This is a genomic window from [Scytonema hofmanni] UTEX 2349 (assembly GCF_000582685.1).
In the GTDB taxonomy this organism is placed as follows: domain Bacteria; phylum Cyanobacteriota; class Cyanobacteriia; order Cyanobacteriales; family Nostocaceae; genus Hassallia; species Hassallia hofmanni.
In genome coordinates this window covers 748,509-806,179 of record NZ_KK073768.1, presented here as the reverse complement: position 1 = coordinate 806,179, position 57,671 = coordinate 748,509, and the positions used below count along the sequence as shown (strand labels likewise).

The following is a 57,671-nucleotide window of genomic DNA, read 5'->3' as shown; positions in this document are numbered from 1 at the left end:
TTTCTGGGCAGCTTTTACAATTACTGGAAATTTATCATGCAACCTTTAGAAGCCTCGGAACTCAAAGCTTTTCTTTTGGCACTTTACCAGCTTGATGCACCTTTGCCAGATGCTGTGCAAGCGCAGGTAAATAATATTAACATTCCGGCAGATATTGACAAACTGTATGACATTGCCATAAGTTATCCCCCGCTTGCAACTTACTACGAACAGGTTCACGAATTTTTGAACGCAAATAGCCAAATCCGGAGTAGAGGACCTTTACCAGCTAAAATTAATCATGCTGCGGAACAACAAAGTACAGAAATTAACAATATTCTTGTTGCCGTTGAAATCGAAGATGAAAAGTTAACTGAAATCTCTCAACCCATTTTGAAGGCTGCTGACTCTGTAAGTAAAGCGAAAGAGATTTGGACAAACATTAAGCGATTCCTACATTCATGAGGTACAGAAAGAATTAACCGCAGATGAAGATAGATAAACGCCGATGGACGCAGATAAATTTGTACCTCAGCAGATTAGGAAACGCTATATTCGTTCTTTACAAAAGCCTATGCCATGAATGTAGAGTATAACCTCATTTATCCAACTGTTGATTTATTTGTCTACGATTTGCAAGAAGGTTTAGGACAAACAGACGAGCAAATTAACCAAAATCGTCATCATTTTTGGCGAAAAATTAAACCCGAATTAAATAAAGATTACCAAACTCTTAATTCTCAAGAACAGGGTTTACTCAAACAACTCGCTTTACTAGAAAAAGCTGAAGCCGATTATGTCGAGTTACTCGTACCCAAAAAAAAGGAACACTTTCAACCAGATTTAGAAGGCTACTACCGCGCACTGCAATTGAGTGATACTTATGCTTTACAGGTAGATTGCTCTATTATCAATGATAATAACAGTAAACCTATTAGCCGCTTCCAAGATATTAAAAAAAATATAGAATCTCGCATAGATAACCAGCCAGGAAAACTCGGTCAAACCTGGTTTGTTTGGGGACAGTTGTCAAAAATTTATAACGATGAAGAAATTCAAGCGATCGCGCAAGAATGCTATAAACAAATAAACCCCAATTCTCAAAGTAAAATAGACTTCAAAAAGCAAGGTAATTTCTTAGGTGCAACTGCATTTGAAGTTTGGGAACAGCCTAATGCTTTGGTTAATGAAAATAGCTTTCATGTATTAATATGTTTATTTCCAGCACAGCGATCGCTTGACGATATTACCAAAAACATCGCCAATATATACTTCGATTTAAACCGTCTATTTTGCTATCGCCATAAAATTATTTGGGCTTATCACCAAAGCCGTAAATTGAAAAGCAAACTCAAAAAAGATTTTCATGAAGTGCAACAAATAGTCAAAAAAGTCAGTGAATTAGGACAACAAATAAACGCAGGTAAACTTAATCTTCAAGAATTACAAGAAACCCTAACTGACACCTTGACAATTTTATCACACTATGAAATAGATTTAAGCTACCTTGATGACCAAGGACGCACAATAGAAGTTAATCTGAATAATTACAAAAAGCGGTTAGAGAAGATTTCCAAAGAAAATAGCAACAATCAGCTACAATTTTTGCAAGAATTTAGCGAATTTAGTGCTGAAAAATATCTCCAACAAGTAAAGACAGATTATATTAACCTCAGCCCAGGTTTAACCCTGCTGCAAAATTTAATTAGTACAATTCAAGGTACAATTGACATCTACCAAGCAAAGAGCGATCGCCACCTAGAAGAATTCATCGGCATCGCAGGTGTAGGACTAGCAACCAGCCAAATAGGATCTGCCGTCATCCTAGCCGAAATACCCAAAAATCAAAACCCTCTAACTTATCAAATCCAAATCTTTACCTTGAGTTTGTTTATAGGGTTGATTTTTGCCGCGCTAACGTATATATTGCTTCGCAGCCGTCGTCGCTAAATTCCTCTCTTACTCTGCGCCTCTGCGGTTCGATATTATAATTATGTCAATTCAACGCACAATTCAAAGTATATATACTGATGGCGCTTGCACCGGCAACCCAGGTCCAGGTGGTTGGGGTGTAGTCGTCTATTTTACCGATGGCTCAATTTATGAAATGGGCGATCGCTCTCCCCATACCACCAATAATAAAATGGAAATGCAAGCAGCGATCGCCGCTCTAGAATTCCTAGAAGAATCTGGGCAAAAAGAACCCGTTCCCCTTTATACCGATAGCGAATACCTCATCAACTGCGTTACCAAGTGGGTTAAAGGTTGGAAAAAGAAAGGCTGGAAAAAAGCCGATGGCAACCCTGTCCAAAATCAAGACCTTTTGGAACAACTAGATGAACTCAACAGTCGTAAAGTAAAATGGGAACACGTTCGCGGTCACTCTGGTAACATAGGTAACGAACGCTGTGATGTAATTGCTCGTGCCTACGCTAGTGGCAAAACCCCATCCCTCAAACAACTGGCTTCCACTCATTCTCACCAATCCTTAACGCAAACAAGCGAGATAAATGTAGCAAAAGTATCTGATTGTGAGACAAACTCGACAATAATTAACAAAAGCAAACAAGAAATCAGTATTGCAACAGATACAACAATTATGGAGCCGTCTACATCGACAACAATCGAAGAAAAACCACCAGAGATGAGGGTGGGGCATCTCCGCAACTTGCTTGAAACTCTACACATCGCTGACGAAATAGCCACAAAAGGCTACTTAATCACCAGTTCCGAACTAGCAGATTTAATGGATGTTCATGCCAGCGCTGTCACCAGTCGAGGAGATCAATGGCGCTGGCGCAACTGGATTGTCTCACGGGTACGACGAGAAGGCAATCAAATTCTCTGGGAATTGGAAAGAGGCGATCGCGTGGGGAGCGAAGATGATGCAGCGATCGGGGGATGAGGGAGATGGGGAGATGGGGAAAGAAGAATTACTCTCCTTGTCCCCCACTTTTGTACAGACGCGATTAATCGCGTCTCTACTCCCCACTCCCCCACTCGTCACTCACCACTATACTTCCGTCCCCTCCACTCGCGGGGTGTGCGGAATGCAGATAAGAAAATTCGCAGCACTGCTAAGGGATCGGCTAAAGGGGAAAGCCAGAATAACCAGCCACCATTAGCACTTTTGCGATCGTAAGAAGGTGCGATCGCCAATAATAAAGCAAAGCGAATCACCAGCAGAAATACATTCAAACCCAGTAGAGACGCGATTAATCGCGTCTGTACAAAAATGGAAAGAAAGAGGTAAGTAAGGACTACAAAAATAGGTAAACCCTGGACTGCAAAAAGTAACCATAAATCCCCCCACAACTGAGCGCGGGAAGATGCATCTTTCAAATCAAGACTTCTCCCCCATTCCTTCCACGTCTCCAGCGCTCCCTCATACATCCGCACCTTTAGCACCTTCGCACCATCCAAAAAGCCCACCTTAAAGCCTTGAGCGGCGATATTCCGAGCTAAAGTCACATCATCACAAAAAGAACCTCCAGCACTGCTATAGCCATCCACAGCCGCTAAAACTCGCCGACGACATAAAAAGCATTGTCCATTTGCCATTACTCGTTCTGGTTGCTTGGTATTCACACCAGCCGGATCAAATCGGTAAAGCAAAGTCATCAACAATGCCGGTTGTAACCAGCATTCCCCTGGATATTTCAGAATAAACTGAGGCGAAAGCGAAACCAAGTCATATTTTTCAGCTTCTGCTGTCTTCACTAAACCAGCAATCAAACCGGGATCGGGCTGAGTGTCAGCATCCATCCCCAAAAACCACTCACTAGCCTCTGAACTATGCAAAAAGCCATTATGCAACGCCCAAGGACGCCCCACCCAACCAGGGGGCAAGGGATCATCCGTCATCAGGCGAAAACGGGGATCTTGTTGAATAGCCAATTTTACCAAGTCGGGAGTGCCATCTTGGGACTTACTGTCTACAACAATAATTTCCCGAAGTTCGTAACTTTGTCGGCTTAAACATTCCAACAAAGGGCTAATGCGAAGAGCTTCATTTAGTGTGGGGACGACTACGCTGACACTACCCAAAAGCTCTGGTGTTGGTTGTTGTGGTTCAATGGGGGGATGGCGCCCCGGTCCTTTCAGCAGACGCGAGAGCAAAATCGCTGTTGCCGGTACTTGGATAAGTAGCAAAAATAGCGTTAAATAATTCAAAATTCTCTCATTCAAGAATGGGCAATGGGCATTGGGTAATGGGGCAATGGGCTTTTTGAAGAGGGGAAAAGGGGAAAGGGAAAAGGGGAAAGGGGAAAGAATTATTACCAATGCCCCATGCCCGATGCCTCATGCGCTATGCCCTATGCCCCACTTTTCGGAAAATGCTTATTTCAAAGCAACTTTGACAGGAGCCACTTGAATTTCTGCCTTTGTTTCAATGGCTGGTTGTGGGGGTGTATTTGCAGTTCTCCACCACAGAGTTACAGCTGGAATTACACCAGCAAAAAAGCCTAGTAAAACTGGAATCGCAAACCCAGATCCTAAGCTGAGTCCGGCAGCGAAGACAAAATTGCTGATATAAACGATTAAAGGAACGTTGAGTTGCGATCGCTCTAATTTTATCGACGCATTTCTCCACAACAGTGCTGCTACAGTCATGAATAAAGCACTTGTACCAAACCAACCTGCATAGTTTCCGTAAGGTGTCCCAAAGAAAGCTCCTGGTTTTTCCCAATACCAAAACGGAAAAGTGGTTTGACTCATACCTGGCTCTAAAGCAAAGTCCCAGCAGGTAAATAACAAAGCACCTAAGGCTATAGCAGCAATGTGACGCCCTAAACTTGGTTTTTCGGCTACTTGCAAACCGGCTCTGGCGATTAAATACGCCGAAAGACCAACATAAAACCAGGATATAGGAATTGTAAACGGTACTAAACCTGCTATTTTATAGCCCAACCCACTTAAGTAGCTATAATCACCAAATGGAAAGCCTGTGCTAGTTCCCAGCAGTTCACTTCCTACAGAGATCAACACAGATGGCAGCATGAATGCTAACCAGTTTCGCAATCCCAAAACTCGATACGCATAAATACTGACGGCTACTGTACCTAATATAATATCAACTACACCCCCGTTAGCCATACTTGACTGCATCGCAGTCTCTCCAACAGTGCCTAAATTCAGAATTACTTCGGCATTAGGTATGACTAGTAGTATACCAACGAGTCCAAAAATCTTGGATAAAATATGACCGATGAGGCATACGCGCTCAACAATAACAAGTTGTCTCATGAGAATTCCTTAACAAGACGTGACACGCGGCTACGATCGCTGCTAATAGTTTACAAATGTTTAAGAACATATTTTACTAATTTGAGCGATAATTCTCTCTAAACTTGTTTGTCTTTCTTTGAAAAAGCATAGAATCCTATTGATTGAAGGGAAAACTCAATCATTTGTTAAAGTTATAGTTTAAATCATTACTGATACTGATGTTTGATTCATGAACTGGCATAAAAGTCAAGTAAATTAGCTGAAAACATTTGCTTGCAGCAGAACAGATAGTTGTGGAATAATGGCTTGATATGGTAATGGGAAATCAACCGATGTCAATGTATGAAAAGTTTTCCTTGGGTTTCCCTAATGTTAGTAGTGCTTGCCTACGCTAGCTTGGGCTGGTTGATATCCCAAGCACATTCACCTTGGTATATTTGGTTGACAGCAGTCATAGCTATCTTGTTTTTGCTATCAGCCTTGACAACTCCGTGGTTGAAGATGGCAGACTATTCTATTCTCTTTTTTAAATCGGATACTAGAACTTTAGCTTTTTCCATTTTAGCTGCTTTCTTGTTCTTTCTGATGCTCGCCTGGTTTAAAGTATTTCTTGATACCCTAGTAATCATTTCGGCGAACATATTATTAAAAATAGACGTTCAAAGATTTGGTTTAGGAGAACGGCAAAGCTTTTTAATTACAAGTATCTTTTCATTCACAGGTTTAGTTTTGGGTGCATTGATGCAGATGGCATTTTCACATAATTTAAGTCGCCATTTTTTCTGAATATTCAAAATTGGGCATTGGGCATTGGGCATTGGGCATTGGGCATTGGGCATTGGGCATTGGGCATTGGGCATTGGGCATTGGGCATTGGGCATTGGGCATTGGAAATTTTTTCTTCTCCCCTTGTCTCAATGCCCATTATTCAATTTAGGATTCAAAGGGGGTAGGGTGTGGGGGGTAGGGTGTGGGGAACCCACGTTTTAAAACGTGGGATTGTAACAAGGACACTGTTTTTAGGAGCGCTTTGCGTCTCGAAAAACATCTTTTTTTAAACTGAGCTTTAAACTCAGAACGCGCATTTGTTATTTAAACCCCTACACCCGAAACCTGCAACCCCACACCCTGTTTTTTGTAAATATTTAGATTTAACTTTTGAATCCTAAATTACAAAAGAATTTTTATTATATATGCCTTCTATCACAATGTTTCAGTTGATAAAAATGGAAGATAAGTTTGCATATTAGATACAAAATGACGATCAGGAGTTTATGCTTTTTGTGATGAAAATATTATCGTCAAAAAAGTATGCTGAAAAAGAGCAATATTTGCTACTTTTAGAATTACATAATTTATGCTTTTTATTACAACTTTAAAAAAAATTTACATGCAAAATAAAAACAGAGAAAAATACTGATATTTGCGTTCGGAGACGAATAATGGTAGCGATCGCAGAGAATGCCCAAAAAAGGCTAACAATACAAACTGTAGAAATTGCCCCGGATACGACAGCGATTCGTTCTCTTGATTGGGACCGCGATCGCTTCGACATCGAATTCGGTTTGCAAAACGGTACAACCTACAACTCATATCTAATTCGCGGTGAGCAAACCGCATTAGTTGATACTTCCCACCGGAAGTTTGAGCAACTGTATTTAGACACGCTTAAAGGTATAATCAACCCCAAGGCTATTGATTATATCATAATCAGCCACACAGAGCCAGACCACAGCGGCTTGGTGGAAGAAGTTTTGCAATTAGCGCCCAGAGCAACCGTCTTGGGTTCAAAAATTGCCCTACAATTTCTGGAAGGCTTAGTACACGAGCCATTTTCCAAGCGAATTGTGAAAAGTGGCGATCGCATTGACTTAGGCAAGGGACACGTCATAGAATTCGTGAGTGCGCCTAACTTGCACTGGCCCGACACAATATTTAGCTTTGATCGCAAAACCCAAACTCTCTTCACCTGTGATGCTTTTGGGATGCACTTTTGCGACGAGCGTACCTTTGACGAAGACTTAGAAGCAATAGAAGCTGACTTTCGATTTTACTACGATTGCTTGATGGGTCCCAACGCTCGCTCTTTGTTAAATGCAATGAAGAGAATGGGCGAACTTGGCAAAATCAACATCATCGCCAACGGTCACGGACCCTTACTGCACCACAACCTTGATTTTCTCACAGAACGCTACCATAGTTGGAGCCAAATCCAAGCAGAAGCGCAAACAACCGTAGCTTTATTTTACGTTTCAGACTACGGCTACAGCGATCGCCTCGCCATGTCGATTAATGAAGGAATCCAAAAAACTGGGGTAGCCGTCGAAATGATGGACTTAACCAGTGCGGAAATCCAAGAAATTCAAGAATTGGCAGGTAGGGCAGCTGGTATAATTATCGGAATGCCGCCAACCGCAGCCGTTGCAGCTCAAGCGGCAATTAATTCGCTTTTAGTTGTCGCCAACAACAAGCAAAAAGTCGGCTTATTTGAATCTTACGGTGGGGATGACGAACCGATTGACACCCTCCGCAGAAAATTCATCGATTTGAGTGTTAAAGAAGCCTTCCCCGCAATTCGGATTAAAGGTGAACCCACCGCAGCTACCTACCAATTGTGTGAAGAAGCGGGTACAGACTTGGGACAATTGTTGATGCGGGAACGCAACATCAAGCAGATTAAATCTCTTGATGTCAACATGGAAAAAGCCCTCGGACGCATTAGCAGCGGATTGTATATTCTCACCGCTAAAAAAGGTGATGTCAGCAGTGCAATGCTGGCATCTTGGGTAGCGCAAGCGAGTTTGCAACCATTAGGATTTACAATTGCCGTTGCCAAAGATAGAGCAATGGAATCATTATTGCAAATAGGCGATCGCTTCGTCCTCAATGCCTTAGAAGAAGGAAATTATCAAGAACTGAAAAAGCACTTCCTCAAGCGTCTACCTCCTGGTGCTGACCGATTTGCTGGCATTAAAACCCAAAATGCGAAAAACGGCTCTCCCATTCTCGCAGATGCCTTAGCATACATGGAATGTGAAGTCACCGACAGCATGGAATGCAGCGACCACTGGATTCTTTATTGCACCGTCCAAGAAGGTCGTGTTTCCAAAGATGGACTCACCGCAGTTCGTCACCGCAAAGTAGGTAATTACTACTAAATCGGGAATGGGGCATGGGGCATTGGGCATTGGGCATGGGGCATTGGGCATTGGGCATGGGGCATTGGTAATAATTCTTTCCCCTTTCCCCTTTTCCCTTTTCCCTTTCCCCTTTTCCCCTCTTCAAAATGCCCATTGCCCAATGCCCATTGCCCATTGCCCATTTCAAGCTATCTCACCCTTCACTCCACACCTATGAGCGATTCCAAACCCCGTGACGTTCAGGTTTTACCGATCGCCACAAATACTACAGTAATGAGAGCGCGTAGCTGGTCGCGTCTGCGGTTTGAAATTGAATATGCATTGGAAAGAGGTACAACTTCCAATTGCTATTTAATTGAAGGTGATAAAACTGCACTTATCGATCCACCGGCAGAAACCTTCACTGACATTTTTCTGGAAGGATTGCAGCATTCTTTCGACTTTAAAAAGTTGGATTATGTCATTTTAGGTCACTTTAGTCCTAACCGGATCGCCACCTTCAAAGCGCTCCTAGAACTTGCACCGCAAATCACCTTTGTCTGTTCGTTACCAGCAGCTGGAGATTTGCGTACTACTTTCCCAGACCGAGATTTAAAAATCATCGTTATGCGCGGGAAAGAAACTTTAGATTTAGGTAAGGGTCATGTTTTAAAATTTGTTCCTACACCGAGTCCCAGATGGCCCGCCGGTCTTTGTACCTACGACCAACAAACGCAAATTCTCTACACAGATAAGTTATTTGCAACTCATATCTGTGGGGAGCAAGTTTTTGATGAAAACCGCGAAGCTTTAAAAGAAGATCAGCGGTATTATTATGACTGTTTGATGGCGCCTCATGCAACTCACGTACAAGCAGTTTTGGAGAAACTATCAGAACTGCAAGTGAGAATGATTGCCACCGGTCACGGACCTTTGGTACGTTACGGTGTTGTGGAGTTGATCCATTCTTATGAAGAATGGAGTCATTCGCAAACGAATCGGGAGATAACAGTTGCTTTATTGTATGCTTCAGCTTATGGCAATACAGCAACTTTAGCCCAAGCGATCGCTCTCGGATTAACTAAAGGTGGTGTCGCGGTACAATCAATTAACTGCGAATTTGCCGAACCTGATGAAATTCGCGCTGCTGTGGAAAAGGCAGATGGTTTTATTATCGGTTCTCCTACCCTTGGTGGACATGCACCCACCCCAGTGCAAACAGCTTTAGGTCTTGTCCTCGGTGTAGGTGATAACACCAAACTCGCCGGTGTCTTTGGTTCCTATGGCTGGAGTGGCGAAGCATTTGATTTAATAGAAGGCAAACTCCGCGATGCTGGATATCGGTTTGGGTTTGAAACGATGCGCGTCAAGTTCAAACCCTCGGATGTCATTCTCAAGCAGTGTGAAGAAACCGGTACAGATTTTGCCCAAACTTTGAAAAAGGCGAAAAAATTGCGTTTGCCACAACAAGCTGTAACTCCTGTGGAACAAGCCGTTGGTCGAATCGTTGGTTCGCTGTGCGTTCTGACGGCAAAGCAAGGAGAAGTCTCCACAGCGATGTTAGGTGCTTGGGTTTCCCAAGCAACCTTCAACCCACCTGGAATCACCGTTGGTATTGCTAAAGATCGAGCGATCGAATCTTTGATGTATTCTGGGGGTAAATTTGCCCTGAACATCTTAGCTGAAGGCAATCAACAAGATTTTGTCAAGCACTTCCGCAAATCTTTTGCCCCAGGTGAAGAGCGATTTTCCGGCTTCTCTACAGAAATTGCCGAAAATGGCTGTTTAGTCCTCACTGAAGCTTCAGCATATCTTGAGTGTTCTGTCAACCAACGCATGGAATGTGGCGATCACTGGGTTGTCTATGCCACCGTTGACAACGGAAAATTACTCAAACCTGATGCTGTGACTGCCGTCCACCATCGCAAATCGGGTAATCATTACTAATTACACCATGTCCGTTTAAAAAATATCTTCGTAGTAAGGACTTCAGTCCTTATCCGATCAGATGAGGACTGAAGTCCTCACTACGAACTTACCGCCTTGGCTATTGTTTAGCCAAGGCGTTTTATTGTATCGGCTCTTATCCGGATGAAGCATCAGCTTATCAGTATTTGTATATGTTTGTCTGTAATTACTTAATTCTTTGATGTATTCCACCCAATTGAAAACCACAATAATGCTTTGCCCTGGCGATATCAATACAATCAGCGCTGCTTTTGCTTGCACAGAATTAGGTAAGTCTAATAATCTACCTTATTTATTCAATATACTGCCATCATTCTTATATATATTCTCAGCCAGAAACTATCAAATATTTAAATTGGTGTGAGAAAATTCCGCAATTGCCACAAAGACAATTGAATAGATAATGTGTAATGTTTGACTAGAATCTTGGTAGTCAGCATCTTTTATAGTAAATGCCAACTACTACCACAACGGTTTTATAATATTTTACCTTTCTTATGACTCCTAAACGCAGCAAGATTAAATTTCCCCTCTGGCAATATCTCAACCAGCCCCTATTTAGCGATAATAGTAAGTTGGTATTAAATCCTCATCGCTTTGCCAGCGTCTGGCGAATTGATCTTCTTAAAAGGTGTTGGGCTAAAGAATGTGATGCTAAAGGACCGCAACAGCATTAAATAGCTACTAGACATCGATCGCTATGCTGATGATGCGTTAGCACAAAGCCAAGAGACGTTACATGTAACGTCTCTACATTCCCTGATTTTTCGCTCTTATGTGGGGTTTAAAAACGCGCTCGTATTAATGCGATCGCTGTACTAAGTCCAAACAGGTTTCGGTGTTGCTTAGATATACAGTAACAGGTCACAGTACTAACCAGTTTTCTATTTTTAGGTTTTGAAAATCCGTATAATTAACAGTGTTATTCGTTACCAAAATCAGATTGTTAACCTGAGCGATCGCCGCAATTTGTCCAGCGGGGACGCAACGGTTCTGAGAGAATATTTGTATCTAGGAGGAAACGTATTTTGGTCAAAAAATTACCTCCTGTCCGGATGATTTATCCCTTACCCCGGCAAAAATTTCATCAGGGTTAATCTCTGCTTCCTCGATATTATATTCCTCTCGAAATCGTTCTATGGATTCCCAAAAGCTTAATGTTTTATTTTTTAGCCTTTCGTATTCTGCTGTGGAAATGATGACAGCAATCTGTTTACCTTCCTGAGTAATTTCGATTGGTTGACCTTGTTCAACTTCCTGAATAATTTTATTTATGTTGACACGAATTTGTTCAATTGAATATTGCTGAGACATTATTTAACACTCAAGACTTTATCCATATTATCCGTAGACAGCAAATAAACAAATTATTTGACTGAGTTACGTTAGTTGATTGAATTTTGGCGATCGCTGAATATTAGTATGGTATCCGTAATTTATCGTAGAGACGTTCCGACGGAACGTCTCTGCCGACAGTCACGTAAAATCCAAAATCGTTAAACTTCGTCAACAGAACGAGGCTTTTTGCCGTCAAGCAAAGCACTAACAGTCATGTCTCCCATGACATTAATCGCAGTGCGGCAGCGATCCAAAAACCAGTCTACCGTAATCAACAAAGCAATATACTGAGTCGGTAAACCAACAGAAGTAAACACCAAAGTCATCGTTACCAACCCCGCATTGGGAATACCCGCTGCCCCCACCGATGCAAAAATCGACGTTATAACTACAATTAACTGCTGTCCTAAATTCAGATTTTGCCCAATCACCTGGGAAATAAACAATGCAGACATTGCCTCGTAAAGGGCAGTACCATCATTATTAAAGTTTGCCCCAACCAGCGCCCCTAAAGAAGCAGAAGATTCCCGCAAGCCGATTTTTGTCTGTAAAACTTCAAACGTGATAGGCATTGCCACCGTTGAAGAAGAAGTGGAAAAAGCTGTCAAAAAGGCATCAGCACCCCCAGCTAAAAACTTTAAAGGGTTCACCCAAGAACCTAATTTGACTCTAGTGAGGTAGTAGCAAGCTTGTAATGCCAGTGCCAGCAGCACTGCCACAATGAAGGCAAACAGAGATTTAAATGGCGAAAACCCTTGTAAGGCAACAGTTTTAGCCACAATTCCCAAAACTGCCAGAGGTATCAGGGCAATCACCCAGTTGAGGATGCGAATTACTGCGTCAAACAAAGTTCCAACTAAATCCTCAATTGGTTGGTATCCTCTTTTCCCTTGAGCGGTTTGTTCTGATTTTATTGCCCGCAAAACGATACCAAAGCTCAAAGCAATCACAATCAGTTGTATAACGTTATTATCAACCAACGGCTTGAGGATGGCTTCCGGTACAACGTCTTTGAGTAATCCCCAAGGGTCAAGACTTTGACTGGGTGCTTGTGTACCTTCTGGAGGTGCCAAAGTTCCCCAAGTGCCGGGACGCAAAACATTTGCCACTAAAAGCCCAATTAGTATCGCTACGGTTGTGTTAGTTAAAAGTAATACAGCTAATTTCCGTCCGGCTGTACCCGGAATCTCAGTAGTCATGAAGGTATGCAACACTGCTACGAGAATCAGCGGTGTTGCTAAAGCGCGGAGTGCTTTCAGCACCAATTCAGCGGGAATTGCCAAGTTGTTGATTAAGTCTTTATTGGCTGCGTTGGGGTTGCCTGCACCTAAAGCAATCCCTAAGCAAATTGCCAGCACCAAGGCGATGATAATTTGCAATGTGAGAGGGATACGCTGCCACCAAGGGCGAGATTTGGAGGAATGCGAAGTAATACTCTCTGTTTCGTTCATTGCTATTTGCTGAGTTAGTGATGTATTTATTTAAACATCACTTTGGACATTAAAAATTCCGGATTCAGATCGGGTAAAACTAAGATAATCTTAGAGCTTGTTGCTTGACATTTTTTTTAAGGGCATTCCCAATGAATGCCGATAAAAATATTGGTTTGTGGTAGGAAAAGTATATGTCTTTTGTCCCTTTGCATATTCACAGTGATTATAGCTTGCTTGATGGTGCCAGTCAGTTACCGGAGTTGATTGATCGAGCACTTACCCTCGGTATGAAAGCGATCGCTCTCACGGATCATGGTGTCATGTATGGTGCGATCGAACTGATCAAAACCTGCCGCAGTCGAAATATTAAGCCAATTATTGGCAATGAAATGTATCTCATTAACAGCGATATCGAAAAACAAGAACGCCGTCCCCGTTATCATCAAATTGTTTTAGCGAAAAATACAAAAGGTTACAAAAATTTAGTTAAATTAACTACAATTTCTCACCTCAAAGGTGTACAAGGCAAAGGTATTTTTTCTCGTCCTTGCATTAACAAAGACTTACTAAAACAATATCATGAAGGCTTGATAGTTACTAGTGCTTGTTTGGGTGGAGAAATACCCCAAGCAATTCTTAGCAATCGACCTGATGCCGCACGTAAAGTCGCTCAATGGTATAAAGAAGTATTTGGTGATGATTTTTATTTAGAAATTCAAGACCACGGTTCCCAAGAAGACAGAATTGTTAACGTTGAAATTGTCAAAATTGCCCGTGAATTAGGAATTAAATTAGTTGCTACTAATGATTCCCATTATATTTCATGTTTCGATGTAGAAGCACACGACGCTTTGCTATGTATTCAAACTGGCAAGCTAATTAGTGAAGATAAGCGGATGCGTTATAGCGGCACAGAATATCTGAAATCTGCCGAAGAAATGAGTCAGCTATTTCGCGACCATTTGCCAGATGATGTCATTGCCGAAGCTATAAACACTACCGAAGAAGTTGCAGATAAAGTAGAGCCTTATCAAATTATGGATGAGCCTCGCATTCCTACCCCCCCCATCCCATCTGGTCATACCGCAGATACTTACGCAGAAGAAGTTGCTTGGCAAGGACTTTTAGAAAGATTAAATCGTAAATCTCGCAGCGAAGTTGATCCAGAATATAAAGAAAGGTTGGAATATGAACTAAAAATGATTCAAAAAATGGGTTTTTCCACCTACTTTTTAGTCGTGTGGGATTACATCAAATTCGCCATAGATCGTAATATTCCCGTCGGTCCCGGTAGAGGTTCAGCCGCAGGTTCTCTAGTTGCTTACGCGATGCGAATTACTAATATTGACCCTGTACATCACGGTTTGTTATTCGAGCGTTTTTTGAACCCAGAACGTAAATCAATGCCAGATATTGATACAGATTTTTGCATAGAGAGACGGGAAGAAGTTATTGAATATGTAACTGATAAATACGGTACAGATAGAGTAGCCCAAATTATCACCTTTAACCGACTTACTTCTAAAGCTGTGTTGAAAGATGTTGCCAGAGTGTTGGATATTCCTTATGGGGAATCAGATAAAATGGCAAAGTTAATTCCGGTGGTGCGGGGTAAACCGACAAAACTTAAGGTGATGATTTCTGATACAACTCCAGCACCAGACTTTAAGCAAAAATATGATGATGAACCGCACGTTCGTCATTGGGTTGATATGGCAATGCGAATTGAAGGAACTAACAAAACCTTTGGTGTTCATGCGGCTGGTGTAGTCATTTCTGCCGATCCTCTTGATGAAATTGTGCCGCTACAAAAGAATAATGACGGTTCTGTGATTACCCAATATTTTATGGAAGATTTAGAATCTTTGGGTTTGTTAAAGATGGATTTTCTCGGTTTGCGAAATCTGACATTAATTCAAAATACTTTAGATTTAATTGCCCAAAATAAAAACATTCATATCCATCCTGATGAAATCACCCGTCAAGAAAGAAAAGCCCAAAAGATTTTAGCTAAAGGTGAACATAACGTCTTACCAAATGAAGTAAAAAAAACTTATGAACTTTTAGAAGCTGGTGAGTTAGAAGGTATTTTTCAATTAGAATCTTCAGGAATGCGTCAGATAGTGAAAGATTTGAAGCCTTCTAATATAGAAGATATTTCTTCAATTTTGGCGCTTTATCGACCAGGACCATTAGACGCGGGATTGATTCCTGATTTTATTAACCGCAAGCACGGACGAGAAGAAATTAAATACGGTCACTCTATTTTAGAACCCATATTGAATGAAACCTATGGAATTATGGTTTATCAAGAGCAAATTATGAAAATTGCTCAAGATATGGGTGGATATACTTTAGGACAAGCCGATTTAATGCGTCGTGCAATGGGTAAAAAGAAAGTTGCGGAAATGGAAAAGCAACGCGAAAAATTTATTGATGGGTCGGCAAAGAATGGAGTTAACAAACAAGTTGCTGAAAAATTATTCAACGATATGTTGAAGTTTGCGGAATATTGCTTAAGTTATAATAGTGAAGTTTTAACAGTTGAATATGGCTTTTTACCGATTGGGAAAATTGTCGAGAAAGGCATTGAATGCAGTGTATATAGTGTTGATAGTTATGGCAAAATTTATACTCAAGTAATTGCCCAATGGCATAATCGCGGTCAACAAGAAGTTTTTGAATATTGCTTAGAAGATGGTACGATTATTCAAGCAACAAAAGACCATAAATTTATGACTGTTGATGGTCAAATGTTGCCGATTGATGAAATATTTGAACGCGGATTGGATTTGATGCAAGTTCAGGGTTTGCCAGATTGACACTCCCCGCCATAGCATGATATTAAACCTTGGTTTTGTGTTGCTTTCCCACCCTGCAATAAATTGCGGGCTAATAGCTTAAGTACGTTAAAACGCACTCTTCTTCGAGACTAAACTTTACATCGCGGCGCTATGTAACGCAACCTCCTGCAATGCGATCGCATCGAAGAGCAAAAATTACGGAAGTTCAAAAAATCATTTGAGATTGCTATATGCTTTCAGTAACTAGAGTGAATCAACTAGAAATTGGTAAAGAAAAGTGAATCTCCCTTTGATTACTCGTGCTCAAGAATATAACGATAAAATAGCGATTGCTACAACGGATGCAACATTTACCTATGGGGATTTGCTGCACACTTCCAGTCAAATAGCAACATATCTTCTTCAAAATACAGAAGATTTACAGGAGCAGCGAGTTGCCTTTCTCATCCCACCTGGGTTTGAGTATGTAGCTACACAGTGGGGGATTTGGCGTGCTGGTGGAATAGCGGTACCCTTGTGTATGTCCCATCCACGACCAGAATTGGAGTATGTGATTATAAATTCAGGCGCATCGATTATTGTTGCTCATCCTAATTTTGAGGGTATACTGCGATCGCTCGCCCAAGCACACAATTTGCGATTTATCCTCACCTCAGAAACGCTCCCAAATCATGTTTGTCCCCTCCCAGAGGTAAATATCACTAGACGCGCATTAATTCTCTACACCAGCGGTACAACAGGTAAACCCAAGGGTGTAGTTACAACCCATCACAATATTCAAGCACAAGTAACTAGTTTAATCACCGCTTGGGAATGGACATCTAGCGATCGCATTTTGCATGTACTGCCATTACATCATATTCATGGAATTGTCAACGTCCTGACTTGCGCTTTATGGGCTGGAGCCGAGTGCCATATGTTGAGCAAATTTGATGCCGAAACCGTTTGGAATCGAATTTGTGACGGTGACTTAACCCTATTTATGGCAGTACCGACGATTTATGTAAAGCTGATTGCGGCTTGGGAAAACGCTTCTAGGGAACGCCAAAAAAGGATGACCGCAGGCTGTGCGAAAATGCGTCTAATGGTTTCTGGTTCAGCAGCCTTACCAGTTCAAGTATTAGAAAAATGGCAGAGTATTAGTGGTCATTTTCTGCTTGAGCGGTATGGGATGACGGAAATTGGCATGGCACTATCAAACCCTTTACACGGTCAACGATTCTCAGGATATGTGGGTCAGCCTTTGCCTCAAGTTGAAGTCAGATTAGTGGATGAGAGTGGGGAGTTGGTTCCACCAGGGATACCAGGAGAAATCCAAGTCAAAAGCCCCGGAGTGTTTCTCGAATATTGGCAAAACCCCCAAGCAACCGCAAAAGCTTTTAGAGATGGCTGGTTCTGTACTGGAGATACCGCCGTAGTTGAGAATGGCAACTACCGTATTTTAGGACGAATGAGCGTGGATATCATCAAAACGGGAGGATATAAAGTTTCAGCTTTAGAAATTGAAGAAGTGTTGCGATCGCATCCAGATATTCAAGAATGTGCAGTGGTTGGGGTTGCCGATCCAGAGTGGGGTGAGCGGGTCTGTGCAGCTTTAATCTTACAACCAGAACGTCAGTTAACATTAGAATCTTTTAGGATTTGGGCAAAAGAGCAATTGGCAGTTTATAAGATTCCAACCCGAATTTTGACACTTGAAGAATTACCGCGCAACGCTATGGGGAAAGTGACTAAACCAAGAGTGGTTGAGCTATTTCATTAAAAGCGAACGCGGATGAACGCAGATGAACGCGGATGGAATTAGAAATTTCGGACGACACGTTTTACCTCTACTTTGGGATTGCCAAAATTTATGATTAGACCCAGAGTAAGTCTAGTCGCTTTCAGATAATTCATACATTGGGCAAAATGCCTACTATCCAATGCTGTTACTGCCTTTAATTCAACAATCACAGCTTCTTCAACCAGTAAATCAGCTTCGTAATTTCCTACAACAATGCCGTCATACCAAACTTGAAGTGGCTTTTGTTGCTCAACCCGCAAACCAGTTTTCCCCAACTCATGCACCAGAGCATTTTCATAAACTCGCTCCAAAAAACCAACCCCCAGCGTATTACCCACCTGAAACGCACACCCAATAATCATCTCCGTTACCCGATTCAACTCCAATCTGCGTTCATCCGCGTTCATCTGCGTTCAAAACTCCTATATAATCATCTCCGTTACCCGATTCAACTCCAATCTGCGTTCAAAACTCTATTTTTTGGTCAATTTGGTAATAGCGGCAATTAGCTGTGCTGGTTCGACTGGTTTACAAACATGAATTTGAAAGCCGGCTGAAATTGCTTGTTGGCGATCGTATTCTCCAGCATAAGCTGTTAGAGCGATCGCTGGTATTTGTCCCCCTTGTTCTGGCAACCAATTTCTCACTTGCCGAATCAGCATATAGCCGTCCATTTCTGGCATCCCAATATCACTTAATAAAACATCTAATTTCGACTTTGCCAAGATTTGCAGTGCTTCCAGCGCTGATGAAACTGCTATCACTTCCGCTTTCTCTTGTTGCAATACGAACCTGATAAAGTCTCGCGAATCAACGTCATCATCTACAATCAGTATTTTGATTCCTTCCAAACTAAGTGAATTAAATTCCGCTTCTGTTGTCAACTCAATTTCTCCTAAATCTGTTGTTGACAACAATGGCAGCTTCACTGTAAATGTTGCTCCCTCTCCTTCGCCAGGACTTTCTACAAAGACTGTACCACCGTGGAGTTCTACTAACTGTCGCACGATCGCTAATCCTAATCCCAATCCACCAAATTTCCTTGTAGTGGCACTATCTGCTTGCCGGAAGTAATCAAAAACATAAGGTAAAAACTCTAGCGCAATACCTTTACCTGTATCGCTAACTGTAATAGTAGCATAGGAATTATTGCCATTGCCCATTGCCCCTTGCCCATTGCCCCTAGATATTGACAATCGCACCTCTACCCGTCCCCCGTTGGGTGTAAATTTAATAGCGTTGGAAAGTAAATTCCAAATAACTTGTTGCAAGCGACCTGCATCACCTGCGACTTGCCCCACATTCGGGTCGAAAATGGTGACAATCGAAATCGATTTCGCTTCTGCTGCTAAACGTACTGTCTCTAAAGCTGCTAAAATAATTAATGATAGATTTACTTTGTCTACATTTAGGGTTAGTTTGCCCCGTAAAATTCGCGAGACATCCAGCAAATCTTCAATCAGTTGTACCTGTAATTTGGCATTGCGCTCAATTGTTGCTAAAGCTTCAGCGGTCTTTGCTTCATCAAACTTGCGGGTTCGCAACAGCTTAGACCAACCGAGAATCGGGTTTAGTGGGGTACGTAATTCGTGAGAAAGAACGGCGAGAAATTCATCTTTGATGCGGTTTGCCGATTCAGCTTGGGTACGCGCTAGTTGTTCAGCTTCGTACAAGCGAGTATTTTCAATTGCTACAGATGCGATCTGTGTTAATTGTACCAAGATGGCTTTGTCTTCTGGTGTAAACTCGCTTTCGTCGTATTTATCAGATAATTGAATCAGTCCAATATTGCGACCATCTCGTCCTGTTAGGGGTGCAGCTAGACAACCGCGCATCGGTAGATTTGCGGCATCTGCGGCAAATTCGCGCCATCGGGGATGTAACTCTAGTTCGGCTTGAGTCATGCGGATGGGACGATTTATCTCGCAGATGTATGCGTAAATGCCTGAGGCATCGGGTTTTAGTTTATAATCTCTCCATGTAGCATATTTATCTGAAAGTGAAGTGACGCTGATAGATTGTGCCCAATTACGATCAAGCGCTATGCTGCTAACTGATTGATGTGCGCCGATTAAAAAACGCGATCGCTCGGTAATTATTTGCACAATTTCTTCAATAGAAAGTGCTGAATTTATCGCCAATGCTGCCTGAGTCAACCCACGCAGTTGACCGGCATATTGCTGAACCCGCACGAGCATTTCTTCGCGTTCGGCTTCAGCAAGTTTGCGTTCGTGTAGCGCAGCTTGCTGCTCGCTAATATCGGTAACTAACCCAATCAGATGAGTCGGCTTACCATTGATATCTCGGTAAACACTTCCTCGTGACCAAATCCAAGTTAAGCTTTGATCAACCCGAATAATTCTACACTCAAAATCCAAGTCTTCGTAGGTTTCAAGTGTCTTCTTAAACTTTTGATCCACCATTTCACGGTCATCTGGATGAACGTGTTCTAAAAATATTTCGTAGTTCCACTCACTTTGCAGGGATTCATATCCAAATATCTGGTCATGTTTTAGCGAACGATGAGCGGTGTCAGATTCGTTTAACAGATTCAATTTCCAATCGCCGAAATGTGCCGAATCTAGAACAAATCTGAGACGAGTGCTACTCTCACGCATCGTCTCCTCTGCAACTTTGCGATCGCTAATGTCAATACACGAGCCAATATAACCGAGAAAATCACCTGACGATGTAAAACGTGGCACCCCGTTATCTAAAATCCACCGATACTGTCCGTCATCGCGTTTCAGGCGATACTCCATACTAAATTTTTCATGGGCATCAAAAGCATTTATATAAATATCTATACAGTACTGCAAATCTTCCGGATGCACTCCTTCAATCCAACCATTACCCATTTCTTGCTCTATCGTCCGCCCTGTAAACTCCAGCCAGGTTTTGTTAAAATAGTTACAAAGCTTGCTAGTATCAGACATCCAAATTAGAGTCGGAGATGCATCCGCCATTTCCCGGAATCGTTTCTCACTTTCCCGTAATGCGGCTTCCATTCTTTCGCGCTCGGTTACATTCAACGCTAATGATAGCACTGAAATTAATTTACCAGATTCATCTAATAAAGTGGAGTTGTACCACTCACAGGACACAATGGAATTATCTTTTGTGTAATTGCGGTTGTAAGAAATATTACGGTTTTCAATTCCTTGAGTCAGTCGAGTCACCGTATCTGTAACAACTTCTAAATCTTCTGTAAAGACAAACTGCCAATCTTGGAAATTCTTACCGATTACTTCTGATGCTTGCCAGCCAAAAATTCGTTCAGCTTCCGGCGACCAACGAGAGACACGAAATTCATGATCCCACTCAACTACTGCCAAAGGCGAGTTTTCTACATGAAAATTTAACCTTTGCAGAGCATTTTGCAATGATGTTTCCGCAGTTTTGCGATTAGTAATATCGCGGAAATAAATACCCATTCCCTCTTCTGATGGATAAGCATGAATCTCCAACCACTTCATTAATGGTTCGTACAGTACCTCAAAATGTACCGGAGTCTGCTCTTTCATTGCTTGACGATATTTTTGCTCAATTATTGTGCCAACTGACCAAGACCACATTTCCCAGTGGGTTTTGCCAATAATTTCCTCTGGCTGCATATTATTCAGTCTTGCTGTCTGTTGGTTCACATAAGTGATCCGCCATTCGCGATCCAGAGCAACAAAAGCATCTGTCATGTTTTCCAGAACGTTGCTCAGATGCTCGTTGGCATCTTGCAGCACTTGCTTCATGTTCTGGCGCATTCTGCTCAATTTTATGGTAGAATCGACACGCGATCGCAGTTCACGCCCAGAGAAAGGTTTAACTAAGTAATCGTCAGCGCCAAATTCTAACCCCTCAATTCGGGATTCTTCCCCAGCACGGGCAGATAGCAAGATGATCGGTATCTCTTTGGTGAGTGGATCTTCGCGCAGTTGCCGCAACAACTCGAAACCATCGAGTCCTGGCATCATAATATCAGTTAAAACTAAATCAAAAGGCTGCTGCCGAATCGCGGAAGCGGCAGCTAATCCATCCTCTACGGCTTCTACTTGATAATTTTTGTGAAGCAGACGCTTGACATAATCGCGTACATCTGCATTGTCATCGGCGAGGAGAATACGGGGAATTGGCAAGTTAGTTGCCAGATTATTGTCTGAAAATCCATTTCCCCTAAGCATAGGCGTCATAACTTTGTCGGGTTTCTTTTCCCCAGAAGTTTGCGCCATTTTTACTGTTGGAGAATTCTCAATATTGAGATTAATCTGTGTTTCCTGAGTTTCTGCTGGCAACCACCGCAAAGCTTCTTCAACATAGGAGGTAGCCCCGACTGCGGTTGATGGTAATGTATTAATTGCACCAATGTTAACCCTTGGTAAGTGAGCATATCCTGTGGGAATAGATACTAAAAAGCTGGTTCCCTGGTCAACAATGCTACTGACGCTGATGATGCCGGCGTGTAGTTTGACTAATTCTTGGACTAACGATAGACCAATTCCAGACCCTTCAAAACTACGTCCCTTCGCACCCTCTACTCGGTGGAAACGCTCAAATAAACGGGGTATTTCTTCTTCGGGGATGCCTGTGCCGGTATCACTTATTTCTAACTCGACGTGATTTTGGTAATCGCGCAATGTTACGGTTATCTCTCCTTGGAAGGTAAACTTAAAGGCGTTGGAGAGCAAATTAAGCACAATTTTTTCCCACATTTGACGGTCTACGTACACCGTTGACAGTAGGGGTGGACATTGTACAATTAAGCGCATACCCGCTGCTTCAATTACTGAGCGAAACAAGCTAGCGAGTTCGGCAGTAAAGCTAGCCAAATCAATTGGTTCATATACAGCTTGGACTCGTCCTGCTTCAATGCGTGAGAAATCTAGGAGACTGTTGACCAATTTCAGCAAGCGCTGTGAGTTGCGATGGATTAATTGCAATTGTTCTTGGTCTTGTGGCGCAAATTGTGTTGCGCGATCGCGCAACATTTCCTCTAAAGGTGAGATAATTAGCGTTAGGGGCGTGCGAAACTCATGGCTAATATTACTAAAAAAAGTCGTTTTTGCCCGATCTAACTCAGCTAGGACTTGCGCTCGTTTTCGTTCGGTTTCATAGGCACGAGCATTAGCGATCGCACCTCCCACATTACCTGCAATCAATTGAAAAAAACCGCTATACTGTTCATCTAAAGCACGTCGCGGATTGATTCCAACTACCAGTAAACCTGCGGTCAAATTCTGGTTTGCTTGGGTTATTGGTAATATTAATGCCGACTCAGCTAAGTCTGCATAACTAGAAGCACCCCAATTATCTACCCGTTCAGGCTGACCTGTCTGGACAACTTTTACTAAGGGGAAGTTGTGTGTATCATCTGACAATAAATCTAAACTTTCTTGACTTGCTATTTCTGGAGGTGCTAATCCCACTGATTTGATCAACTGAGCTTGTTTACCTGTCTCATCCAGCAAATAAATTAAAGCAAAGGGAATATCAGCGGCATTATCAGCTAAAGTTTCCATACTCAGTTCGCAAGCAGACTCAACAGTCTTCGCTTGGGAAGTTTTTGCGGCTAACTCTCGTAGAGTACGTAACCGTCGTTCGCTCAAAACTCGCTGAGTTGTTTCGGTAACAGTATTAAAAACGCCACCTATACCACCTGTTTCATTACGGATGGGACTATAAGAAAAAGTGAAGTAGCATTCCTCAAGATAACCATTGCGCTCTATTAAGAGTAACTGATCCTCAGACCAAGTAGCATTGCCTGTAATCCTTACATCTTCGAGCATCGGTCCGATGATATCCCATATTTCCGACCAAGACTCCTGTGCTGGTTGACCCAAAGCTTGCGGATGTTTAGTCGTCCCCAGAAGAAGACGGTAAGCATCATTATAAAGCATGGCAAATTCCGATCCCCACAATATCAGCATTGGGAATCGAGAGGATAAGCAAATACTTACAGAAGTACGCAAACTCTGACACCAATGCTTAACAGAACCGATTGGTGTAACTGACCAATCGAGAGTCCGCATCATCAGACTCATTTCCCCATTGCCAGGAAAGATATCCTCTTGCTGATAATCTGGGGATGTAGAGCGATCGCTTCTCAGCTGGGAGTCCAATTCCTTATCTTGCATTTTTAGGGGTTAAATGATATGAGTGGGAATTTTTTGTCCAATATTATCCTACATTTAGCGTAATCTATTCTGGAGATACCGCTTCGGGCGATCGCACTTATGTGCATAAAAATTTTTGACGAATTATGATTACGTAGTAAGCGCTTCAGCGCTTAACTTCCCCCAAATCACTCTTCCAAGGAATTCTGACAGTAAAAGTAGTACCAACCCCCACTTTACTTTCTGACTTGATGCTACCACCGTGTAGTTCCACACATTTTTTTACCACAGCTAGTCCTAAACCAGTTCCAGTCACATCACCAACATTTTCCCCTCGTTGGAAAGCTTGATAAAGTTGTTCTTCTTCTTCTTGGCAAATTCCAATTCCTTGGTCTTGTATCTGAAAAATAGCTTGTCCTGATTCAGTCGCCAATGTGAAATAGATTTTGCTATCATCTGGAGAATACTTGATGGCATTATCAACCAAATTAGTCACAATCGAACGCAACATTCTTTCATCCATCCAAGCGATTCTTTGAGAACATTGGCTGACAAAAACTATGTCTTTTTCAGCGCGAGTACTAAACTTGATTTCTTCTAATAAGGAAAAGCAAAAATCTTCTAAATCTAAAGGTTGCGGTCTAAATTCTAATTTACCAGCTTCTGCCCTCGTTAAGGTCAGAATATCTGTTAACAATTGTGTCATGGTTTTCGCGGAAGATTGAATGCGATGAAGATTTTTCAGCTTTTTCTCTTCTGACCATTCTTTATTAGAATTCTCTAAAAGTTGCGCCGAAATTAAAATAGTACTTAAAGGAGTGCGAAACTCATGAGAAACCATTGAAAAAAAACGAATTTTCAGTTCATTTAATTCTAGTTCTTTTTCTAAATTTCGCTGAACTTCTTCCGCTTGCTTTCGTTCAGTGATATCTTGTGTAACTACGGCTCGACGATAAATCTTTCCTAAGCCATTTTTAATGGGGAAACTGTGTTCCCAAACCCAGCGTACCGAATCATCTGGACGCACGATGCGGTATTCAATCTCAAATTCTTTTTTAATGTTGTTCTCAAGATTAGCAATCACACGAGCTTTATCTTCTGGATGAACAGCATCTAGAAATGATTGGGGATTTATATACAAACTTTCACAAGTGCGTCCCCAAATTTTTTCATAAGCCGGATTAACATATAATACTATGTCTACCTCAGCATCCCTCATCCAAAAAATTTCATGAATATTTTCTGCAATTTGGCGAAACTTTTCTTCGCTGGTAGCTAGTGCCTCCTGTGCTTGCTTTTGTTGAGTAATATCGCGTGCTAATACTAATCTAGCAGGTCGTCCTTTAAATGTTAATTCGTGAGAGGTAATTTCTACATCAATTTCTGTTCCATCCCGCTTTTTATGTCTTCTCGTTGCGAATCGTTTATCTGCCCAACGTAGCCGAGGAATTCTATCAAGAAGGGCAGGTACTTCTTCTGGGGGACGAATATCTTTAATTGTCATAGATAGAAATTCGCTTTGTGAGTATCCATACTGTTTGATAGCTACTTCGTTAACAGCTAAAAAACTTAAATTTTCTAAGTCATAAACCCATAAAGGATGAGGATTAACTTCAAATAAATTTCGGTATCGTTGTTGACTTTCTCGTAAAGTATCTTCTAATTGTTGGCGAGTGCTAATTTGTCGATGCAATAATGAATATACTATAAAGAGTAAAGCAAAGCTAATCCAATAACCAGTGATGTTTACGACGATTGTGAACCGAAAACTTGCATCGGAACGAGTTTGGTGTTGCTGTACTAATGATTGCTCTTCTTTGTCAATTTCGCTAATCAATTGCCATATTTGGTCTTGAACTTTCAGATTTTTATCTGTCAGTGCTAATTGAATTGCTGTGTTAGATTTATCTCGTTTGTAAGAGTCAATAGACTGCTTGAGCAAACTTACTCTCTGGGCAATCAAAGGTTTGATGATATTTAGTCTCTGCTGTTGTGTGGGATTATTGGTAGTAGCGCGTTGAGCATCTGTTAATTTAGCTTCAATAGTTTGAATTGCCGTGTTGTATGTTTCTTCATAAAACTTATTTCCCGTAGCAATGTAACTGCGCCTAGCTTTTTCAGCATTTTCCAGTGTATTTAGTACATCTCTAACTTTTTGTATGACTTCGTAGGAATATTCTAATTGTCTTTCCCTAGCGAATAATTTATCTGTATTTTGATATGAAATAATGTTAACAATTCCAATAATCAACATTGCCAATCCAAACCCGACAGCAATAATTTTTCTTTCCAATGACCATTTCATATGCAATGCTTGTATGATAAAAAATTTGATGATGGTTAATATCGTTTAGTGATTTATGTCACATCTATTAAGGTTCATTTTAAATTAATATGCGAATTCTACTTGTTGAAGACAATGCGCGTTTGGCAGAAGCGCTTTTAGAAGCTCTAACTGACCAACTCTATGTGGTAGATGTAGTCAAGGATGGGGAGTTCGCTTGGGATCAGGTTAAGGCGATCGCCTACGATTTGATTTTGTTAGATGTGATGCTTCCTAGATTAGATGGGATCAGTCTTTGTCAACGCTTACGTCATCACGGTTATTCTCTACCAATTTTGATGCTAACGGCTCGTGACACCAGTACAGATAAAGTTAATGGCTTAGACGCGGGAGCGGATGACTATGTGGTTAAACCTTTTGATTTGCAAGAGTTATTAGCTCGCATCCGCGCTCTATTACGTCGAGGAAGTTCAACTTCTCCACCTATTTTGACATGGGGGAAGTTGCTTCTCAATCCTAGTACCTATGAAGTCACTTATTTGGATGTGCCTTTGCAGTTAACCCCTAAAGAATTTAGTTTGTTGGAACTATTACTTCGCAATGGTCGTCGCGTCCTCAGTCGTGCTGTAATTATTGATAGTCTGTGGAAAAGTGAAAGTTCACCGGAAGAAGATACTGTTAAGGCTCATGTTAAAAGTTTGCGTCATAAACTTAGAACTGTAGCCGCTCCGGAAGATTTCATCGAAACGGTTCATGGTTTAGGATATCGTTTGAAGCAATTGTCTTGAAGATAGGAGATAGGGGGAACAAGAGATTTTCATTCCTTTGTTGTACAATGGGTTATTCTTGGGGATCAATCTGAAATTGATCGTAGCTGTTAAGTATTACATTTTTTTTACATTATCAATCTTTGCTGACTTATGTCAGCTTTTTTTCTTTTTGAAACTAGTTGTAGAAGGCATTTGCAGGTATCTTCCCGATTTCTTCCCGATATTTTCTCCATATTTTCTCGATTCTTTCCTCAGCTTATATACTTCTGCGGTGTAACCTCAATATACAGTAACTATCATTACGAACTGTTGATATAACTGACACCCAGAGGTAAAGACTATGATAAATTATGCTGATAAACAAGAATTCATTCTAAGTCAAATTACACAAAAGTCTTTTCAACGAGAAGATTTTAGTGGATGTGACTTGAGTGGAATCGACCTTAGGGCAGTTGACTTAAGTGGAATTAATTTGATAGGAGCAGATTTAAGTGGGGCAAATTTGAGTGGATCTGTGCTTGTTGGGGCAAATCTTAGTGGTGCAAATTTAAGCGGAGCCAATTTGCAGTCAGCTTATTTATATGAAGCTTCATTATGTGAGGCTAATTTGAAAAATGCTGATTTAACGCGAGCTAATTTGTGTTGTGCTTTTTTGTGGAGAGTAAATTTAACAAAAAGTAAGCTTTGGGGAGCATCGTTGTGCGGTGCAGATTTGAGCGAAGCAAATTTGACTGAAGCTAACTTGATTGAAGCATCATTAATTGAAGCCAACTTAATGAGAGCAAATTTAGTGGGAGCAAAGCTATGTGGTGCGATTTTGCTCGAAGCTAATTTAAAGAAAGCCAATTTAAGCAGTGCAGATCTAACTAGTGCAAACTTAACTGAGGCAAACTTAAGTGGAGCGAACCTTTGGGAGGCAAACTTGATTCATGCCAAGCTATGGGATGCTGTTATGCCTGATGGAACGATTCAATACCCTCAAATCATGTTTTGTTAATGAGTGATGAAGTGATTAGTCATTTCTTATTGTCGTATTTTTGACTCATAACTAATGACTAATAACTAATAATTAAAACTCACGTCGGGAAAAGATAAAGATAGCGATCGCTAACAAAATGACACTGTAAAGCAAGGCATAACCAGCATTCGTAATTAGTGCCATTGAGTCCGGTAGCGCTGCAACACCATAAACAGCATCATTTTTTAAATCTAATCGAGATAAATCAGGCAAGAGCAGATACAATCCTTGAGTGAGGCTTTCAATACTCTTATTATTTCCCAAACGACCAAGTTTTACTAAATCTTGAGTAATGTTCCCGATTAAATACACTGCAAATGTTAAAGCAGTTGCTAACAGGGAACTAGTAAACACACCTAAGGCAATAGCTACAGCAGTAATTAAAGCTAGTTGCAAAAATAGAAAAACCACAGCAATTAAAATACTTGGTGTGGAATGAGGAACATCACCCAACTGCAAAAATCCTAGAAAAATCGCCGTCATAGCTGCAACAAGTGTAGCTAGTACTGTTAATAACCCGAAATATTTACCAGTAATAAATTCACTATGACTGACTGGTTTGGTAATTAACACTAAAATAGTGCGTTTCTCAATTTCTTTGTTAACTAGTCCTGTACCCACAAATACGGCAACAATTAAGCCGAGGATATTCATCACTGCTAGACCAAAGTCTAAAAACATTTTATCTTCTGTCGAAGCAGCAAATTCCGGAAGTAAGCGGATGGCAACGGACACTATTACCGTATAAAAACCGATAATATACAGAATGCGATCGCGTACCACTTCCCGAAACACATTCGTTGCTAGCACAAAAATTCTGCCCAAATTCATAACTATTTAGTTGTTAGTTGTTAGGTGTTGGTTGTTAGTTGTTAGTTGTTAGGTGTTGGTTGTTACTTAACAAAAAATATTACTGACTTTCCCCCTTGTCCCCCTTGTCCCCCTTGTCCCCCTTGTCCCCTTGTCCCCTTGTCCCCTTGTCCCCCTGTCTTATTTACTGCTGCGCTGGAGGTGAGCCGGCAATAAATTTAGGAACGCGATCGCAGTCAATTTCTGCTACGGTGGCTTTATCTGGTTTGCTCACATTGGCGATGTTTGAGTTTGTTGGTGCTGCGACTGGCTCAACCTTACAAGACTTTTTCACATAAAATCCGCGTGGGTTGGAACTTGGACCTGTCCAGATACTTAACAAATCTAATGTATACCCAGATTTTGTATTAACTACACGCGGTCTAACAACCCACAATTCTTTCTCTTCATATTTTGCTAAATTTCTTTCTATAACTCGTCTACCCAAATTTCCTACTTGTTGATCCGCATTTATTAACCATCTTTCTACTTCCGACCAAGGTCTTCCACCTACTTGTTCTTCTACTAATGGCTGAAGTTTATTGATAATCAACACACCATTTGTCGGTATTTTATCTGGGGATTCTGTTCTAATCACAAATGTACTTTTCTTAAAATCATTTGCTTGCAAACTGGGATATTGTGTTAACCAATTATCCATAACAAAGTAAAACTGAATCCAGCAACTTAGTATCATACAACTGGCAACCATGACTATTAGTTTTTGCCGGATTTCTGGCTTAGGAATTTGTGTTTGCACATCAGTACCACTTCCTTCAAAAAATTCGGGAATTGCTGTAATTAGTGCTGAAATGGTTGGCCAAAGCACGATTGTTCGTGGTGTAATTACATCTTCCCCTTGTCCAAAAGCAAAAACACTCACTAAAAATCCCGTTAATACTGCCCCTACTGGCATAAAAGTACCGGGAATTCTTAAAGGATCATCAGTGGTATACCAAGATGTTCCAGCAATTAAAAATAACCAGCCGAAAAATGAAATTATATCTCTTACATAACCTACAGCCAAAGATGAGGCAAACCAAGAAAAAATACTCAAATAAATTAATGTTTGCCAAGAGTAGGCTTTCGGTGGAACCAATAATCTTCTTATTCGCCCATAAATATCTTCGAGAAATTTAAATACGCCAAATAAATCTTTTAAAAACAAGAAATTCATATTTCACTCCTCTTAATTACTCTGGTAAATTTTATTTTTACTTACTCTTTAAGTAAACAAGTAATAGTTGAACATAAACAAACTTGATTTATTTGACATTCAACATTTTTGACTTAATGATTTAATTTTACATTTATCTAGAGCGAATCAACAAAATTATCACAATTGCAGTATAGCTAAGTGAATTCGCTATTAGTATAGTAGTCACTAAATTTGTATTCTGCAATTTAGCCTTGTTAGCACGCCGGAAGTTACGACGTGGATATGCTTGAAGTTCTAATTCATTTTTTATTGGTTCAGCTAGTGATAGCAAAACAAGCTTTAATAGAAAGTATTTCAGCAAGAAAGTCGTGAAAAAAATTATAAAAGCAACCAAAATCATTAAGGACTGGACATTATATTGATTAAAAAAGACATAACTGATTAGTTGTGATTTTAAATTAACTGGTAAAACTGGCTCGATAAAGAAAAAACTTATCCAACCAATCACAGCAGTAAACAGATTGATACAGATGGCATAAAAAATGCTAGTTTTTTTGTCAAATCTTAACCTAACATTCAAAACATACCCTTCTATGGGTATAGCAACCAATAAAAATAAAAAATCAAACAAAATGGCACCAAGGGGAAAAGTTGTCGGAAGTTCAGGATATTCAAACATAAAAGGGTGAGGTATAAGGTTGACTTGAGAGAGTATAACTGAGAGATTCAGAATGATAGGGAAAATTATCTCATTCTTCCAGTCTTGTACCATCTTTTTGTTCTTTTGGTTATGGTATTGCAAAACTTTACAAGATTGGGGCATGGGGCATGGGGCATGGAAAGAATCGTATTTATTCACGCAGTTGCTTTATTCAATTTTTTTAATTCTCATTGCCCATTGCCCAATGCCCATTGCCCATTGCCCAATGCCCATTGCCCAATGCCCATTGCCCAATGCCCATTGCCCATTGCCCATTGCCCATTGCCCATTGCCCATTGCCCATTGCCCATTGCCCATTGCCCCATGCCCTATGCCCTAGCCGATAGTGCAAGAGGTTCGATAAGATGAGATACTGCCACGTTACAGCTTTTGGCTCTTATGACAAGGAACGGCATAGGTATTCGCACGGCGCAAGTGCGTTCTGAACGGCTCACTGGTCAAATTCACGTTTATGATGGCGTGGGGAAAGGTAAATCCCAAGCTGCTTTAGGGGTGGTTTTGCGGTCGATTGGCTTGGGGATAAACACACCGAGCAATTCCAACCGAGTTTTACTGTTGCGGTTTTTAAAGGGACCAGAACGTGATTATGACGAGGATGGGGCGATCGCAGCTTTACAGCGCGGTTTTCCTCATTTAATTGACCAGGTTCGCACAGGTCGTGCTGAATTTTTTGGTCACGACGAAATCACCCCTTTTGACCGAGAGGAGGCAGCGCGGGGTTGGGATGTGGCAAAAGGAGCGATCGCCAGCGGTTTATATTCGGTTGTCGTTTTTGACGAAATCAACCCCGTTCTGGATTTGGGTTTGCTGGATGTGGATGAGGTGGTGCGGACTCTCAAAGCCAAATCCCAAGAGTTGGAAGTTATTGCTACCGGACGCGCAGCACCGCAAAAGTTGCTCGATATTGCGGATTTGCACTCGGAAATGAAACCCCAGCATCACCCAACTGCAAAAGCACTCTTGATTGAAGGTATTGAAATTTACACGGGTGCTGGCAAAGGTAAGTCTACCAGCGCTTTGGGTAGGGCGTTGAAAGCCATTGGTAGAGGTATCAATCATCCGGGATCTACTCGCGTATTGATTATGCAGTGGCTTAAAGGTGGTAGTGGCTACACAGAAGATGCTGCGATCGCCGCTTTGCAACAATCATATCCAGAGGTCGTAGATCATCAACGCTGCGGACGAGATGCGATCGTCTGGCGCAATTCTCGGCAAGAATTAGACTATCTGGAAGCCGAACGCGGTTGGGAAATCGCCAAATGCGCGATCGCTTCGGGACTCTATAAAACCATCATTCTTGATGAACTCAATCCCACCGTTGACTTGGAACTACTCCCAGTTGAACCAATTGTCCAAGCTTTGCTTCGTAAACCCCGTGATACAGAAATTATTATCACCGGTCGCTGCCAAAATCAACCCGCATACTTTGATTTGGCAAGCGTTCACTCTGAGGTATACTGCCACAAACACTATGCAAATCAAGGCGTAGAACTCAAACGTGGGGTAGATTTTTAAATTGGTTAGTTGATAATTGATAGTTGATGCTTGATAGTTGATATTTGATAGTTGTTAGGAATACTTTTTGACAACTAACAACTAACCACCAACAACTAACAATTAACAACTAACCACCAACAACTAACCACTATCAACTAACAATTAACAATGGACACTAATACACTCGACTTAATAACAGCAGGATTAGCGATCGCCATACTTTTAGGTGGCTTCTTGATGATGTTTACTACCATCTTCACTACCAAACGCAAGTAATTTAGGTATTTATTATAAGAAAGCCTTGATTCTAGAAAGCAATACCTCAAAATCCACAGGTTTACGAATAAAATCATTTGCCCCAACTGATAATCCCTCGTTAATATCTACTTCATCGAATGCTGTAATCAATACTATAGGTATGTGAGATAGCTGTTGGTTTTGTCGAATTCGCTGCGTTACTTGACACCCGTTCATATCGGGCATCATCATATCCAGCAACACCAAATTCGCAGGGCAGTTTTCAAGAGATATTAATGCTGCTCTACCCGAATCAGCTGTCTCTACCTCATATCCCTCAGCTTCTAAAAGTGTTTGAAGCAAAAATAAATTATCTGGCAAATCATCCACAACCAAGATACGACAGGAGTTAGAGGTTTTTATGTAATGCATTTTAACGAGAGTTTTTTTGTAGTGCAATACACATAGTTTCTTCTTAAATAGTTAGTTACACCATCCGTTAGATAGATTTTTAGAAAAAATGCTGAATTTGTTAGAAAAGAAATTGACACTTTTGTGGTACTGGCAATATCTGAAATCGGCTTGATTTGGAGAAGGCGATCGCTTTGGGCATGAGCAATCAACACTTTTTATCCTTTTTCAAGCTGGCTCTAACAGATAACTTTTATCTACCTATAGATAGTAGCAAAATTTATATCTTTAGGTTTAGCACTAGTACAATATAAAATGAAATTGTAAATAGCTTAATTTTACTTGCTACTAAAATTAAAGTAAATATAAAATTTGGCTGTTAAAATAATATATTTATGACAAGTATTTTTGCTCAACTTATTTCATCTACCAAAAAAGGACACCGAACTTGCTAATAAACAGTCCTATTATTGCATTTACAATTCTTCTGACAGTAATCTTTACTGTACCCCCTATTTTTGAGAAACTGCGAGTACCTGGATTAGTAGGTTTGTTGGTAGCAGGTGTAGTATTAGGTCAAAACGGGCTTAAGCTACTAGACTCTGACTCAGACACTATCAAATTGCTTTCGGAGATTGGCAAGCTTTATTTGATGTTTGTGGCAGGTTTAGAAATTGATTTAGAGCAGTTTCGGAGAACCAAAAATCGCTCAATCGGCTTTGGAACTCTGACCTTTTTAGTTCCATTAATTGCCGGTATTGCTGTCGGTAAGTTATTTAATTTTAGCTGGAATTCTTCCTTTCTAATTGGTTCTTTACTTGCCTCTCATACTCTTTTGGCATATCCAATTGTTAGTCGCTTGGGAGTGGTGGCAAATGAAGCTGTAACAGTCACGATTGGGGCGACGATTTTTACCGATACTGGTGCTTTGTTAGTGCTAGCAATTTGTGTCGGGATTCATGGAGGAGAATTCTCGGCTTTAAGTTTAGTTACTTTGTTGGGTGGATTAGCAATTTACTCTGCTGTTGTCTTATTCGGCTTTGACTGGGCAGGAAAACAATTCTTTAAACGCTCTGGTGATGAAGAAAGCAACCAGTTTTTGTTTATCTTACTAGCATTGTTTTTGGCTTCTGTGGGAGCGCAGGTAATTGGAGTCGAAAAAATTGTAGGAGCGTTTTTAGCAGGTTTAGCCGTCAACGACGTTTTAGGACGTAGCCCAGTCAAAGAAAAAATAGAGTTTATTGGTAGTGTTTTGTTTATCCCTTGTTTCTTTGTAGACATGGGATTGTTAATTGATATTCCGGCATTTATCAAAACCCTCAGTTCAATTTGGCTAACTGTGGCAATTGTCGTGGCTTTGATAGGCAGCAAATTTTTAGCGGCATTTTTAGCTAAACTTTTCTATCGTTACAACACAGCAGAACTGCTAACAATGTGGTCATTGTCTCTGCCACAAGTAGCAGCTACCTTAGCAGCAACGTTAGTTGCTTATCAAAGTTTAAATCCTGCTGGTGAGCGGCTAATTAGTGAGGGTGTGTTAAACAGTGTAATTGTTCTCATGCTGGTTACTGCTATTTTGGGTCCAGTGATTACAGCACGAGTTGCTCCTTCGCTACAAGTTAGCCAAACAGATGTTGAAACAGATCGTCTCTCAACTTGGTGGGATTCTGAGGAAGAAATATTAGAGGAAACTGATAATTTATTTAGTGTAGTAGTCCCGATATACAACCCTCAAACCCAGCGCGATTTAATAGAATTGGCGGCACTTTTGGCGCGTCACGAACATGGACAAATTGTGCCATTAGCTATTACAAAAGCTCATGTTAACATGGATGCTCCGGAATTAATCACAGCACTTGATAAAAGTAAAAAAAGATTGCAATTAGCTAGAGAAATCAGTCAAGAATTTGAAGTTGAAGTATCACCTTTAATTCGGATTGATGACGATATTGCTTTGGGAATTAGCCGTACTAGTCGAGAACAAAATGCTAGTTTAGTAATTATGGGTTGGTCGCGTACTACAGGCTTGCGTGCCCGGTTATTTGGTAGTGTAATTGATAGCGTCTTTTGGTCTTCTCACTGTCCGGTAGCAGTAACACGCCTTTTGACTAGCCCGACAAAAATCAAGCGAATTCTCGTACCAATTGGAGATTTAACGCGACCAACTATAGGTGCTGTGCGGTTTGCCCAAATTTTGGCTGATACAAATCAGGCGGAAATTGTGTTGTTACATGTGTCCAATCGCAAAACACCTCAAAGTTTAGTTGACAACTTTGTATCTCAGTTATCTGCTGTTACTGCTCAAAGCAAGTTACAAGTCAATACAAATATCGAAACAATTAGGGGTGATTACATTGCCAGAGTAATTATTCAGCAAGCTCAGGCATTTGATTTAGTAGTTTTGCGTTCCGTCCGCTATCGTACCGCAGGAGGTTTATCTGTAAGCGAAGTGACAACGCAGGTAATTAAAGAATTGAAAGGTTCGATTGTGTTACTAGGAGAACCTAACTCATGATGTTTGTGGCGATCGCTAATCTACAACAATTTTGCGATCGCCACAAATAATACTTTACTTACATTACAAGGCTTTTTTGTCAAGATGTGCGCGTGGTGCATTTTCGCTTTTGTCAAAATCCCTTTTGACAGGGATGGCTAATCTGATATATAATCTACGGTAAGTCTATCGATTTACAGGCTTTAATATCAAATTGAAAGGAGCGGTAAAAATGGCGACACTCTTACCCTTGAAGAACGCCAAGCTAGAACAGGGTTGCTTTGCGAACGCTCAAGATATCAAGACTCGTCCTCAAGAGCGCATAGATCCCGATCAACAGTGGAAATTTTTACAATCTAGTACAGCAGCAATACATCGGCTGTGGTGGCACACTAAAGCATATGCAACGGTTTTAAGCATTATGCTGTTAACTTTTGCCAGTTTAGGCTTTCTCTATATTCATTCGTCTGGGCGCACGTTGCTAAGTGGAAGGCAGAATAAAAAATGATCAAAGCAGAAGGAAAAATGTTGATATTGACTGCCCTTTGGTTGTTAGTATTTACCCTAAGCCTAAGTGTTTATATTTAGGTTTTTTGTTTCATGGCAGCATCACAAGCCAAAGTTAGAAAAATACGATTACTTAAATGACCATACCTTCAAAGCTGCGTGTTATATCCTATTTAGCTCCGAATTGCTTTGATTTCTACGCAGCTATTACAGCTTATCTCGGTCGTGTATTGCAATTAGAAACACAGCTACATCAAGGTGAATGCGACCCCCTGGAAGATCCGTTATTATTACAAGACAAACTTGATTTAGCATTCATTTGTGGATTACCCCTAATTCGATATTGTCAGGTGGTTTCAGACCAATTGCAGACATTGGTAGCACCTGTAATGGTTGGATCGCGCTATAATAATCAAGCGATTTACTTTGGAGATGCGATCGTCAATGCGAAGAGCGATCTTAAAGTATTTGCAGATTTGGCTCGGAAAACTTTTTGCTACAATGACAAGGGTTCTAATAGTGGCTATAATTTGCTGCAACAACGCTTAATTCAAGACGGATATCACCAAGGTTTTTTTAACAAAGAAATACAATCAGGTTCGCATCAACGTTCTATTCGCTGGGTAGTTGATGGCAAAGCAGATTGTGCGGTAATTGATAGTGTAGTTTTAGAACAAGAATTACGTGATTTTCCCGAATTGTCTGAACAATTGCGTGTAGTGGAGGCGTTGGGACCATCTCCTATGCCACCCTTAGTAGTAGCGCAGCGTTTGAATAAATCGTTGATTCAACAGATACGTTACAGCTTACTTCAACCAGATACAGAACTGCAAAAAGCAATGAAACGATTCAGAGTGAAGCGTTTTGCAACGGTGGAATTAAAAGATTTGAGCGTGCTATTGTCGCTTAACAAATATCAAATAAAAGCCAGGAGATAGGAATCGGAAATTTAAAATAACGTAGTGAGGACTAAAGTCCTCATCCGAAACCCTCGTAGAGACGTTCCACTGGAACCGTCGTAGAGACGTTCCACCGAAACGTCTCTACAAAATGCTGAAATTTAAAAATAATAATCATATCATGTCCGTTTAATTGACATTCATAAAAACACCGCAACCATCGTAGAGACGTTCCACCGGAACGTCTCTACATCAGATGTAATAAACCGGACATGATATCAAGCTGTAATCTGGTAAATCTGACTTTTCTCAACATTGTTGAGCGCATCTCGATAAACCTGCTGAAATAAAACCCGCTGTGCATGACTTCCCCCAATCTCGTGCAAGCGCTCCTTTAAAGGTTTAAGTTCCATCACAGCTGTATTAAAATCTTTTTTAGCATGAGCGATCATTCCCCTAGCTGCGGGTATTGCTACCTCTAACCAACTTTGCCGCAAAAATAAATTCACTGTCAGAGCATGTTGTTGCATACTCAGTAACATCTGATTTACCCAGTTAGTTTGTCCAGCTTTGGCTAAAGCATAGATATAATGCAAATCTTGGAAAGGTAGAGCGTGTTCGTTAATACGAGGGTAAAGATAAGCACTTATATTTTGCCAGCGATCGCCTACATCTACCCCGCGTAATTCTAACCGCAACAATAGGGAAATTGCTCCTACTTCATCTTTTGGAGATTCTTTTTGAGCGCGTCCCCATATATGATGATCGTAAAGCGCTAAAACTTTATCTGTGTCACCCAATTCTAAGTAATACAGTGCAATGTGCCACCAATTGTGAGTATACAGCATTGAGTTGCAGTTTTCCCAAGTATCTGCAAAGTTCTCCATCCAAGCTATACCTTCCTCAACTCGTCCCTGAGTTTCCATGACGTGTGCGATCGCATGATGCGCCCAAGGATCGTGACGATTTAATTTTACTGCTATCCGAGCCATCTTTTCTGCTGCTACTAATTGATGACACTGTTCTAAACCGAACGCTAACATTCCGTAAAAATAATGATGATTTCTATTTGCAGATACGACTTTTTCGGCAATTTTCAATAATTTATCTTTGTCACCTGTATAAAAATAGTGATATTGTCCTTGCTGGAGGGATATCATATCAGTAGGAAAGTTATCAGTAATCTCTTCGTGCAGCGCGATCGCTACATCTATCTCTTTATTTGCCCAAGCTGCGATCGCTTGTACATATAATTTTTCTCTGGTTGTAATCTTCTCTAAATGTTGCAGGGAAGCTTGCACATAAGGTTGCGCTTGCTGCCAACCTACTTGATTTTCCTGGGAAAGGTAATAAGCAGCCACATAAGCATGAGCGATCGCACAAGTCGGATCGGCAGCAATTGCTTGCAAAATCACAGTTTCTGCATATGAACCATAACTCAAAGCTTCATCGATAAAGCGATTAATAAGGGCGATCGCTTCCTTTGAATCTGTTGTCACTTTTAATTTTTGTGTATCTTCTTGCATTGAATGTTAATTCCTCACTACATGGGTGCGTTTGTGCATTGAATAATGTAAATACTGTAAATCGGTCGGAATAGTGTAGTTAATTCCAGTATGTCACACCCAACCTGGAAAAGGCAACAGATAAATATCGGTAAGTTGATAGATAAACCGTAGTTAATAGATAAAGACTGAGAGTTTTTTTCTGACTCAGGTTTGGTGTGCTTCACACCTGAGGTGACGTGCGATAATTTTGGGAGCGATCGGACATCAGACACAAGAAGTGAAAAACATTGTAGAGATGCGACATTTGGCGTCTCTACAAGGTTATCTACCTTAATATTCACCAAAGCCTAACTCTTCCAGTAGAGGAAAGAAGTAATTAGAAATGCATATACTGCAATAATTACCAAGCAATAATCTTGTCAGCTTCTAGTTTTAGACCGACTAGGAGCTTTTTTTTAACTTCTTAGTTATTTCAATTGAGGCGTATGTCAAAAGAAATAAGAACAATTAAACTGTACCTTTAGACAATAACAATTAGTTCTGTTGGTAGATTGGATGCGAGGGATTGAATTGTTATTCTGTATTTGTTGGAAAAAAACTTCACTCTCATTAACCGAACATGAATATTCTTGCTTGGATTGTTTTAGGTCTAATTGCTGGTGCCATTGCTAAGGCTATCTACCCCGGTCATCAAGGCGGCGGAATTTTAGGAACCATTTTGTTAGGAATCATCGGTGCTTTTGTTGGCGGTAGTTTGGGTGTATTCTTCAGTACAGGGACTTTAGCTCTAGCGGCTCCTACTTTCAGCATCCCCGGTATTTTAGTAGCAGTTCTTGGTGCAATCGTCGCAGTCTTCTTGTGGAATCTAATCAACCGCAGTAGTGCTGTGTAAGAAGTTCAATTGCGAGTAATTAATAATATACTTCGGGGAAGCTAATTATATTTATCCCTGAATTTAATTAAAGCAGTAGCGCTTGCCTGTAGTTAGGCAGGCGCTATTATTATGTTTTTGGGTAAAAATTCATTCTATGTAATATCATGTTCCAAGTTAGGACACATATTCTATTGTAGAGACGTTCCGGTGGAACGTCTCTACGACGGTTGGGGTGTTTTTATTGCTGTTAATAAGCAAAGGACATGATGTAAAGTATGAAGCGGGTATTAATTCTGGGTGGAACGGGTGATGGGGCTGAACTAGGGGCAAAAGCGGCAAATCTTTCAGGAATTGAGGTGATAGTTTCCCTGGCTGGTCGCACTCGTCAACCAAAAGATGTGGCTCTTAATACACGGATTGGTGGCTTTGGTGGTGTAGCCGGATTAAGTGCATATCTGCGTGATGAAGCAATTGATTTGCTAATTGATGCGACCCATCCCTTTGCGGCGCAAATATCGCTGAATGCGGCTGTATCTGCGGCTGAGGTAAACATTCCTTTGTTGATGTTAGTGCGCCCGATGTGGGAGCCAGTTATAGGGGACAATTGGATAGAAGTTAAAAACATTGAAGCTGCTGCCCAAAAGTTAGGCGATCGCTCTAAGCGAGTTTTCCTCACTATCGGCAGACAGGAGCTTGCGGCTTTTGCCCACATAGAAAATATCTGGTTTCTCATGCGGATGATTGACCCGCCACAACCGAATACTTTAGTGCCAAAAGGTTTACTTTTATATGATAGAGGACCTTTCACACTAGCAGATGAACGACAATTATTGATTCAGCACGCGATCGACACTGTTGTAAGTAAGAATAGCGGTGGTGATGCGACTTACGCCAAGATTATTGCTGCACGAGAGTTGAATATCCCTGTGGTGATGGTACAGCGTCCGGCAATTCCAGAGGGCGATCGCGTTGCAAATGTCGAAGCTGCGTTGGATTGGTTAATTGATCATCTCAAGTGAGGCTTACTTATAGGCTGACAACTTGAGCTAAAAGGTACTATATAATGATGAGAAATAGCTAGTCTATGAGGCAATAGCTGATGGCAATAAGTATAGAAGCTGTTTATGAAGAGGGAGTACTCAGGCTATCACAACCAATTCCATTAGCTGAGGGAACTCGCGTTGAAGTCATTGTCATTTCCTGCGAGACTAAACCTAAAGTCCAATCTGCTAAAGATATTTTGGCAAAAATCGCTTCTATGCCTTTAGAAGGAAGCAATGATCAGTTCTCCGGTCGAGATCATGATAGCATTCTCTATCCTCAGCATGATGCAACCGTCGTAGAGACGTTCCAGTGGAACGTCTCTACAGTATAGGCAATTAACCCGACATGATATTAAACTCCTCAAACTGAAGCGATCGCACTCTTGTTTGGCATCGGGCAAAGCTTGCCTACTAACGCGGGCTAAAAAATCTCTAAAGGAAAGCGATCGCACACGAGTGTACGCACAACGCCGTACCCTTCTAGGGTGTCAGCATCCAGGGTCAAAGCAATTAACACCAACGCTGACGAATCTCAAACCCAAAATCGCAGTCAACTTCAACTTGATGCCCGCCAAATTTTGATAGTTTTGTCAGCACTGCCACTAACTAAAGTTCGCCCATCCGGGCTAATGGCGACAGAATAAACACTGGAGGAATGACCAGTCAGGGTGCGGATAAGAGTGCCATCCGCCAAGTTCCAAATTTTGATAGTTTTGTCACCACTGCCACTAACTAAAGTCTGCCCATCCGGGCTGATGGCGACAGAAGAAACACCGCCGGAATGATCAGTCAGGGTGCGGATAAGAGTGCCATCCGGCAAGTTCCAAATTTTGATAGTTTTGTCATTACTACCACTAACTAAAGTCCGCCCATCCGGGCTAATGGCGACAGAAGAAACCGACCTGGAATGACCAGTCAGGGTGCGGATAAGAATGCCATCTGCGATCTGCCAAATTTTGATAGTTTTGTCACCACTGCCACTAACTAAAGTTTGCCCATCCGGGCTAATAGCGACAGAATTAACATAGTCGGAATCACCAGTCAGGGTGCGGATAAGAGTGCCGTCTGCGATCTGCCAAATTTTGATAGTCTTGTCAGCACTGCTACTAACTAAAGTTTGCCCATCCTTGCTCATGGCGACAGAAAAAACACTGGAGGAATGACCAGTCAAGGTGCGGATAAGAGTGCCATCTGCGATCTGCCAAATTTTGATAGTCTTGTCACGACTACCACTAACTAAAGTTTGCCCATCCGGGCTGATGGCGACAGAAGAAACACCGCCGGAATGATCAGTCAGGGTGCGGATAAGAGTGCCATCCGGCAAGTTCCAAATTTTGATTGTTTTGTCATAACTGCCACTGACAAGAATGGAATTATCGCGGCTGATAGCGATGCAATCACCAATACAAATTTTGTCGGTATGCCCTGTGTTCGTGTAGGGTTCCGAAGGAAGGGTTTGGGCTAGAGAAAGATTTGTTAAGGGATTTGGAATTTTCGCAGTTGGACTTGTTGTTGATATAGGGGACAGTGGAGACTGACCGATTTTAGATGCTAAATAGCCAAATCCTCCCCCTAATAACAGCAGTGCTACAACAGGAACTGCTACCGGCAATTTCTTTTTTGAATGCTGAAAGGTTTTTTGCTCAATTTCCCCTAGCCGTTGTAACAATACCTGAGTATTTAACGGTCGATCGCCTGGTTTTCGCGCCATTAATTGATCGATAAAATTGCCCAGCAACGGTGAAATTGTCACCGCTTGTCGCCAGTGAAACACATCATTATGAGCATCATAAAACTTTAAGGGATGCTCTCCTGTCAACAAATGTACAAAGGTGCGTCCCAAAGCAAAAAAATCTGATTGCGGTACAGCTTGGTAATTCATTTGTTCTGCTGGGGTGTATCCTGCGGAAACCACCGCCGTAATTTGGTGTCCCACACCCAGCTTTGCTAAATATGTATACGTCGCATCCCTCGCGGTGCCAAAGTCAATTAACACCAACTGTCCATTGCTTCTCAGCATGACATTTGCGGGTTTAATATCGCGATGAAACCACTGTTTGCTATGCACTATCTGCAATATTTCCGCCAGTTGCTTTAACCAGGCTAAAGCTTGCTTCTCAGAAATGGGATTATTAGAGTGTTGTTGCAGCCATTGTTCTAAATTCACACCATCGATTTTTTCCATCACCAAACAGTGCAACCGCAAATTGTGATTGGTGAGATACTGAAAGTAACCATCCACTTTGGGAATGCCCGGATGATCCAACTTTGCCAATACTGCCGCCTCTTGTTGGAAAAGTTCTACTGCTTTGGCGTGGTTGTTCAGGTGTTCTTTGAGAACTTTCAGGATTTTTGGCGTACTGCTTTCGTATGCCTCATAAATTTTGCCAAACCCACTGTTATCACTCAGCAAGCGCATCACCCGATAGCGGTTTTCCAGGAGTAGGTGCGAACCGCAACTTTGACAAAAGCGGTTGTTAGCATTATCCGAGTGGTCTGGTTGGGGGCAAAACGGGTTAATGCACAGACTCATGGTGTGCTAGTAAGAGGTTGTATCTGTAGTATAAGGTAGATCGTCTAGGTTGGTTTGAGGCAGAAAACCCAACATAGTGGGCATTAATTCTCACTCAGCAACAACGGTACTTTTCAAAATACCCAAAATTTGCCCTATCTGACTGATAAAATATTCATTCAAATCTATCTCTATAATTTGACCTTTCAGCCGCAAAAATCTCCAATTTGTCCCAGTCGTAATAACACCGTAAATTGTAGAAATTTGATTACCTTTATTTTGATTAAAAAGTTGAGCTGCGATCATTTCTGCCATACACTGTCCTAATCCAGATTGGATGTTATCATTTTTAGCTTCCACTAAAGTAACTACTGGCGCTTCAATCAAAATCTGTTCTGGAGAACGACTAATCAGAAAATCGCAAAATCCATTCAGTCCTTTTGCTGAATCTACAGTAAAATCTCTGCCAGAAAATATACTTATTTGTGATGGAAGTTGTCTTTTAAGCTCTACTAATATTGGCATCACAATCAATTCCGAACGAGCTTTTTCTGTATCAATTGCCAATGCTAAAGGCAAATATTCTTTGATAGATTGCGCGAGAAAATCGCTATAATTTATCTCTGCAACCTCAGCAAAAGTTCCGAATTGTTCAGATATTGATATCCCAAAGTTTGTTTTGATTTGTTCAATTGTAAATTGACTGTAAGGCATCTCACCGATTTCCTTGCTGTCTTAGCATTTTGGTGGTTAATTAAAAAAACTTAGGTCTTTGTCCAGTAAAACACGAGTAGCTGTGATTTATACACCTGAAGAGGGAATGCCTAAATAGGCAAACTAAGCAATTTCACGCTATAAAAAGAATAATGAGGACTCAAAAGAATCGAAACGCTCTGCGTCAATCACTAGCTGTATTCCGCTACAGTGGACGTGCTGTCAACTTGGTGTGGACTACTAGCCGCTTTCTAACTATTATTCTTGCCACTTTAACTTTAGTGGGTGGTATTTTGCCTGCCGCGATCGCCTACATCGGTAAGTTAATTGTCGATGCGGTCATTTTTGCCGCTCAATCACATACACCTGGTAGTGATTTTGTCAATAGCTATCATCCGCTAATGTATGTTGGCTTAGAAGCGATCGCTGTTGCTTTATTAGCTGCCACTCAACGAGGACTTAGCGTCTGTCAATCTTTATTGCGGGTGCTACTCGGTCAGCGGGTCAACGTTCTTATCTTGGAAAAGTCCCTCACTTTGGATCTCACCCAGTTTGAGGACTCGGAATTTTACGACAAATTAACCAATGCGCGGCGGGAAGCTTCAACTCGTCCCCTTTCTTTGGTAACGCGCACATTCGGCTTGGTGCAAAGTGCCTTATCACTTATAACATATGGAGCTTTGCTTGTCAAGTTTTCGGTTTGGGCATTGCTAGTTCTAATTTTAGCCGGGATGCCTGCATTCTTTGTGGAAACGAAGTTTGCGGCACAAGCATTCCGGCTATTTAGTTGGCGGGCGCCAGAAACCCGCGAACAGCATTATTTAGAAACGCTGCTTGCCAGAGAAGATTTTGCCAAAGAAGTCAAACTCTATCAGTTGGGGAATATGCTGTTAGGGCGTTATCACGCTCTATTTAATCGGCTTTATGGCGAAGATCGCGATTTAACTTTGCGTCGGGGATTGTGGGGATACCTATTAAGTTTACTTTCTACTGTTGGTTTTTACATCGCCTACGCTTGGATTGTCTTGGAAACGGTGGCTAGTAAAATTACTCTGGGAGATATGACAATGTATCTTACCGTCTTTCGCCAAGGACAAAATACTTTTTCCGGGGCGTTGACTTCCATCGGCGGGATGTACGAAGATAACTTGTATCTCTCCAACCTGTACGACTTTCTAGAAGAAGAAGTACCAACGGCAAAAGGTAAAGCGATTAAAGGTGTCAAACCTGGTGATGGTATTCGTTTTGAGAACATGACATTTACCTATCCGGGAAATTCGCAACCGGCATTAAGAAATATATCTCTACATTTGCGACCAGGTGAAAAACTAGCGATCGTGGGTGAAAATGGTTCTGGGAAGACGACTTTAATTAAACTGCTGACTCGGCTTTATTACCCAGACTCTGGACGCATCTTACTTGATGGCTTAGATTTGCAAGAATGGGATGTTGATGTGTTGCGGCGCCGTATTGGTGTAATTTTCCAGAATTTTGTTCGCTATCAATTCACCGTCGGCGAGAATATCGGTGTGGGTGATGTGGAACGATTAGAAGATAGAGAACTTTGGGAAATTGCTGCCGAAAAAGGCATGGCACTACCTTTCGTCTTGAAGTTACCCGCAGGTTTTACAACTCAACTTGGTAAATGGTTCCGTGGTGGACAAGAACTTTCTGGGGGACAGTGGCAAAAAATAGCTCTTTCTCGTGCTTTTATGCGAAATAGTGCAGATATTTTGGTTTTAGATGAACCAACATCAGCAATGGATGCTCAAGCTGAGTTTGATATTTTCAATCATTTTCGTACTTTAACCAAAAATCAGATGGTATTGTTGATTTCGCACCGTTTTTCCACAGTGCGGATGGCTGATAGAATTGTGGTGATTGAAAATGGGGAAGTGACAGAACAAGGAACTCACGAAGAGTTATTGCAAGCTGAGGGACGGTATGCTTCATTATTTTTATTGCAAGCAGCGGGGTATCAGTAGGGGAGTGGGGGAGGGGGATTAAGGTCAACGTTTAATTAGTCATAAAAAAATATCCTAGTCAGGACTGAAGTCTTTGTCTGGTAAGATGAGAACTTCAGTCCTGACTACAAAATATTTACAAAGCACCAGATACCTAAACTGGCATACTAGATATGTGAAGAATAATGTCGATATTCGATAGGAGGGACAATATTTCATACCTGACCTGTGTTTATTTTTTTGTGATTAATTTTATAAATTTATTGCAAATAATTACGTATTTATACGCAGAAATTTATAAAAATTTATCGAATGAATCAGCGCTATATTGAATAATTCATAAGGGTTTCCGGAAAAACCGGGTAACGTGAGAAAACCTAAATAACGACTTACCCAATAACCTCCTCATGACTCAATACATGATCGGTAAAGTACTACAAGGACGGTACCAAATCGTTCAAGCCCTCGGTGCCGGGGTATTTGGACAAACATACATCGCCGTAGACATAGATCACCCTGAGAATCCAAAATGCGTAGTTAAGCAGCTAAAAGTGACTGGTTCTCAACCGAGTTACTTGGACACACTCAGGTTGCGCTTTCTTACGGAAACCGAAACTCTCAAGCAGTTGGGGCACCATAACCAGATTCCTGAACTTCTTGGTTGTTTTGAAGAAAATGAAAGATTCTATTTAGTACAAGAGTTTATTGAAGGACATGCGTTGACGGCTGAATTGCCGATGGGTCGAGAATGGGGGAGTCTTTGGAGCGAAAGCGAAGTTATCCAATTTCTCAATGATGTTCTCGAAATTCTCGAATTTGTTCACTCCCAAGGAGTTATTCACTGCGACGTCAAACCGGAAAACTTGATCAGACGCGCTTGTGATGGTAAGTTAGTTTTGATCGACTTTGGTTCAATTCAGCCGGTCGATTTTGGTGTAGATGCGGCAATGCCGATTTATCGACTTCCCGTCACCTCTTTGGGATATATACCCCCAGAGCAGTTTATTAGTCAAGCGCAGCCCAATAGTGATATTTATTCTTTGGGCATGATTGCTATCCAAAGTTTAACAGGGTTAACACCGTTACAATTAAAAATAGATCCTTACACAAATGATATTTATTGGCGTTTGAGTGAGACACCAGTTAATGATTATCTAGCTGCTGTCCTCAGCCAAATGATTCGTTACAACCACAGAGAGCGCTTTCAGACAGTGGTTGAGGTGTTGCAAGTCCTCAAGCAAATACCTTTGGATAAGTCGGAAATATTAGATGTAGAATATAGTGTGTCCACAGGTGAGAACTCTCAAGGAGGGTTTAAGTTTATAAAATCACCTTCCCTACTCACAGGAATGAGGGTAGGATTAGCGGCTAATTCCTTGGTGATGGGATTAGGAGTATATTCTTTAGCTAATAATTCTCCAGCGTATTCAGAAACAGAAGCTTTATATAAAGCAACAGAACAATATCAAGCGGGAAATTTAGAAGGAGCGATCGCTTTAGCACGATCAATTAAGCCAAACAGCAACGTTTATCCCGAAGCTCAAACCACAATTGACAAATGGCAACAACAATGGAAAGTAGCAGCACAACGTTACCAAGCTGTTGAAAATGCCTTTAACGAAAATCGTTGGAGGGATGTACTTCGTACTGCTCCTCAGGTTCCGGATATTTTATATTGGCAATCGAAATGTGATAAATTAGTTAAAACTGCACGCGCTAATCTCGAAGTCGAGTCAAAAGACTTATTAGCCAAGGCTTACCAAGAAGCAGGTGAAAAAGATTTCTCTAGTGCTTTAAACTACTTGCAGCAAATTCCCCAAGAAAGCTCTTCTAAAACTATAGTTCAACAAAAGTTGACTGAATACAATCAAAAGCAGCAAATTAGAGCCGCTTACTTAGTTCAAAAGGCTTACAACAAAGCAGCAGCAGGTGACTTTAATGGTGCTGTGGAGTTTCTCCAACAAGTTTCCCCAGGTACTTCAATTTATGCTCAAGCCCAAGCTAAACTAATTGAGTATACGCAAAAGCAGCGTCTACAAGCTAAGAAAAGTCCTAATGATGACAACAGGCGATCGCAACTTCCACAAGATGAAAAAGTAGCGACATCACCAATAGCCAAAGCTATGTGGACAGATTCATTCATTCACAGCAAAACCGCTACTAAGGTGGACAATTTTCAGCCAGGAAATTACATGCAAGAGGTGAATATTAGATAGTGAAGATACAAAAAGCTAGGATAGATAAATTATCCAGCTTAGAACCAGCAAACACCATGTTTGAGTTTACTAACTTGAATGGTTCCAGTCACTTAAGACTTCATATTGCTGGTTCGTTTTGCGTTGGTGAACTGGTACTTTAGGACTACCAATATCTGTCTGATGAGAAGACTGTTGTTTCTTCTTGGCTGATTTATTTTCTGTTTTCTTTGAGCTAGTTTGTGTGGTTGTCATTTTATTTACCTTCCTGTTGCAACTGAGATTTTAGTTACTCTAAGCGGAAAAATCACAGTAGCATCCCTTAATTTACAATTAAAGCCTAAGCCTTTACTTATCTATTCACTCTTGAGATAGCTATTTCCTGAAAAAAAGAAATAAATTTGCAGTCCTAAATCAATTTCAGATCCCCAAGAGACGTAGCATTGCTACGTCTGGTACATTTTTTCCACAATAGACATCTCCAGAAATTAATTATGCGTTACCGAAGAAAGGCAGAGGGCAGGAGGCAGAAGGCAGGAGGAAGAAAATATATTTTTTGCCCTCTGCCAAACGGGTTTAAAGCCCCTAAATTTATTTATGAATAAAGATAAAAAATGTATTTTGAGACGCGCAGCGCAAAAAATACAGCGTCCATTATAAATCCCCTAAATTTATTTATGGGGATTACCTCCTGCCTCCTGCCTTCCTCCTCCTGCCTCCTTACGCGAAACCCTTGTAGAGACGCGAAATTTCCCTTGTAGAGACGCGAAATTTCGCGTCTCTACATTCTTTTTCACCAGATGTCTATTTAACTACAGAAAAGCCGCGACGTGTGGGTTTTGTATTTGCTAACTGTACTTGAAAAGTAACTTTGTCGCTGATTTCACCACTTTTTGCTGATAAAGTCCAGTTACCGGGACGCAATGTCCAAAACAAGGCATTAGCTGATGTATCTAACTTTTGATCGTTCAACCACCATTCTACAGGTTTAGATGTTATTCCCCCTACCTTAAATTCTAATTTTTGCTTTCCTTCTTCACCTGGATATAATAAGAATAAATCGCGATTATGAGGCGATAAAATTTTGAAGTTGTGAGAAGTTAAATTGAATTGATTTTGTCTTGCTAACCATTCATCATACTCACCGGGTAAATTCAACTCAAGACGTTCATAGTTGCTTTTGTCTTCTGGGTAAAAATATTCTTCCACAACTGAAGTGCAATCAGGTGTAGGTTTTAACCCAGAAATTGCACAAATAGGTAGTTTCACCATCCCTGATGGAGGAGGAAAATTAGCTGGTTCTTGGGAGGAGTGTAAATGTAACATAATTCGATTCCACAAAGGCGCTGCACCTGTAACACCAGAGACTTGACGCATGGGTTCCCCGTCGAAATTACCTACCCAGGTAGCCACTGTGTAATCGCTAGAAAAGCCGACAGTCCATGTATCACGAAAATTAGAAGATGTGCCTGTTTTGACCGCAGTGGCAAATGGTAAATTTAGTACCGAGTCTACACCAAAAGCTGCCGCACGAGCATAGCGATCGCTCAACATGTCAACAATCAATTCCCACATCGTCGGGGAGAGGGGGGAGCCAGCGCGTTGCGGAGGTTCCCTCCGTTGTAGCGACTGGCGTGGAGTGGGGGAGAGGGGGAGAGGAGGAAATGTGGTTATAATTTGGGTGGCTTGTCCTTGTCGTGCCATACTTACATAAGCTTTAGCTAATTCCCATAAACTGACTTCCCCACTACCCAAAGTCAAACCCAACCCATAATATTCTGCCGACTGAGTCAAGTGTGCAAACCCCAAGTCACGCAGACGATTCAAGAAAGTCTGCACACCAACCTTTTCTAAAACCCTGACTGCTGGTACATTCAGGGAATTCGCTAAAGCAACGCGCACCCGCACAGGTCCTGTAAAGCTTCGCGTATAATCTGTAGGACTGTAAAGTTTCGCCCCAGAAATTGCGTAATTTGCGGGTACATCTGCTAAAATAGAGTTGGGACGGATTACAGATTTCTCTAAAGCTAACTCATATAAAAACGGCTTGAGTGTAGAACCTGGTTGACGCAACGCCTGAACTCCATCATTACGTCCGAGTTTGGCTTCGTTAAAATAATCAGGGGAACCGACATAAGCTAAAACTTCGCCGGTGTGGTTGTCAATTACTAAAGCAGCTGCGTCATGAACGTTATTTGCAGCAAGGTTAGTAAGTATTTGCTGTACTTGCGCTTCCACAAACTGCTGTAAAGGACGATTGATGGTGGTGCGGATGGGAGATGAAGATTTGTTAAGGGAAGTTGACAGCCAAAATAAAAAATGTGGTGCGGCAATGATTCCCGGTTGACGAGATGCAAATATAACTTTTTCGGTGTATGCTCGTTCGGCGATCGCCCTGGTGATATACCCATCCTGTATCATTCGATTAAGGACGTATTTTTGTCGCTGTTTCAACCGTTGATAATGTTCGTAAGGATTAAAATAAGTGGGATTATTGGGGATAGCAGCTAATAAACTTGCTTGTGGGAGATTCAAATCACTTGCGGGTATGGAAAAATAGATGCGAGATGCAGCTTCTACACCATAGATATTTCCTCCCATTGGTAAACGATTGATATATGCACTGAGGATATCATCTTTATTCATTCCGGCTGTTAACCGCCAAGATAACCAAATTTCCTGAGTTTTACCTGATACCGTGCGGGGCAGTGAATCCAACATGCGGGCTAGTTGCATGGTGATGGTAGAAGCACCCGAAACTATTCGTTTCGCGTGAATTGCGTCTTTGATAGCGCGAGCGATCGCTTTTAAATCTAGTGCGCCGTGGTGATAAAACGTACCATCTTCCGCCGCTAAAATCGCCTGGATAAATTCGGGGGAAACTTGATTTAATGGTACGACTGCGGTATGTTCGCGATCGCGTGTGAGTAGCGTTCCTAATAATAACCCATTGCGATCTGTAAAAGCGATCGCTTGTTTATCTTGGGCAATATCTGCGGTACGAATTGGTGCAAGGTATGGCAATAAGCGTACTGTCACGCATAATAGCAGGATTACGATAACCGTAGTGAGGGCTTTAGCACTCATCATAATTTTAAGGGCTGAAGCCCTGACTACAAACTTCTTTCTACTCATCTAAATTAAGATTTGTAATGTTTTTCGGAAACAATCAGATTCAATTAGTTGTTTAGAGAATCCATACCATTTTTGTCATAATTACTATTTTATGACTTACGCAAAAACCCTCTGCAACTCTTATTCCTTCTCCTTCTCCTATCGGAGACGCTACGCGAACGTGTCTTGGTGGTTCGTTAGAGAACGGAGAGAACGCAGAGGAAAGAAAAGAGATAAATTTTGACGCTCTTATTTAGGATTGCTATAACAGTTATACTATTGCCACATTAGTTTATTTTAGATGCTCATAAAAATAATTCAGTCCTTGCTTATCCTAGCATTTGTACTAGGAATAACAGGGTGTAATTTAATTGGTATCACTCCAGGTAAAGAACAACTTCCAGAAGTTTCTGCACTAACTCCCCCAAATTTACCAGATTGGATTGAACAAATTAGTCCCCTCGGAGATGCGAAACCTCTTCAGCAAATTCGTATCCGCTTTAAACAAGCTTTAATTCCTCTTGAAAGTCTTGATAACCCAGAACAAGAAAGTTTGTTACAAAAATTTGAACTTACGCCAAATTTACCTGGTCATTTTCGATTTTTGACACCACGGATGGTTGGATTTCAAGCTGAGAAAGCACTGCCAAAAGCAACGCGATTTAAAGTTACTCTCAAAGCTGGTTTAGCAGACTTAAAAAAACACCGTCTTGAACAAGATTTAGCTTGGACTTTCAACACCGAACTCATCAATTTAAGTAATTTACCAGGTGTTAACCCTATTCAAAAGGTTGAAGCTGAATCGATTGATTTAAAAGAGAAGTTGCAATTTACCTCAAATGTAAAATTGAATTTAGCTTCAGTGAAAAAGCATTTGCAACTTATTCCGGAAGGGAAAAAGGAGGGTATACGTTTCAAAGTTGATTTAGCGAAGGAAGAAAAGGTTTCCGAGAATGAAGAACCACTGGAAAAATTTGACCCTTCAGCACGGAATTGGGTTTATAATTTGATTCCGCAGCAAAATCTTGAGAAAGCAACTCGTTATCGCTTGCAATTTTCTCCCGGTGTGCGTCCGGCTGATGGTAATCTCTTAAGTGAGAAGGAGTTTGTCAGTAAGTTAACAACTTATTCCCCATTGACATTTCAAGGAATTAAATTTTACGGGCAACCTGATGCAAGTGGTACATATGGCAGATTTATTCAAGGTAGTCCACAGCTAGAATTTAATAACGTCGTCATAGCAGATTCGGCTATTGAAAATATTACAATTAATCCTGCACCGCAAGATATTTCTCGAATTATCCAAGTCAACGAGCAAGATAAACTTGTCAGCATCAATCCTTATGCTTTAAAACCTGCAACTCATTATAAAATCACGATTGGTGCAAATCTCAAAGATAAGTTTGGACAGACTTTAGGTAAATCAGTTACCGTGAATTATTATACGGGAGATTTAGCGGGGGATATCTGGGTTCCTGATGGGTTAAATATTTTCCCTGCGGGTAAGAATTTACAGCTAAATATAAATACAGTCAATTTACCAGAGTCAAAATACAAAGCTGCTTATAAAGTAGTTCAAGCAACAGATTTAGTTTATTTTAATAGTGGGAATGATTTATTACCTAAATCATCGGAATGGCAAAGCTTTAAAATAGCCACGAAGAAGAATCAATCAGTTGATGTAAGTATTCCTTTACGACAAAAGTTGCGTACTGCCACAGGAATGCTAGCTTATGGAGTACAAGGACGCACTAATCAATATCAAGAGAATAATAAACAACTTTGGAGAGAATTTACGAGTTACGGGTTAGTTCAATTGACGAATTTGGGTGTATTTTCCCAGTGGTTTCCAGAATCGAGTTTAATTCGGGTTCATCATCTTGCCGATGGTTCACCTGTAAAAGGTGCTACTGTGGAAATTTATGAATCAAAATTGAATGCCAAATCTCGTCCGGAACCGATACGTTGTGCATCAGGAAAAACTGATGTAAATGGAAATTTAAAGCTGAATCGTTCAGATTTGCAGTCATGTTATGCTCAAAGTCAAAGCTTGAAAAAATCACCAGAACTATTAGTTGTAGCGCGTGAAAATCAAGATTGGGCATTTGCACGCACTGATGAATATAGCGGTAGTTACGGTTATGGGATTGATGCGGGTTGGCAAAATGATAAACCAGAATCACGAGGAATAATTTTTTCTGACAGGCAGTTGTATCAACCAAATGAAAAAGCTTATTTTACCGGCTTTGCTGATTATTTACAAAATGGGACGATTCAGCAGGATAAAAAAGCTGTTTACCAATTAAGTATTCTAAATCCAGATGGACAAAAGACAGATTTAGGTACGCAAACAACGAATGAGTTTGGGACGTTTTCTGTAGAAGTGCCTATCAAGAGTAATCAAAAATTAGGCTATTATACGATTCAAGCGAAGGGGAAAAACGGACACGAAATTTCTGGAGAATTTCGCGTAGCTGAATTTAAACCGCCAAATTTCAAAGTTGAATTAGCTTTAGATAAGCAATTTGCTCTGATTGGTGATAAGATTGACGCGAAAACCACAAGTAATTATCTATTCGGATCACCTGTGGAAGCAGGAAAGGCAAAATATTTTGTGACGAGAAGCCAAACGAATTTTATTCCTAAGGGTTGGGAAGAATTCAGTTTTGGTAGACAATGGTTTTTCCCGGAAGAATCTCCGTCTTTACCAAGCGATGTTTTGCAAACTGATACCCAGCTAGATGCGAATGGTAAAAGTAGTCAAATTGTAAGTGTGGGAAAAGATTTACCTTATCCGATGATTTATCGGGTAGATGTTGAAGTTGCAGACGTTTCTAATTTATCTGTAGCGAATTCTCAAACTTTTACAGCTTTGCCGAGTAATCGTCTCATCGGTTTAAAAAGCAACTTTGTCGCTGAAGCTGGGAAAGCTTTTCCAATTCAAGTTGTCGTATCTGACTTTACAGGAAAAGTGCTGGAAGGTGAACGCATTAGGTTGGAATTGCAGCAGATGAAATACAGCAGTTTAACTAAAGTGGTGGAAGGTAGTAAAACTGCGAAAAATCAAGTTGAATATAAGACTGTGGGAAAAGTAGAAGTTACATCCAGTAACAGTCCTCAATCTGTAAGTTTAACACCACCCGAATCAGGTTCTTACAGAATTAGAGCTAATTTTAGCGATGCGAAACATGATTTAACTGCCACAGATTTGCAAATTTGGGCAACTGGTGCAAATCCCGTGCTATGGAGTGAAGGTGAAAAAGATAAGTTGGAAGTCAAACTTGATAAAAAAGAGTTTAAAGTCGGTGAAACTGCTACAATTCTAATTCAATCTCCTTATAAAGAAGGAGAATTATACTTTGCCGTTGTCAAAGATAAACCAATCTATCAACAGATTACCAAAGTTAAGGGCGGAGCACCACAAATCCAATTTAAAGTTACACCGGAAATGCTACCAAATGCAGCAGTTGAAGCTGTGTTGGTACGTCAAGGTGTTCCTCTGAATAAATTGGAACCCGGAAGTTTAAATAATTTAGCTAAAATTGGCTTTGCAACTTTTAAAGTGAATTTGTCTGATAAATATTTAAAGCTGCAAGTTACACCTTTGCAAACTTCCTTGGAACCTGGTGCTTCAGAAACGGTACAATTGGAATTGAAGGATAATCAAGGAAATCCCACCAAAGGACAACTCACCATCATGGTGGTGAATGAAGCAGTGTTACAACTTTCTGGTTATCGTCCCCCAGATTTGGTAAATACGGTTTATGCTGAACAATCAATATCTACCCGCTTTAGCGATAATCGTCAAAATGTGGTGGTAGAACAAAACGCTGTAGCGAAACCGAAAGGTTGGGGTTATGGTGGTGGTTTCTCAGCCGGTACAGCAAATACCCGCATCCGCAGAGATTTTCAAGCTTTAGCTTACTATAATAATATAGTTACAGACGCTTATGGTAAGGCACAGATAACATTTAAATTACCAGATAACTTGACCACATGGCGAATAATGGCTGTAGCTACTGATGGAAATCTCCGTTTTGGTAACGGCGAAACAACCTTTATCACCACAAAGCCACTGCTAACTAATCCAATATTGCCACAATTTGCGCGTCCAGGCGATCGCATTCTCGCTGGTTTATCCATAACTAACAACACGAACTCATCTGCTACTCTAGCAATTGATGGTGCAGTTAGCGGTAAAATCAACTTTGAAGGGAAAAATTCCAAAGCTGTTTCTTTACAAACCCAAGTTCAATCAGCTACTTCTGCTTATCGCTTTCCCATCGTCGCTTCCAGTGTTGGTGAAAGTCAAATCCGCTTTACCACTCAACTTAATCGCAACACTGATGCTTTTGAAGTTCCTTTGGAAATTAAACCGCTGGAAATTACAGAAGAAGTTGTTGAAACTGGTGTTACTGCCAATCAAGTAAAAATTCCTTTGAATGTCGATAAAAATGTCTTACCCGGAGTGGGAGGTTTAGACATTCAATTAGCGAGTACTCTGATTCCGGAAATTAAAGCACCTGCAAAACAAGTTATAGAAGATGATGATTTACCTTTTGCGGAACCCGCTGCGAGTAAGTTGATAATTGCCGCTAATCTGCAAACACTCTCAGAGAAATACGGTCAAATCCCAGAGTTTGATTTTACCAAACAATCAACCCAAGCGATCGCCCAATTGCAAAAACTCCAACTTGCCGATGGTGGTTTTGCAGCTTATCCGGGACAAGAAAAGTCAGATCCTTGGATTTCTCTCTACGTGGCTGAATCTTTGGCGAAAGCAAATGTCGATGCAGGGATGATACCACGCCTCAAGGGATATTTGCCGAAAATCCTTGCCAACCCCGGACAATTTGAGTTTTGTAAACAGCAACCCTGCAAAAGCCAAATGCAACTTAACGCTTTAATTGCCATTGCACAATTTGGCGAAAAACGCAATAGCTTTTTGACAGATATTTACCAACAACGGAACAACTTTGATTTAGTGACGCAAATTAAATTGACGCGATATCTATCTGAGTTTCCTGAATGGCAAGATGAATCTAAACAACTTTTACAGCAGTTACAACAATATATATATGAAACTGGTCGCAATGCAGTGATAAATTTACCAGACAGTTGGGGATGGATGAATTCACCGACAACAGCGCAAGCGCAAGCTTTACGTTTGTTTATCGCTGCCAAAGCCAAACCAGAAGTCATAGATAAGTTATTTCAAAGTCTTTTAACACTGCGACGCAACGGGACATGGCAAACTAGTTATAACAATGCCCAAGCTCTGACAGCTTTGGTGGAATATGCGAAACTGCAACCTACACCACCGAATTTTGCTGCGACTGTGAAATTAGCCGGTAAGAAAATCGGCGAAAGTCGGTTTCAAGGATACCGTAATTCTAGTTTACAGCTAAATGTGGCGATCGCTAATTTACCTCGTGGACGTCACGATTTAAGTCTGCAAAAATCAGGTTCGGGAAAATTACATTATCTACTAGCTTATCGCTATCGCTTGCAAGGAAATCAACCTGGGAGATTTAACGGTTTACGCATATCGCGAGAAATTAGCCGTGTCGGTGATGAAAAAGTTTTGCAAAAAATTGGACTTTATGCTAAAGATAAGCCGTTGACCATAGAAACAGGACAGGTATTTGATATCGGTTTAGAGGTGATTGCCGATCATCCTGTGGAGCATGTGGTGATTAACGATCCCCTACCTGCGGGATTTGAAGCTGTGGATGAAAGCTTTCAAACTGCTACATCTGCGTTAAAAGCAAAAGCCGATAATTGGCAAGTTAACTTTAAAACAATTTATCGCGATCGCATTATCGCCTACGCCGACCATTTAGATCCAGGCGTTTATAGCCTGCATTATTTAGTGCGTTCGGTGACACCTGGCACATTTATTTATCCTGGTGCGAAAGTATATCTGCAATACGCACCAGAAGAATTTGGGCGATCGGCTGATTCTACGTTAGTTTTGGAGGAGAAAAATTAGGGAAGAATTGTAAACAAATGAGACATAAATAAATCTACTTTGCCAAATACGTGGTTAATTTAATCACTAAATGTCCTCAGACAGTTTAAGCAATCTTTTCACCGCCTTAGCCGCACAAATACCCAGAGCCTCATTATCATCTTTCAGACACTCCAGAAGCCCTTGCAGTACTGACTTTGAGGTGTTACCTAAGTTGCCTAATGCCCAAGCGGCATTACTATACACATAATAATTATCATCTTTCAGACACGCCACAAGCCCTTGCAGTACTGACTCTGAGGTGTTACCTAAGTTGCCTAATGCCCAAGTGGCATTACTACGCACATCAGAATTATCATCTTTGAGACACTCCAGAAGCCCTTGCAGTACTGACTCTGAGGTGTTACCTAAGTTGCCTAATGCCCAAGCGGCACTACGACGCACATCAGAATTATCATCTTTGAGACACTCCAGAAGCCCTTGCAGTACTGACTCTGAGGTGTTACCTAAGTTGCCTAATGCCCAAGCGGCACTACGACGCACATCAGAATTATCATCTTTGAGACACCCCAGAAGCCCTTGCAGTACCGACTCTGAGGTGTTACCTAACTTTCCCAATGCCCAAGCGGCACTACGACGCACATCAGAATTATCATCTTTGAGACACCCCAGAAGCCCTTGCAGTACCGATTCTGAGGTGTTATCTAACTCTCCCAATGCCCAAGCGGCATTACTACGCACATCAGAATTATCATCTTTCAGACACCCCAGAAGCGCTTGCAGTAACGACTCTGAGGGATTACCTAACTTGCCCAACGCCTGAGCGTTACCAATCTTGACCACCGCCTGAGCGGCACTAAGACGCACATCAGAATTATCATATTTCATACACGCTACAAGCGCTTGCAGTAACGACTCTGAGGGATTACCTAACTTGCCCAACGCCTGAGCGTTACCAATCTTGACCACCGCCTGAGCGGCACTAAGACGCACATCAGAATTATCATATTTCATACACGCTACAAGCGCTTGCAGTAACGACTCTGAGGGATTACCTAACTTGCCCAACGCCTGAGCGTTACCAATCTTGACCACCGCCTGAGCGGCACTAAGACCCACATTAGAATTATCATATTTCATACACTCCACAAGCGCTTGCAGTACTGGCTCAGA

42 protein-coding genes (1 of these 42 only partly in view) are annotated in these 57,671 nt (G+C 41.1%); 22 read left to right on the top strand and 20 right to left on the bottom strand.

From position 1 onward, the window contains the following. From TOL9009_RS49155 to rnhA, 4 genes are all read left to right on the top strand, one after another. On the top strand, positions 1-49 hold the 3' portion of the coding sequence (locus TOL9009_RS49155) for a CHAT domain-containing protein (protein ID WP_260675867.1). The gene continues 2,714 nt to the left of window position 1, outside the view; the window shows 49 of its 2,763 coding nt (coding positions 2,715-2,763); its start codon lies beyond the left edge, outside the window; the stop codon is at positions 47-49. Continuing rightward, positions 37-444, top strand: coding sequence for a hypothetical protein (locus TOL9009_RS0108545; RefSeq protein ID WP_242055276.1), 408 nt, complete (start codon positions 37-39; stop codon positions 442-444). Before TOL9009_RS49155 ends, TOL9009_RS0108545 begins: the two co-directional genes overlap by 13 nt. A gap of 114 nt (positions 445-558) precedes the next feature. Further along, entirely contained in the window at positions 559-1,929 is a 1,371-nt protein-coding gene (locus TOL9009_RS0108540) for a hypothetical protein (protein WP_029632432.1), read from the top strand. Between the two features lie 43 nt (positions 1,930-1,972). After that, a complete protein-coding gene (gene rnhA / locus TOL9009_RS0108535; RefSeq protein WP_029632431.1) occupies positions 1,973-2,884 on the top strand; it encodes a ribonuclease HI in 912 nt (303 codons plus the stop codon). A gap of 98 nt (positions 2,885-2,982) precedes the next feature. Here the strand turns inward: rnhA and cruG are convergent, their stop codons facing one another. Continuing rightward, positions 2,983-4,155: a 2'-O-glycosyltransferase CruG gene (cruG, locus tag TOL9009_RS0108530; RefSeq protein WP_029632430.1), complete on the bottom strand. Its 1,173-nt coding sequence runs from the start codon at positions 4,153-4,155 to the stop codon at positions 2,983-2,985. A 28-nt stretch (positions 4,156-4,183) separates the two neighbouring features. On the opposite strand from cruG, the gene TOL9009_RS47045 reads away from it, so the two are divergent. Beyond that, positions 4,184-4,354 (top strand): hypothetical protein, encoded by a 171-nt coding sequence (locus TOL9009_RS47045; RefSeq protein WP_186227708.1) that lies wholly within the window; start codon positions 4,184-4,186, stop codon positions 4,352-4,354. Here TOL9009_RS47045 and cruF read toward each other — a convergent pair. Together cruF and TOL9009_RS49145 are read right to left on the bottom strand one after the other, a co-directional pair. After that, positions 4,321-5,226 carry a gamma-carotene 1'-hydroxylase CruF gene (gene cruF, locus TOL9009_RS0108525; protein ID WP_029632429.1) on the bottom strand — a complete coding sequence of 302 codons (906 nt, stop codon included), beginning with the start codon at positions 5,224-5,226 and terminating at the stop codon, positions 4,321-4,323. The two genes, TOL9009_RS47045 and cruF, sit on opposite strands and share 34 nt — an antisense overlap. A gap of 772 nt (positions 5,227-5,998) precedes the next feature. Further along, a complete protein-coding gene (locus tag TOL9009_RS49145) occupies positions 5,999-6,133 on the bottom strand; it encodes a histidine kinase (protein WP_144238183.1) in 135 nt (44 codons plus the stop codon). A 517-nt stretch (positions 6,134-6,650) separates the two neighbouring features. On the opposite strand from TOL9009_RS49145, the gene TOL9009_RS0108515 reads away from it, so the two are divergent. Next, positions 6,651-8,366 (top strand): diflavin flavoprotein, encoded by a 1,716-nt coding sequence (locus TOL9009_RS0108515; protein ID WP_029632427.1) that lies wholly within the window; start codon positions 6,651-6,653, stop codon positions 8,364-8,366. Here TOL9009_RS0108515 and TOL9009_RS45370 read toward each other — a convergent pair. Further along, positions 8,363-8,509 carry a histidine kinase gene (locus TOL9009_RS45370; protein ID WP_144238182.1) on the bottom strand — a complete coding sequence of 49 codons (147 nt, stop codon included), beginning with the start codon at positions 8,507-8,509 and terminating at the stop codon, positions 8,363-8,365. The genes TOL9009_RS0108515 and TOL9009_RS45370 overlap by 4 nt on opposite strands. 52 nt (positions 8,510-8,561) lie before the next feature. Here TOL9009_RS45370 and TOL9009_RS0108505 point away from each other — a divergent pair, with 52 nt between their 5' ends. Beyond that, on the top strand, positions 8,562-10,274 hold the full coding sequence (locus tag TOL9009_RS0108505) for a diflavin flavoprotein (protein WP_029632426.1): 1,713 nt from the start codon (positions 8,562-8,564) through the stop codon (positions 10,272-10,274). A gap of 518 nt (positions 10,275-10,792) precedes the next feature. Further along, positions 10,793-10,972 (top strand): hypothetical protein, encoded by a 180-nt coding sequence (locus tag TOL9009_RS43230; RefSeq protein WP_072022117.1) that lies wholly within the window; start codon positions 10,793-10,795, stop codon positions 10,970-10,972. A 355-nt stretch (positions 10,973-11,327) separates the two neighbouring features. On the opposite strand, the gene TOL9009_RS0108495 is transcribed toward TOL9009_RS43230, so the two are convergent. Both TOL9009_RS0108495 and TOL9009_RS0108490 read right to left on the bottom strand, forming a co-directional pair. Then, a complete protein-coding gene (locus TOL9009_RS0108495; protein WP_029632424.1) occupies positions 11,328-11,609 on the bottom strand; it encodes a type II toxin-antitoxin system prevent-host-death family antitoxin in 282 nt (93 codons plus the stop codon). Between the two features lie 182 nt (positions 11,610-11,791). Further along, a complete protein-coding gene (locus TOL9009_RS0108490) occupies positions 11,792-13,084 on the bottom strand; it encodes a dicarboxylate/amino acid:cation symporter (protein WP_029632423.1) in 1,293 nt (430 codons plus the stop codon). Positions 13,085-13,257: 173 nt separating this feature from the next. Here TOL9009_RS0108490 and TOL9009_RS0108485 point away from each other — a divergent pair, with 173 nt between their 5' ends. Beyond that, positions 13,258-15,888, top strand: a complete 2,631-nt coding sequence (locus TOL9009_RS0108485; protein WP_029632422.1) for a trans-splicing intein-formed DNA polymerase III subunit alpha N-terminal partner DnaE-N — start codon at positions 13,258-13,260, stop codon at positions 15,886-15,888. A gap of 259 nt (positions 15,889-16,147) precedes the next feature. Then, the gene (locus TOL9009_RS0108480) at positions 16,148-17,632 is read left to right on the top strand and encodes an acyl-CoA synthetase (protein ID WP_029632421.1); all 1,485 of its coding nucleotides are present in this window, start codon (positions 16,148-16,150) and stop codon (positions 17,630-17,632) included. Positions 17,633-17,670: 38 nt separating this feature from the next. On the opposite strand, the gene TOL9009_RS0108475 is transcribed toward TOL9009_RS0108480, so the two are convergent. From TOL9009_RS0108475 to TOL9009_RS42115, 3 genes are all read right to left on the bottom strand, one after another. Beyond that, positions 17,671-18,060, bottom strand: coding sequence for a GxxExxY protein (locus tag TOL9009_RS0108475; protein ID WP_029632420.1), 390 nt, complete (start codon positions 18,058-18,060; stop codon positions 17,671-17,673). 66 nt (positions 18,061-18,126) lie between these two features. Further along, on the bottom strand, positions 18,127-23,778 hold the full coding sequence (locus TOL9009_RS50150; protein WP_051502848.1) for an ATP-binding protein: 5,652 nt from the start codon (positions 23,776-23,778) through the stop codon (positions 18,127-18,129). A 145-nt stretch (positions 23,779-23,923) separates the two neighbouring features. Further along, positions 23,924-26,062: a PAS domain S-box protein gene (locus tag TOL9009_RS42115; RefSeq protein WP_051502847.1), complete on the bottom strand. Its 2,139-nt coding sequence runs from the start codon at positions 26,060-26,062 to the stop codon at positions 23,924-23,926. A gap of 89 nt (positions 26,063-26,151) precedes the next feature. Between TOL9009_RS42115 and TOL9009_RS0108460 the strand changes: the two genes are divergently transcribed. Both TOL9009_RS0108460 and TOL9009_RS0108455 read left to right on the top strand, forming a co-directional pair. Then, positions 26,152-26,829 (top strand): response regulator transcription factor, encoded by a 678-nt coding sequence (locus TOL9009_RS0108460; RefSeq protein WP_029632419.1) that lies wholly within the window; start codon positions 26,152-26,154, stop codon positions 26,827-26,829. A gap of 322 nt (positions 26,830-27,151) precedes the next feature. Further along, positions 27,152-27,808, top strand: coding sequence for a pentapeptide repeat-containing protein (locus TOL9009_RS0108455; RefSeq protein WP_029632418.1), 657 nt, complete (start codon positions 27,152-27,154; stop codon positions 27,806-27,808). 72 nt (positions 27,809-27,880) lie between these two features. Here the strand turns inward: TOL9009_RS0108455 and TOL9009_RS0108450 are convergent, their stop codons facing one another. From TOL9009_RS0108450 to TOL9009_RS47030, 4 genes are all read right to left on the bottom strand, one after another. Beyond that, positions 27,881-28,660 (bottom strand): ABC transporter permease, encoded by a 780-nt coding sequence (locus TOL9009_RS0108450; protein WP_029632417.1) that lies wholly within the window; start codon positions 28,658-28,660, stop codon positions 27,881-27,883. 163 nt (positions 28,661-28,823) lie between these two features. Further along, positions 28,824-29,855, bottom strand: coding sequence for a septal junction protein FraD (gene fraD / locus TOL9009_RS0108445; RefSeq protein ID WP_029632416.1), 1,032 nt, complete (start codon positions 29,853-29,855; stop codon positions 28,824-28,826). 133 nt (positions 29,856-29,988) lie between these two features. Further along, entirely contained in the window at positions 29,989-30,516 is a 528-nt protein-coding gene (fraC, locus tag TOL9009_RS0108440) for a filament integrity protein FraC (protein ID WP_029632415.1), read from the bottom strand. Positions 30,517-30,705: 189 nt separating this feature from the next. Continuing rightward, positions 30,706-30,855: a hypothetical protein gene (locus tag TOL9009_RS47030; RefSeq protein ID WP_186227508.1), complete on the bottom strand. Its 150-nt coding sequence runs from the start codon at positions 30,853-30,855 to the stop codon at positions 30,706-30,708. Between the two features lie 81 nt (positions 30,856-30,936). Here TOL9009_RS47030 and TOL9009_RS0108430 point away from each other — a divergent pair, with 81 nt between their 5' ends. Further along, the gene (locus tag TOL9009_RS0108430) at positions 30,937-32,073 is read left to right on the top strand and encodes a cob(I)yrinic acid a,c-diamide adenosyltransferase (RefSeq protein ID WP_029632414.1); all 1,137 of its coding nucleotides are present in this window, start codon (positions 30,937-30,939) and stop codon (positions 32,071-32,073) included. A gap of 270 nt (positions 32,074-32,343) precedes the next feature. On the opposite strand, the gene TOL9009_RS0108425 is transcribed toward TOL9009_RS0108430, so the two are convergent. Further along, the gene (locus TOL9009_RS0108425; protein ID WP_038296247.1) at positions 32,344-32,724 is read right to left on the bottom strand and encodes a response regulator; all 381 of its coding nucleotides are present in this window, start codon (positions 32,722-32,724) and stop codon (positions 32,344-32,346) included. Between the two features lie 427 nt (positions 32,725-33,151). Between TOL9009_RS0108425 and TOL9009_RS0108420 the strand changes: the two genes are divergently transcribed. The 3 genes from TOL9009_RS0108420 to TOL9009_RS0108410 all read left to right on the top strand — a co-directional run bounded on the left by TOL9009_RS0108420 (position 33,152) and on the right by TOL9009_RS0108410 (position 36,642). After that, on the top strand, positions 33,152-35,218 hold the full coding sequence (locus tag TOL9009_RS0108420) for a cation:proton antiporter domain-containing protein (protein WP_029632412.1): 2,067 nt from the start codon (positions 33,152-33,154) through the stop codon (positions 35,216-35,218). Positions 35,219-35,429: 211 nt separating this feature from the next. Further along, positions 35,430-35,705: a hypothetical protein gene (locus TOL9009_RS0108415; RefSeq protein WP_051502846.1), complete on the top strand. Its 276-nt coding sequence runs from the start codon at positions 35,430-35,432 to the stop codon at positions 35,703-35,705. A gap of 136 nt (positions 35,706-35,841) precedes the next feature. Further along, positions 35,842-36,642, top strand: coding sequence for a phosphate/phosphite/phosphonate ABC transporter substrate-binding protein (locus tag TOL9009_RS0108410; RefSeq protein WP_029632410.1), 801 nt, complete (start codon positions 35,842-35,844; stop codon positions 36,640-36,642). 239 nt (positions 36,643-36,881) lie between these two features. Here the strand turns inward: TOL9009_RS0108410 and TOL9009_RS0108405 are convergent, their stop codons facing one another. Beyond that, positions 36,882-38,129, bottom strand: a complete 1,248-nt coding sequence (locus TOL9009_RS0108405) for a tetratricopeptide repeat protein (protein ID WP_029632409.1) — start codon at positions 38,127-38,129, stop codon at positions 36,882-36,884. A gap of 601 nt (positions 38,130-38,730) precedes the next feature. Between TOL9009_RS0108405 and TOL9009_RS0108400 the strand changes: the two genes are divergently transcribed. The 3 genes from TOL9009_RS0108400 (at position 38,731) to TOL9009_RS38590 (ending at position 40,360) form a co-directional block, all read left to right on the top strand. Continuing rightward, on the top strand, positions 38,731-39,003 hold the full coding sequence (locus TOL9009_RS0108400; RefSeq protein ID WP_029632408.1) for a GlsB/YeaQ/YmgE family stress response membrane protein: 273 nt from the start codon (positions 38,731-38,733) through the stop codon (positions 39,001-39,003). A gap of 257 nt (positions 39,004-39,260) precedes the next feature. Then, complete coding sequence (locus TOL9009_RS0108395; RefSeq protein ID WP_029632407.1) at positions 39,261-40,004, top strand: cobalt-precorrin-6A reductase; 744 nt, start codon at positions 39,261-39,263, stop codon at positions 40,002-40,004. A gap of 80 nt (positions 40,005-40,084) precedes the next feature. Then, a complete protein-coding gene (locus tag TOL9009_RS38590; protein ID WP_051502845.1) occupies positions 40,085-40,360 on the top strand; it encodes an antitoxin family protein in 276 nt (91 codons plus the stop codon). A 224-nt stretch (positions 40,361-40,584) separates the two neighbouring features. Here TOL9009_RS38590 and TOL9009_RS0108385 read toward each other — a convergent pair whose 3' ends face one another. Beyond that, the gene (locus TOL9009_RS0108385) at positions 40,585-42,561 is read right to left on the bottom strand and encodes a serine/threonine-protein kinase (RefSeq protein WP_029632406.1); all 1,977 of its coding nucleotides are present in this window, start codon (positions 42,559-42,561) and stop codon (positions 40,585-40,587) included. 90 nt (positions 42,562-42,651) lie between these two features. Beyond that, the gene (locus TOL9009_RS0108380; RefSeq protein WP_029632405.1) at positions 42,652-43,254 is read right to left on the bottom strand and encodes a hypothetical protein; all 603 of its coding nucleotides are present in this window, start codon (positions 43,252-43,254) and stop codon (positions 42,652-42,654) included. A gap of 152 nt (positions 43,255-43,406) precedes the next feature. Between TOL9009_RS0108380 and TOL9009_RS0108375 the strand changes: the two genes are divergently transcribed. Both TOL9009_RS0108375 and TOL9009_RS0108370 read left to right on the top strand, forming a co-directional pair. Beyond that, the gene (locus TOL9009_RS0108375) at positions 43,407-45,239 is read left to right on the top strand and encodes an ABC transporter ATP-binding protein (RefSeq protein ID WP_029632404.1); all 1,833 of its coding nucleotides are present in this window, start codon (positions 43,407-43,409) and stop codon (positions 45,237-45,239) included. A 386-nt stretch (positions 45,240-45,625) separates the two neighbouring features. Beyond that, the gene (locus TOL9009_RS0108370; protein WP_029632403.1) at positions 45,626-47,434 is read left to right on the top strand and encodes a serine/threonine-protein kinase; all 1,809 of its coding nucleotides are present in this window, start codon (positions 45,626-45,628) and stop codon (positions 47,432-47,434) included. A gap of 69 nt (positions 47,435-47,503) precedes the next feature. Here TOL9009_RS0108370 and TOL9009_RS47025 read toward each other — a convergent pair whose 3' ends face one another. After that, positions 47,504-47,668 (bottom strand): hypothetical protein, encoded by a 165-nt coding sequence (locus TOL9009_RS47025; RefSeq protein ID WP_186227507.1) that lies wholly within the window; start codon positions 47,666-47,668, stop codon positions 47,504-47,506. A gap of 549 nt (positions 47,669-48,217) precedes the next feature. Continuing rightward, on the bottom strand, positions 48,218-50,503 hold the full coding sequence (gene pbpC / locus TOL9009_RS0108360; RefSeq protein ID WP_051502844.1) for a penicillin-binding protein 1C: 2,286 nt from the start codon (positions 50,501-50,503) through the stop codon (positions 48,218-48,220). A gap of 325 nt (positions 50,504-50,828) precedes the next feature. Here pbpC and TOL9009_RS0108355 point away from each other — a divergent pair, with 325 nt between their 5' ends. Then, positions 50,829-56,519, top strand: a complete 5,691-nt coding sequence (locus tag TOL9009_RS0108355) for an alpha-2-macroglobulin family protein (RefSeq protein ID WP_029632401.1) — start codon at positions 50,829-50,831, stop codon at positions 56,517-56,519. Positions 56,520-56,585: 66 nt separating this feature from the next. Here the strand turns inward: TOL9009_RS0108355 and TOL9009_RS0108350 are convergent. Further along, the coding region (locus TOL9009_RS0108350; RefSeq protein ID WP_221928642.1) for a HEAT repeat domain-containing protein at positions 56,586-57,671 on the bottom strand (1,086 nt) is incomplete at its 5' end.

Bases quoted from the DNA above. Each gene is read 5' to 3' on its own strand.
- TOL9009_RS0108545 (WP_242055276.1), top strand. From the start codon at position 37: ATGCAACCTTTAGAAGCCTCGGAACTCAAAGCTTTTCTTTTGGCACTT.
- TOL9009_RS0108540 (WP_029632432.1), top strand. From the start codon at position 559: ATGAATGTAGAGTATAACCTCATTTATCCAACTGTTGATTTATTTGTC.
- rnhA (WP_029632431.1), top strand. From the start codon at position 1,973: ATGTCAATTCAACGCACAATTCAAAGTATATATACTGATGGCGCTTGC.
- cruF (WP_029632429.1), bottom strand. From the start codon at position 5,226: ATGAGACAACTTGTTATTGTTGAGCGCGTATGCCTCATCGGTCATATT.
- TOL9009_RS49145 (WP_144238183.1), bottom strand. From the start codon at position 6,133: ATGGGCATTGAGACAAGGGGAGAAGAAAAAATTTCCAATGCCCAATGC.
- TOL9009_RS0108515 (WP_029632427.1), top strand. From the start codon at position 6,651: ATGGTAGCGATCGCAGAGAATGCCCAAAAAAGGCTAACAATACAAACT.
- TOL9009_RS0108505 (WP_029632426.1), top strand. From the start codon at position 8,562: ATGAGCGATTCCAAACCCCGTGACGTTCAGGTTTTACCGATCGCCACA.
- TOL9009_RS43230 (WP_072022117.1), top strand. From the start codon at position 10,793: ATGACTCCTAAACGCAGCAAGATTAAATTTCCCCTCTGGCAATATCTC.
- TOL9009_RS0108495 (WP_029632424.1), bottom strand. From the start codon at position 11,609: ATGTCTCAGCAATATTCAATTGAACAAATTCGTGTCAACATAAATAAA.
- TOL9009_RS0108490 (WP_029632423.1), bottom strand. From the start codon at position 13,084: ATGAACGAAACAGAGAGTATTACTTCGCATTCCTCCAAATCTCGCCCT.
- TOL9009_RS0108485 (WP_029632422.1), top strand. From the start codon at position 13,258: ATGTCTTTTGTCCCTTTGCATATTCACAGTGATTATAGCTTGCTTGAT.
- TOL9009_RS0108475 (WP_029632420.1), bottom strand. From the start codon at position 18,060: ATGAACGCGGATGAACGCAGATTGGAGTTGAATCGGGTAACGGAGATG.
- TOL9009_RS50150 (WP_051502848.1), bottom strand. From the start codon at position 23,778: ATGCAAGATAAGGAATTGGACTCCCAGCTGAGAAGCGATCGCTCTACA.
- TOL9009_RS42115 (WP_051502847.1), bottom strand. From the start codon at position 26,062: ATGAAATGGTCATTGGAAAGAAAAATTATTGCTGTCGGGTTTGGATTG.
- TOL9009_RS0108460 (WP_029632419.1), top strand. From the start codon at position 26,152: ATGCGAATTCTACTTGTTGAAGACAATGCGCGTTTGGCAGAAGCGCTT.
- TOL9009_RS0108455 (WP_029632418.1), top strand. From the start codon at position 27,152: ATGATAAATTATGCTGATAAACAAGAATTCATTCTAAGTCAAATTACA.
- TOL9009_RS0108450 (WP_029632417.1), bottom strand. From the start codon at position 28,660: ATGAATTTGGGCAGAATTTTTGTGCTAGCAACGAATGTGTTTCGGGAA.
- fraD (WP_029632416.1), bottom strand. From the start codon at position 29,855: ATGAATTTCTTGTTTTTAAAAGATTTATTTGGCGTATTTAAATTTCTC.
- fraC (WP_029632415.1), bottom strand. From the start codon at position 30,516: ATGTTTGAATATCCTGAACTTCCGACAACTTTTCCCCTTGGTGCCATT.
- TOL9009_RS47030 (WP_186227508.1), bottom strand. From the start codon at position 30,855: ATGGGCAATGGGCAATGGGCAATGGGCAATGGGCAATGGGCAATGGGC.
- TOL9009_RS0108430 (WP_029632414.1), top strand. From the start codon at position 30,937: ATGACAAGGAACGGCATAGGTATTCGCACGGCGCAAGTGCGTTCTGAA.
- TOL9009_RS0108425 (WP_038296247.1), bottom strand. From the start codon at position 32,724: ATGCATTACATAAAAACCTCTAACTCCTGTCGTATCTTGGTTGTGGAT.
- TOL9009_RS0108415 (WP_051502846.1), top strand. From the start codon at position 35,430: ATGGCGACACTCTTACCCTTGAAGAACGCCAAGCTAGAACAGGGTTGC.
- TOL9009_RS0108410 (WP_029632410.1), top strand. From the start codon at position 35,842: ATGACCATACCTTCAAAGCTGCGTGTTATATCCTATTTAGCTCCGAAT.
- TOL9009_RS0108405 (WP_029632409.1), bottom strand. From the start codon at position 38,129: ATGCAAGAAGATACACAAAAATTAAAAGTGACAACAGATTCAAAGGAA.
- TOL9009_RS0108400 (WP_029632408.1), top strand. From the start codon at position 38,731: ATGAATATTCTTGCTTGGATTGTTTTAGGTCTAATTGCTGGTGCCATT.
- TOL9009_RS0108395 (WP_029632407.1), top strand. From the start codon at position 39,261: ATGAAGCGGGTATTAATTCTGGGTGGAACGGGTGATGGGGCTGAACTA.
- TOL9009_RS38590 (WP_051502845.1), top strand. From the start codon at position 40,085: ATGGCAATAAGTATAGAAGCTGTTTATGAAGAGGGAGTACTCAGGCTA.
- TOL9009_RS0108385 (WP_029632406.1), bottom strand. From the start codon at position 42,561: ATGAGTCTGTGCATTAACCCGTTTTGCCCCCAACCAGACCACTCGGAT.
- TOL9009_RS0108380 (WP_029632405.1), bottom strand. From the start codon at position 43,254: ATGCCTTACAGTCAATTTACAATTGAACAAATCAAAACAAACTTTGGG.
- TOL9009_RS0108375 (WP_029632404.1), top strand. From the start codon at position 43,407: ATGAGGACTCAAAAGAATCGAAACGCTCTGCGTCAATCACTAGCTGTA.
- TOL9009_RS0108370 (WP_029632403.1), top strand. From the start codon at position 45,626: ATGACTCAATACATGATCGGTAAAGTACTACAAGGACGGTACCAAATC.
- TOL9009_RS47025 (WP_186227507.1), bottom strand. From the start codon at position 47,668: ATGACAACCACACAAACTAGCTCAAAGAAAACAGAAAATAAATCAGCC.
- pbpC (WP_051502844.1), bottom strand. From the start codon at position 50,503: ATGATGAGTGCTAAAGCCCTCACTACGGTTATCGTAATCCTGCTATTA.
- TOL9009_RS0108355 (WP_029632401.1), top strand. From the start codon at position 50,829: ATGCTCATAAAAATAATTCAGTCCTTGCTTATCCTAGCATTTGTACTA.